Origin of the sequence: Streptomyces sp. NPDC007875, from assembly GCF_042868035.1 — a bacterium.
Classification (GTDB): domain Bacteria; phylum Actinomycetota; class Actinomycetes; order Streptomycetales; family Streptomycetaceae; genus Streptomyces; species Streptomyces antimycoticus.
On the sequence record NZ_JBIADZ010000011.1, the window covers coordinates 1 to 56,198 of the forward strand.

Sequence of the window (56,198 nt, forward strand, 5' to 3'; positions counted from 1 at the left end):
GCCCGGCACTCGCCACCGGGCGGTCCGGAACCTGGCCGGGGCCGGTGCCACCGGCGGATGGCCGCCGACGAGACGGGAGGGGGCGGGGTCGCAGGGGTGGTGTCCTGGACGCTTTCGCATATGTGTGGCGCCAACCCCCGGCCCACCCCACGCCCCCGGGCACCGGCCCCGTAAACATGCGGTCCAGGGCGCAGCACCGGAGGCCCCGCCCCCGGCACCCACCACGAACAGCGGGCGCACCCCCCACGCACCCGCACACGGAACAACACACCCGCACCCGCCACAACGCACCCGCACCCGCACTCAGCGGAACCCGCACTCAGCGGAACCCGCATCCAGCGAAACCCTCAGGCCAGCACGTCCCGCCATGTGTCGGTCAGCGCCGTCGAGACGTCATACGCGGCGATAGGGGCGCCATGCGGGGTCGTGGTGCGGCGGGCGGCCAGGCCGTGGAGGTAGGCGCCGACGGAGGCGGCATCGCGGGCGGGGAGGCCCGTGGCGAGCAGGGAGCCGATCAGCCCGGAGAGCACGTCGCCGCTGCCCGCCGTGGCCAGCCAGCCGGTGCCGGTGGGGTTGACGCGCACCGGCTGGTGTTCGGCGGCGATCAGCGTGGTGGACCCCTTCAGGAGCACGGTCGCGCCGTAGCGCTCGGACAGGGCCCGTACGGCGGCGAGACGGCCCGACTCGACTTCCTCGCGGCTCACGCCGAGCAGCGCCGCCGCTTCGCCCGCATGCGGGGTGAGGACGGTCGCCGCCTCGCGTTTGCGCAGGTCGCTCCCGGTGGGCAGCAGGTGGAGCCCATCGGCGTCGACCAGGACCGGGACGTCGGAGGCGAGGACGTCGTCCAGGGAGTGCTTGGCCGCCGCGCCGTCGCCGAGGCCGGGGCCGACGACCCACGACTGGACGCGGCCCGCCTTGGCCGGGGGCCCGGTGTGGACGAGGGTTTCGGGGAAGCGCGAGATGACGTCGTCGGCCGCGGGGCCGACGTAGCGCACCGCCCCCGCACCGCCCCGCAGCGCGCCCGAGACGGCCAGCACGGCCGCGCCCGGGTAGCGGGCGGAGCCCGCGACGACGCCCACCACGCCGCGCCGGTACTTGTCGCTCTCGGGCATGGGCCGGGGCAGCAGCGCCGCCACGTCCTCATGCTGCAGCGCCTCCACGTCGGGGTCGGCCGGAAGATGGGCGTCCAGGCCGATGTCGATCAGCCGCAGGGCGCCCGCGTGGATGTGGGCAGGGTCGATGAGCAGCCCCGGCTTGTACGCGCCGAAGGTGATCGTGGCGTCCGCGCGCACGGCGGAGCCGCGCACCTCGCCGGTGTCGGCGTCGACCCCGCTGGGCAGGTCCACGGCGACGGCGATGCCGCGCACCGCCCGGACCAGCCGCTCCGCGTCGGGCCGCAGCCCGCCCTTGCCGCCGATGCCGACGATTCCGTCGATGACGAGATCGGCGCGGGCCACGGCAGCCTCGCCCCCGTCAGCGCCGGCCTGACCGCCCTCGGCCGAAACCGTGCGTCCCCCGGCGGCCCGCAGCGCGGCGAGCCCGCCCGGGTGCGCCCGGTCGGGGTTGAGCAGCACCGCAGTGACCCCCGCGCCGCGCCGGGCCAGCCGGGCGCCCGCGTAGAGCGCGTCACCGCCGTTGTCGCCGCTGCCGACGAGCAGGGCCACCCGGGAGCCATACACCCGGCCCAGCAGATCGGCGCACGCGGCCGCGAGCCCCGCCGCCGCGCGCTGCATGAGCGCTCCTTCGGGCAGCCGCGCCATCAGTTCGCGCTCGGCGGCCCTTACGGTCTCCACGCTGTAGGCAATCCTCATGCTCTTAGTCTCCCGAACAGAGGGCACTCCGTGCGTGGAAGCACACACTCCGGTGGGCTGATCGGCCTGAGAGACTGACGGAGATGGACGAGACACCGATGCGCGCCCGTGCCGTGGTCGATCTGGCCGCCCTACGGGCCAACGTGAGGGCGCTGCGCGACGCGGCACCCACGGCCGAGCTGATGACCGTGGTCAAGTCGGACGCCTATGGCCACGGCATGGTCCCGTGCGCGCGCGCCGCCCGTAAGGCGGGCGCGAGCTGGCTGGGCACGGCCACACCGGAGGAGGCGCTCGCGCTGCGGGCGGCGGGGGACACGGGCCGGCTGATGTGCTGGCTGTGGACGCCCGGCGGCCCCTGGCGGCAGGCGATCGAGGCGGACATCGACGTCTCGGCCAGCGGGCTGTGGGCGCTGCGCGAGGCCGTCGCGGCGGCGCGCGCATGCGGCCGTACGGCGCGGCTCCACCTCAAGGCGGACACCGGGCTCGGCCGTAGCGGCTGCCAGCCCGCCGACTGGCCCGCCCTGGTCGACGAGGCCCGCGCGGCCGAGGCGGAAGGGGCCATTCGGGTGACGGGGCTGTGGTCGCACTTCGCCTGCGCGGACGAGCCGGGCCATCCGTCCATCGGCGCCCAGCTGTCGGTCTTCCGCGAGATGGTGGCGCACGCCGAACAGGCGGGGCTGCGGCCGGAGGTGCGCCATCTGGCCAATTCCCCGGCGACCCTGACCGTGCCCGAGTCCCACTTCGACCTGGTCCGGACCGGCATCGCCACCTACGGCATCTCCCCGAGCCCCGAACTCGGCGCGGCGGCCGACTTCGGCCTGCGGCCGGTGATGACGCTCTCCGCCGCGCTCGCCTCCGTCAAGCGGGTGCCGGGCGGGCACGGCGTCTCCTACGGGCACCGCTATGTGACCCCCGGCGAGACCACCCTCGCGCTGGTGCCCGTCGGGTACGGGGACGGCATTCCGCGACATGCCTCGGGCACCGGCCCGGTGCTGGTCGCGGGGAAGTGGCGGACCATCGCGGGCACGGTCGCCATGGACCAGTTCGTGGTGGACTTGGGCGGGGACACCGCCGCCCCGGGGGACGATGCGGTGCTGTTCGGTCCGGGTGACCGGGGCGAGCCGACCGCCGAGGACTGGGCACGTGCCGTGGGCTCGATCGCCTATGAGATCGTGACGCGAATCTCGGCCCGGATCCCCCGCGTTTATGTAGGTGAGGACGGGGGCACAGGGAACTGACCATGGGCGACGAGAGCACGGCCGGCAGTACGGCAGAGATGGCGACGCGAGTCGCGGCGGGGGCCACAGCCGTGAGCTGGCGCCGGGGCGCCGGATTCGCGGGAGCCACGATCGGCGTGCTCGCGGCGGGGGCGGCCGCGGGCGTCGCGCTGGAGCGGCTGACGGTCGGCCGCGGCGTACGACGCAAGGCGCGCCTCGCACTGGACGCCGAGGGCCCGTACGGCACGTTGCGCGGCACCCCGGGCACGGCGGTCGCCGACGACGGCACCGAGCTCTACTACGAGGTCGAAGAGGTGCGGGAGAACGCCGCTGCGCCCTCGCCGCGGCGCAAGCGGCGGTTCGGGCGCCGCACCCCCACTCCCGTCACCATAATCTTCAGCCATGGCTACTGCCTCGGCCAGGACTCCTGGCACTTCCAGCGCTCCGCGCTGCGCGAGGTGGTCCGCACCGTCTACTGGGACCAGCGCTGCCACGGCCGCTCGGCGCGCGGCTGCGCCCAGGCGGACGGCGAGGCGATCAGCATCGACCAGCTCGGCCGCGATCTGAAGGCGGTCATAGACGCGGCCGCGCCCGAGGGACCGCTGGTGCTGGTCGGCCACTCCATGGGCGGGATGACGATGATGGCGCTCGCCGCGCAGTACCCCGAGCTGGTGCGCGAGCGCGTGATCGGCGCGGCCTTCATCGGCACCTCGGCGGGTCGGCTGGGCGAGGTCAGCTTCGGCCTCCCGGTGGTCGGGGTGAACGCGGTGCGGCGGGTGCTGCCGGGGCTGCTCAAGGCGCTGGGCTGGCAGGCCGACCTGGTCGAGCGGGGGCGGCGGGCCACCGCCGATCTCTTCGCGGGGCTGATCAAGCGCTATTCGTTCGGCTCGAAGGACGTGGACCCGGGGGTCGCGCGGTTCGCCGAGCGACTGATCGAGGCGACGCCGATCGATGTGGTCGCGGAGTTCTACCCGGCGTTCATCGCCCACGACAAGGCGGCCGCGCTGCCGCACTTCGACGGGCGGCCGGTGCTGGTGCTCGCGGGCGACAAGGACCTGATCACCCCGATGGAACACAGCGAGGCGATCGCGGAGCTGCTGCCCGGGGCTGAGCTGGTGATCCTCGAAGAGGCCGGGCATCTGGTGATCCTCGAGCATCCCGAGGTGGTCAACGGCCATCTGACCGAGCTGCTGTCGCAGGCCGTGGACGGGGCGGGCGACCGGGCGAAGCGGGGCGTGTCGGGCTGAGGGGCGGAGCCCCGCTTGGCCTGTCCGACCGCCCGGCCGGGGCGTTCGTACCGGTCCGCACCGGCCTTTTGGTGCCCGTACCATCGGCGAGTATGGACGTAGGCACGCGCATCACCGTCACCTCTCCCGACCAGATGCGGGACCTGGGCCGCAGACTCGCCAAGCTGCTGCGCCCCGGCGATCTGGTCCTGCTCACCGGTGAACTCGGCGCGGGCAAGACGACCCTGACGCGGGGCCTGGGCGAGGGCCTCGGCGTTCGTGGCGCCGTCACCTCCCCCACCTTCGTGATCGCCCGGGTGCACCCCTCGCTGGGCGACGGCCCGCCGCTGGTCCATGTCGACGCCTACCGGCTGAACGGCGGCCTCGACGAGATGGAGGACCTGGACCTCGACGTCTCCCTGCCGGATTCGGTGGTGGCCGTGGAGTGGGGCGAGGGGAAGGTCGAAGGGCTGGCGGAGAACCGGCTGCATGTGGTGATCCAGCGGACGGTGGGCAGCGACATGGCGGTCACGGACGCGATGGCCGCCGACGTGGACGACGTACGGGACGTGGTGGTGACGGGCGTCGGCCCCCGCTGGGCGGGGGAGGACCTGGCGTCGCTCGCGGGGTAGCGCCGGGGGTAGCGCCGCGGGGTGGCCCAGCCGTGCAGTTGTCGCCGGGTAGAGCTCGCGTGCAGATGCCGGGTAGTTTCCGACAAGCCGTCGGCATGCTGTTGCATTCCGGGCATCGCCCGTGGTCACATGGGGGGAGAAAGCGTGGGTTAGGTCTGCCTAACTCCGCTCGACTGCCCCAGCACCCTCAGGAGGCATCCATGTCGGCCCACGACCCCGTGGCCGGGACCGGCGCGCGCGAGGACCGGTCACCGTCGATGTCGGAGCTCCTGGCGGCGTGTGCGGCGGCGAGCGCGGTCTCGACGCCCCCGCGGCCGGCCGAGGAGGAGACCATCGCGTCCGCCGAGACGCCCGCGTCAGCCGAGCCCGAGCCCGAGTCCGAGCACGAGGCGGACGACGAGGAGCGCGACGCGGCGTAGCGCCCGTCGCGGCTGCGTCATCTCCGCTACGGGACTACTCGGCTACCGGACTACGGGATGACGACGACCTTCGTGTCCACCTGAGCGAACTCCCACATCGCCGCACTGTCCGCCCGGCTCTCCCGGACGGCCCCGGTCCGCTTGCGCGCGTTCGGGTCCGGCATCGACCCGTCCACCGCCGCGCTGAAACCGAACACGACCCCCCCTTCCGAGTGGAAGACGACGACGTGCTCGACCTGCACTCCGTCCGATCCGACCCCGCCCTTGTTGCGCGAGGTCACGGAATAGGTCCCCGGGTCGGGGCTGGCCGGGCTCGGGCCCACCCGGAAGGTGTGGGTGGCCTTACCGTCGGCACCGACCAGCCAGACCCGCTTGTCGCCCAGTGCGTAGACGACCCGTACGCCGGTGCCGGAGCCGGCCGGAAGGGCGGTGGACTTCTGCTTCGACCCCGCGTCGTCCTTGCCCTTCTTCTTGGACTCGGCGGCGTGCGACCCGGGCCGGGCCTGGGTCGGATGGTCGGGCGCGGTCGCGGCGGCCTGGTAGCCGAGGAACCCGACGACGCCCAGCGCGGCGGCGGTGAGTACGGCCACAGCTGGCCCGGTACTGCTCCTTGGCACGGCGGCAACCCTCTCCTGAGGTCAGTACGTGCTGACGGCCCGTACACACTTACGGTGACGGTAGCACCGGCGCCCACCGCCCCGCCGCGCTCCGGCCGACCGGTGACCGAGCTGTTCCACCGTCGGTACGAAAGGTCGGTACGAAAGAACGACCTCCCGGCGCGCCGTAGGCTGTTCTCGTGCTGTTGCTCGCTCTTGATACCGCCACCCCCGCCGTGACCGTCGCCCTGCACGACGGCTCCGCAGTGATCGCCGAGTCCTCGGACGTGGACGCCCGGCGCCACGGCGAGCTGCTGCTGCCCGCCGTGCACCGGACGCTGAAAGAGGCGGGTACCGAGCTGGCCGCGGTGACGGAGATCGTCGTCGGGGCGGGCCCCGGCCCGTACACCGGTCTGCGCGTGGGCCTGGTGACCGCGGCCACCTTCGGCTCGGCCCTCGGCGTCCCCGTTCACGGGCTGTGCACCCTGGACGGGATCGCGTACGCCGCCGGGCGGGCCGGTCTGGACGGCCCCTTCGTCGTGGCCACGGACGCGCGGCGCAAGGAGGTCTACTGGGCGCGCTACGACGACGCCCGGACCCGCGTCACCGAGCCCGCTGTCGACCACCCCGCCGAGCTCGCCGAGCGGGTCGCCGGGCTGCCCGCGGTCGGCGCGGGCGCGCTGCTCTACCCGGCGGCCTTCGCCGACGTACCGCCCGGGATGCCGGAGTACCAGTCGGCCGGGGCGCTCGCCTCGCTCGCCGCCGAGAAGCTGGCGCGCGGCGAGGAGCTGCCGCCGCCCCGGCCCCTGTATCTGCGCCGCCCCGACGCCAAGGTGCCCGCCAACTACAAGGTGGTCACCCCGAAGTGAGCGGCGCGACCGTGACGCTGCGCGAGATGCGCTGGTGGGACCTGGACCGGGTGATGGAGCTCGAAGAGGAGCTGTTCCCCGAGGACGCCTGGTCGCGGGGGATGTTCTGGTCCGAGCTCGCCCACGCCCGGGGCCGGGACGCCACCCGGCACTATGTGGTGGCGGAGAGCGGGCCCCGGCTGGCCGGATACGCCGGGCTCGCCGTCTTCGACCGCACCGGCGACGTCCAGACCATCGCGGCCGCCCGCGACCACTGGGGCACCGGCCTCGGCGCCCGCCTCCTCACCGACCTCCTTACGGCCGCCACCGCGTTCGAATGCCGTGAGGTACTGCTGGAGGTGCGGGTCGACAACGCCCGCGCGCAGCGGCTGTACGAACGCTTCGGCTTCGAGCCCATCGGCATACGCAGGGGCTACTACCAGCCCGGCAATGTGGACGCCCTGGTCATGCGGCTGTCCGACCCGGCGGCGCCGGGTGTCACGACGGCGGGCATGGCGACTGCCGCGGACAGCGAGACGGGTGTGTCCCCTGAGACTGGCGTACCTCCTGGCACCAGCGCGTCCCCCGAGACTGCTGCGTCGACCGAGACCACCACGCCCCCCGTGAATACAGCGAACTCCGCGAACCCCGCGACCTCAGTACAAGGAACCGAGACCCATGGCTGACGAACCCCTCGTCCTCGGCATCGAGACCTCCTGCGACGAGACCGGCGTCGGCATCGTCCGCGGCCACACGCTCCTCGCCGACGCCGTCGCCTCCAGCGTGGACGAGCACGCCCGCTTCGGCGGCGTCGTCCCCGAGGTCGCCAGCCGCGCCCATCTGGAGGCTATGGTCCCCACGATCCAGCGTGCCCTGAAGGAGGCCGGGGTCGCCGCTTCCGACCTCGACGGCATCGCCGTTACCGCGGGCCCCGGGCTCGCGGGCGCGCTGCTGGTCGGCGTTTCGGCCGCCAAGGCGTACGCCTACGCCCTCGGCAAGCCGCTCTACGGCGTCAACCACCTCGCCTCGCACATCTGCGTCGACCAGCTGGAGCACGGGCCGCTGCCCGAGCCGACGATGGCGTTGCTGGTGAGTGGCGGCCACTCCTCGCTGCTCCTCGCGCCCGACATCACCTCAGATGTCCGTCCGCTCGGCTCGACCATCGACGACGCGGCGGGCGAGGCGTTCGACAAGATCGCCCGGGTGCTGAACCTGGGCTTCCCCGGCGGCCCCGTCATCGACCGCATCGCCCGCGAGGGCGACCCGGACGCGATCGCCTTCCCGCGCGGGCTGACCGGTCCACGGGACGCCGCGTACGACTTCTCCTTCTCGGGGCTGAAGACCGCGGTCGCCCGCTGGATCGAGGCGAAGCGGGCGGCGGGCGAGGAGGTCCCGGTCGCCGATGTCTCGGCCTCCTTCCAGGAGGCGGTCGTGGACGTGCTGACCCGTAAGGCCGTCCGCGCGTGCAAGGACGAGGGCGTCGAGCATCTGATGATCGGCGGCGGCGTCGCCGCCAACTCCCGGCTGCGGGCCATGGCCGAACGCCGCTGCGAGGACGCGGGGCTCACCCTGCGGGTGCCGCGGCCGAAGCTGTGTACGGACAACGGGGCGATGGTGGCGGCGCTCGGCGCGGAGATGGTGGCGCGGGGACGGTCCGCTTCGGCGTGGGACCTGTCGGCGGACTCCTCGCTTCCGGTGACCGATCCGCATGTCCCGGACCCGGACGCGCACGCCCACTCCCACGGTCACTCTCATGACCATGTGCACGAGCTGAGCCGGAAGAACCTGTACGCATGACCGTCGCGTTGATGTGGGAAGCCCGAGCCGTGGCGGGGAAGGGCGAGGAACTGCTGGCCTGGGCCGCCCGCCAGCCCCTCGACCCGGCCCCGCTGCGCCGCGAGACCTTCCGCGCGCCCGAGGACCGCGTCCTCGTCATCACCTGGTGGGACGGTGCCTACGACACGCCGGGCCTGCCGGAACTCCCGGAGCCGGGGGAGGACTTGGTCCGGCGCGCGGTGCACCGCTGGCGCTTCGAGGCGGTCACGGACGAGAGCTGAGCCGCACGGGCCGCCCTGGCTGTGCCCCGCGCCTGGGCTGTGCGTGTGCGGCGCGCTTTGGCGGAGCCCCGCGCCTGGGCTGTACGGCGGCCTTGGCTGTGCGGCGCGCCTTGGCTGTACGGCCCGCGGCCCTACCGCATGCCCTGGCTGTGCGGCCCCGCCCGTAGCGTGCGCCCCGCCCGTACCGTGCGCCCCGCCCGTACCGTGCGCCCCGGCCGTGCCGTCCTCGGCCGTACCGGGTGCCCCGGCGTACCCCGCGCCCTGGCCGTAATGCCGTCCCGGGGCGTGCCGTCGCGGGCCGAGCCGCCCCGGCCGTACCGGCTCCCGGCCGTACCGCCCCCGGCCACGCCCTCACCCTCCCCGGAGGGCATCGGTGAGATCGGCCAGGTGCCGGGAGGCGGGGCCCAGGGTGAGCAGTCCGCTGCCCGCCCCGGCCAGTTCCGCCGCCGCCGGGGCAAGGGCGGTGCGGGCGCGTGCCATCGTCGCCCGGTCGCCGACGGCGATGGCGGCCCGGCCGGTGAGACACCACAGGGCCTCCAGCAGCAGATCGCGGGGCGGCTCCGGGACCGCGCGTAGCGCCGCCGCGGCCTCGGCGCGGTCGTCCCGGGCCAGCAGCACCAGCGGGCGGGCCCAGGGCCCGTACGGCCCCCAGTCGAGGTCCGCGTCGGTCGGGGCGGGCCGCCCCTGTTCCACGCGCAGACAGAGCAGCGCGAGCGGCAGCAGACCGTGCTCCAGACCGGGCATCCCGGCGCCGTCCAGCCGTGTGGCCGCGTCCCGGTAGGCCGCCTCGGCCTCGGCCGTCTGCCCCGTCGCGGCCAGCCGCAGCGCCCGGTACCACTCGGTGAACACGCTGACCAGCGGCCGCTCATGGCGCTCGCCCAGACGGTCGGCGGCGGCCGCGTGCCGGTCGGCCGACGCGAAGTCCGCGAGCGCGCTGCGGGCCTGGAGCCGGATGAGATGGCCGAGCACCTCGAAGGTGACCAGGCCGTGCCGGGCCGACAGGGCGATCAGCTCGGCCCCGGTCGCGTCCCGGCGCGGTGCCAGCCCCGCGCGGTCGAAGGTCTGCATGAAGATGCCGTTGAGGGCGAACGCCAGCAGTGCGGGATCGTCCAGCCGCCGGGCGATCTCCTCGGCCTGCCGAGCCGCCTGGCGGCCACGTTCGGAGCGACCACCACGCGACTCGACGGCAATCGTGGCCAACAGCCGGGCCCGCACCGCCTCATGAGGCGGTGCCGCCTCGCCCGGAGCCCCGGGCCCGGTCGTCGGCCCGACACCGGCCGCGAGCGCGGCCAACGTGCGTTCGGCTGCGGCGACGATCGACGCCGCCTGTTCCGGGTCGTCCAGGCGGGTCCAGATCGCCGGGACGTCGTAGGAGCCGATCACCCGGGCGGTCAGTTCCGGGTCGCCCAGTTCCTCCGCCGCCGCGACCGCGGCCACGCGCTGTTGCCGGGCCGTCCGCAGACCGCCGCCTCCGGTCATCGAGAGGTCGCGGAGCAGGCCGACCGTGGACTCCAGACGAGCCCGTGCGCCGGAGGCCACGGTGCGGTCGTAGGCGGCGGCCGCTTCCGCCCATACCTGGGCGGCCGCCCCGCCCCGGGCCGTGGCGGGGTCGAGGTGGGGCGCCTGGCCCAGGATGTCCGTCTCCAGGCGGCGCAGCTCCGGGCCCGGGTCCACGCCCAGCTGCTCGACCAGCAGCGCCCGGGCCCGGCGCAGGACCGCCAGCGCGTCGCCCTGCCGGCCGGTGCGGTACAGCGCGAGGGCCAGCGCCCGCCAGGCGCCCTCGCGCCAGGGGTGCTCGGCCAGATGCGCCTCCAGGTCCGGCACCGCCTCGGCGGCCCGGCCCAGCGCCAGCCGGGCCTCCGCCTGCCGTTCGACGGCGTGCAGCCGCAGCTCCGCCAGCCGGGAGCGCTCACCCCGGGCCCAGTCCTCGTCGACGAACTCCACGTACGCGGGCCCGCGCCACCGGCTCAGCGCCTCCTCCAGTCGGGGCAGCGCGCCGTCCGGCGGCAGGGTCGCGGCGGCGGCCACGTCCTGTTCGAAGCGCCAGGCGTCCACCGCGTCCACATCGGCGCGCAGCGCGTATCCAGGCCCCTCGGTGACCAGCAGCCGGGCCGGGGTGCGGGGCGGGCGCTGCGGCTCCAGGGCGCGGCGTAGCGCGGCCACGAACGTACGCACCGCGCCGACCGCCGCCGGAGGCGGCTCCGTCCACAGGTCGTCGACCAGCCGGGATACGGGTACGACGCGACGGCGGGCGACGATCAGCCGGGCCAGCACGGCGCGGTGCCGTGGCCCCTTCAGCGCGATGGCGCGCCCGTCGGCGTCCCAGGCCACCACCGGCCCCAGCACCCCGAACCCGACCCGCATGCGGTCACCGTAGCGCGCTGATCGGATGCTCATCCGCACCCGGCAGGCTGACAGCCACCTGGTCACACCTGGTCACACCTGATCACCACGACCATCCACAGAAACGGCGGAACCATGGCCCCTGTCATCCCCGGCTTCGACTACCGGCGCGTCCCCGTCGCCGACGGCGTGTCCCTGAACGCTGCCGTCGCGGGCTCGGGCAGCCCCCTCGTGCTGCTGCACGGCTTCCCGCAGACCCACCTGATGTGGCGGCATGTGGCCGCCGACCTCGCGGCCGACCACACCGTGATCTGCCCCGACCTGCGCGGCTACGGTGCCAGCGACAAACCGGCCGCCGACGGCGACACCGACGCCCACTCCCATGCCGACGCCCACGTCCACTCCCATGCCGACGGCGCCGCCTACGCCAAGCGCACCATGGCCGCCGACATCGTCGCGCTGGCCCGCGCCCTCGGCCATGACCGCTTCGCCCTGGCCGGGCATGACCGCGGCGCCCTGGTCGCCTTCCGGGCGGGCCTCGACCACCCCGCGGCGATCACCCACCTGGCCTGCCTGGACGTGCTGCCGACCCTCGACATGTGGGACGTGATGCGCGGCACCACCGCCGCGGTCGGCTTCCACCTCTATCTGATGGCCCAGCCCCCGGGGTTGCCCGAGCGGATGATCGCCGCGTGCCCCGATGACTTCTTCGGCCACTTCCTCGACCTGTGGGCGGGCGACCCGGGGGCCATCCCCGCCGAGGTCCGCACCGCCTATCTGGACGCCTGCCGCGCCGCGGTGCCCTCGATCGTGGCCGACTACCGTGCCTCCGCCGGTGTCGATGCCGACCACGACCGTGCCGACCGGGAGGCGGGGCGCCGGCTGACGATGCCGGTCACCGTGCTCCAGCAGGACTGGGGCGCCGCACTCGGCTATGACGCGGCGGCGGTGTGGCGCGCCTGGGCCGACGACCTGGAGCACCGCACCGTCGGCTACGGGCACTTCATGGCCGAGGAGGCACCCGCCGACATCGCCAAGGCGCTGCGGGAGCTCCTCTCCCGCTAGGAGTTGTCGTCACATGCCACGCCCACATCAGCACATGTCACGCCCACATCAGCGGGGATTGCGAGGGTGACGGCTGCCTGAGAGGACTCGGCGGGGGCGGCCTGGATCAGGTCGCGTGGAGGGCGAGGGTCGGGGACAGATGGGAAGCGCGGACCGCTGGATACAGGCCCGCGAGGGTGCCGATGATGAGGGTGGCGCCGAAACCGCCGCCGATCGTCCACGGCGGGATCACCCGGGGAATGCCGTTGCTGATCGCGTAGCCGCCGGTGGCGGCGGCGCCCAGGAGGATGCCGACGAGACCGCCGAGTCCGGACAGCAGCAGCGACTCGGTGACGAACTGGCCCCGGATCTGACCTCGGGTCGCGCCGATGGAGCGGCGCAGGCCGATCTCGTAGCGGCGCTCCAGCACTGAGATGATCATGGTGTTGGCGACGCCGACTCCGCCGACCAGGTGGTCGGGCGGCCGTCGAAGCCGAGTCGCGTCTGTCCGACCTCCCAGCCGACCAGGGCGGAGCGGGCGACCTCGGGGGGCAACGGCAGTTCGTCGAGGATGCCGAGGACGGTGAAGTACTCGTTGTCGATGTAGACCCGCCGGCCGGGCTCGGTAATGCCGAGGCGCTGAGCCGCGACGTCACCGAGCACCACCGAGAGGTACTTGCCGGTGGCCGCGTTGAGCCAGGTGCCGCTGCGCATGCTGCCCCGCAGGGTGGACAGCACGACGCGCATCGGGCGGTTGCGCATCCCGGCCATCCCGGTGTGCAGGATGTCCAGTGGTGTCAGACGGGCCGGTTTGAGTACCGACCGCCGCCGCCTCACCGGGCCTCGCCCGGTACGTGGCCGGGGGTATGCGCGTGCCCCTGGTCGTGAGCGGTGTCCTGGACGATGTCGCCATCGCGGATCCGCACCTGCCGGGGCAGCAGGCCGACGATCTCAGTGTCGTGGGTGATGACCGCGATGGTCGCGCCCTCCTTGTTGAGTTCCGCCGTCCCGCCGTTCCGCCGTTCCGCCGTTCCGCCGTTCCGCCGTTCCGCCGTCACACCGTCCCGCCGTCACACCGTCCCGTCGTCCCGCCGTCACACCGTCCGGGCGTAGTGCTCGGCGATCTCGTCGCTGGTCGTCACCCACACCCCGGGGTGGTTCACGACGTACTCCAGCGCCTGGTCCACGTACTTGTGCCGGAACGGCTGGTTGATCACGAACGGATGCAGCACCAGGGACATCACCCGGCCGCTGGTGGCCGCGTCGGCGTAGAGCTGGTCCAACTGGTCCTTGACGATCCGGACGAAGTCCGGCCCGCTGAGGCTCTTGCCCACGAACATCTGGACGTCGTTGACCTCGATCGAATACGGCACGCTCAGCATGCCCGGCACGTTCAGCCGGTACGGCTGGTCGTCGTTGGCCCAGTCCAGCACGTACCCCAGCCCCAGCTCGGCCAGGAGCTCCGGGGTCCGGAAGGTCTCGGTCAGCGCCGGTCCCAGCCAGCCGCGCGGTCTGCTGCCGGTGGCCTTCTCGATGGTGTCGATCACCTCGGTGAGGTAGGCGCGCTCCTCCTCGGGCGCCATGTCCGCCTGGAGAATCGAGTTGTTCTTGCCGTGCGCCGCCCACACCCAGTTCCGCTCGCGGCCGGCCCGGATGATCTGGGGGTAGCGCTCGGCGACATCGGAGTTGAGCATCACGCTCGCCCGCACCTGGTGCCGGTCCAGGCTCTCGATCAGCCGCCAGATGCCCACCCGGGGCCCATAGTCCCGCCACCCGTAGTTCAGCGGGTCGGGTGCCAGCGCCCTGGTGTCGGGGAAGATACTGGTCGAGGGGCGGTCGACCTGGTAGTGCTCGACGTTCAGCCCGACGTAGAAGGCCACGCGGGCGCCGTCCGGCCAGTGGATCGGTGCGCGCTCGACAAGGGGGCTGTAGTCGAAGAGCTGGTTGTCCATCAGAGCTCACCTCATAGGTGTGGTGCGGCGGTTCGGTTCGCTTGATGGGCATCGTGAAACCCTCACATCAGTGAGAAGGTCAAGCGGGGGCTTCGCATGAGGAATGACCGCGCGAACTGAAAGACTGCGTCGGCGTAACCCGCTGTGCTGTGAGTGCCACGAGTGACGTGTGTGCCAGCAGTGCCATGAGTGCCATGAGGAAGGACGTCATGACGCCCCCCATCGAGCTTCCGTCACCGCCGCCCGGCCCGGACGAGCGGCCGTGGAAGGACCGCGCCGGATTGCTGGAGGAGCGGGCGCGGGCGATGGGGGCGCTGGCGCGGTGGTACCTGGCGCCGCATCGGGCGCTGCTGCTGTGGCTGTCCACGCTCGTCTTCGCGCTGGGGTGGAGCCTCGCGGTCTCGGGGTTCCAGTTCCTGGTGAAGGGCGAGATCATCGAGCACGTGCTGGGCGTGATCTTCCTGGGTCTCGCCCTGGGCGCCACGGTCCCCTCCAGCCTCGGGGTGGCATCCGGCATCCGGCGCGACGTCTTCGTGGGCGCGTGCCTCCGCGACTGGGCGGAGCTGGAGCGTGACCCCCAGACGCTGCCGCACTGGCGCGTCTCCGGCGGTGCGCTCCTCTGGCTGGGCCCGTCCATCGTGCTGACCTGCCTCGGGCTGGCGCTGGGCGGGTTCGCCGCCTTCGCGGACATCGGTACGGAGAGCTTTGGCACCGTCGCCGGTATCGGCATCGTCTTCGCGGTCGCCGGGGCGCTCGGCATGGCCAAGGCGATCGACTACTACCGCCTGGTCAGCCGCGAACTCCGCTCCGACACCGGCGTTCCGGATGGCTACGCTCCGGACACGCCCGGTCCCGGCTCCCCCTGCGACGACGGCTTCTACGACGACGGCTTCTGCAGTGACTGAAAGCGGTGCCGCAGCTCCTCGTACCGCTCGTTCGGGCTCTCCCCGCGCTGCTTGGCCGCCTCCTCGATGCGGGTCAGTAGCTGCCTGATCCGCACGGCGTCCATATAGGCGTCGCGCTCCAGCTTCTTGTACGCGGCGGCGGCGGGCCCCTTGTGGTCGTCCGGGTCGACCGACTGCTTCAGGTGGCCGAGACGCTCGATCTGTTCCTCGAGGTAACTGAGCATTCCCTCAAGGTCTTTGATGAGATCCGACAGATCCTGGTCCGATACGGACAGTTTGTCTTTACTCATGTTCCATCCGTCTCTGCCATCCTCCCATCGGCCCAGTCGCGGGATGATCGTGCCATGACCGGGGCCGGTGTGGAGAGTCGCCCGGAGTTTCTTACCGGAGGTCAGTCCGGCAGGACCGTGTCCGGGGGCAATTCAATGCAAAAGTCGGCGGCGAGAACGCCCAGCACCTCGTCGCTGTCGGCGAGTTGGCGCTCCTTACGGGTGCCGTCGGAGCCGGTCTCGACGAGGGTCCGCCCGGACAGGGAGAGATGGCGGTCCAGGGTGGTGCGCTGGACGTAGAGGCTGTGCTGGAAGGGCGAGCGCGGGCTGGTGGCGACGTACCAGTTGATCACCATGTAGTCGGACGGGTGGCAGGGCTCCCGGGTGAAGGCGTACTGGTCCTGCCAGGAGCCGTCGAGGAACGCCTGGAACACCCACAGGTCCTCCAGCCCGCCGGGGTGCGGCTCGCGGACGTAGCGATGGCGCCGGGTGCCGTCGAGGAACTCGGTGCCCGCCACGAGCGGCACGGCCTCCAGGAGGCTGCCGATGCTGCCGAAGCCCACATCGGCCACGTAACGCCGCTCCTCGCCCGGAATCTCGACCAGCAGCAGCATGTGGGTGCGCGGACGGACCGTCCCGGGGGCGGCTCCGACCCGGACGCGGCCGGAGAGCCCGGTGACGCCGAAGCCGAGCGCGGTGAGGGCGGCGGTCAGCAGCGTGTTGTGCTCGTAGCAGTAACCGCCGCGCCGACTGCGGACCAGCTTGGCCTCGAGGTCGGGGAGAGCGAGGGAGGGGGCCGAGCCGAGGAGGGGCTCGAGGTTCTCGAACGGGATGGACATGAGGTGCGCTCGATGCACCGCCCGCAGCGTCTCCACGGTGGGCGCGGGGCGCCGGTCGCCGGTCCAGCCGATACGGGCCAGATAGGCGTCAAGATCGAGGTCGATGCGGGCCGGTTCCATACTGCCGACCGTAACGTCGCAGCCCCGGCACCGGCCTCCGCTCATGGTGGGGGCCGCACCTGGTCCCCTGGACGTAGGTCCTTTACGCCTCCGGTACCGCCGCGAGGTGATCGAGCTCGCCCGCCTTGATGGACCGGAGCAGGGCTCCCAGCTTCGCGGGGGTCGTAGCGAGGACGGTGCGGGGGTCGTCGCTCTCGCGGAGGGCGACGGTCGTGCCTATGAGGGCGAGTTCTATGCAGGAGTTTCCGTCCCCCGCGCCGGAGTAGGAAGACTTGCGCCAGTTGGCCTCGGACATTCTTTCGCCCTCACATCTGTTGAACGGTCTCGCGGATGAAGTCACGTGACTCCTTCTCTGACAACGCCAGCTCGTCGGTCCGGTCCATGACCGCCCGGTAGTTCAGAAGCTGGGACTCCCCGTCGAGGAACGCCGCGTCTTGCGCGACGTCGAGTTGAACGGTATCCAACTGCGGCACCGGACCCGTGGCGTAGGTGACGGAGATGCCCGCGACATGGAATCCTCCGGCCGCGATCGGGACGACCCGAACGGAGACGTTCGGGCGGTCCGAGGACTCCAGCAGGCTGTCGAGCTGCGCGCGCATCACGCGCTGATCGCCGAACCGTACGCGGAGCGCGGTCTCGTGGATGATGAATGTGCAGGGCGGCGGATCGTCCAGGTCCAGGATGTCCCGGCGCTTCATGCGGTGGGAGAGTCTTCGGCGGAGCTCCGTGGGAGACCAGCCGGGGACGGCCGTGCTCAGCACCGACCGGGCGTAGTCCTCGGTCTGCAGGAGTCCAGGGATGTGCATCAGCTCCACGACGCGCAGGCTCGTGGCGAAGTACTCCAGTTCTGCCAGATCGAGACCGGCGGCGCCGAGTGTCCCCCGGTACTCCTCCCACCAGCCACGCTTGCGCTCGGTCGCCATCGCTACCAGCGCGTCGACGTATGCCTTGTCCGGGCAGGCGTAGTTGGCGGCGAGTGTGCGTACGCGCTCTTCGCTGACGCCGAACCGGGCCAGCTCCATGTTGGTGACATGCGAGCGGTTGGTGCCCAGCCGGTCGGCCGCTTCCTGGATGGTGAGACCCGCGTGCTCGCGCATCCTCCGAAGCTCCGTGCCAAGTCGGCGTTGACGTGCCGTGATGGTGGTCCTCGAAGCCATGCCTGCCTTCCTCGTGGGTCGTCACCCAGTGTGGCGCGTGGCCACGAATGGGTCTATCTACTCACTAATTTCGGCGATCTGGTGGCACTAGTTAGGTGGAGACCTCTACCGTAGGTGCCGTTGCCGCTACTGCGCGTTGATCGCCGTAACGGTACGCGCGCTGTCGGCCCCCTCACAGGGAGTTGCCCCATGGATTCCGATCACGAGTCCGACGACCGTCCCCCACGCCGCCCGCCCGTTCCCTCCAGGGACCCGTACGTCTACACCCTCCAGAGCAGCCGCCACGCGACCTCCCCCAAGGTCTGCCGGGACTTCGTGGCCTGCGTCCTGAACTCCGTGGGGCAGGAGGAACTGGTCGACACGGCGACGCTGTGCACCTCGGAGCTGGCCACCAACGCGTTTCTGCACGCCGAGGGCGACTCCCTGATGCTGCGCGTGGTGATCGAGCCGCCCCGCTTCCGCGTCCTGGTCTACGACGCCTCCGCCGAACTCCCCACCGCCGCACGCCTCCCCGAGGGCGATCGTCTCCGCGGCCGCGGCCTCGGACTGGTGGCGGCCCTGGCCGACGCGTGGGGGACGGCGGAGGGGGACGCGGTCGGCACGTATGCGAAGGGGGTCTGGTTCGAGCTCGCGGGCAAGGAGGAGGACGACGAGGGTTAGCCTCGGCGTTTTATGGTCGCGCGGACTTCCGTACCGCTTTCCTCACCGCTCGGCTTTGGCGTCCATGAAAGTCAGCGGAAAAGTCTCGCCGGACTCCGCGTAACGGTGGAATCGGCTCACCCAGGACGGCTCCTGAAGGGCCCGGGCCTGGGTGCGGGGCAGTGCCATATGCACATCGCGGGCGCCGTTCTGGTCGGCCGGGGTCGGCGCTATGTGCACGGTCCAGGGAATGGGGATCGAGGTGAAGTCGTACCAGAACGGGGCGCCCTGGCCGAAGTCGATGCGGTAGAAGGGGAGCTTCGACCAGTTGTTGATCGCGATGGTGCTGTCGAACGCGTCCAGGCCCATGGTGTTCATGACGCGCTTGAAGCGTCCCGCATCGCGTTCGGCACAGAGGAACGCCGTTTCCTCGCGGATTCTCTCCTCCGTGTTCTCGGCATGGCCCGCGCGGACCGCCGCGGCGACCTCGCCGAGCGGGCGGGCGCGCAGTTCGGCCGCGGTCATTCCGGGCCGGGTGTTGGTGACGGCGTTGCCCCAGTAGTCATCCGGTATGGCTTCGCCGGCGAACGAACGGAAGTCGGCGATGAGGCCGAGCCTTTCCTCGCTCGCGTCGGGGCGGTCACGCAATTCGCCGAGCACTTTCCACAGATGGGCGGTCAGCGCGTCATTGGTCGACACCCACCGCTCCGTGCCCGCGAGGTCGGCCATCGCGGTGTCCTTCATGGTGACCAGTTCCGCGGCCGTGAAGCGGGTGGTCACCGTCGTCACGTTGCCGAGGCTGCCCATCAGGGCGCGGCCGATGAAGGCGGACTTCTGGCCCCGCCCGATGATCGTGAGATGGGCACTGCCCATGCGGGCGTCACCCGTGGCGGAGGCGCCGAGTGCGTCGATGACGCCGCGGTCGTGGCTGGGCTTGGGGTATCCGAGGCCCCGGTGCTCGCGCACCCAGCTCTCCAGGAAGCTCATATAGCTGGACCCGTCGGCCACGGCGTGGTTCATCGTGAGGCCCAGGATGGAGCCCCCGCCCTTCATATGGGTGAGCTTCACCGTGAAAAGCGGTGTATCGCGGTCGACCACCCAGAAGGGCATGGCGTGACTGAGATGGCGCTCCAGCCCCTTTTTCGCCGTATGGCGAGGCCCGTAGTCCGGCATGGGCTCGGATGCGTGTGCCTCGACGAAGCGCACACCGCCATCGTCGCAGAGCACACTGAGGCCGCCGTCGGGATCTCTCTTCATGCGGCCGGAAAGGATCGGGAAGTTGCGCAATGTCCGGCCGAGGGAGGCGCGGAGCGCCTCGCCGTCGAGCGTCTCCCGGTAGAAAAAGGCACGCGGGGTATAGACCGGGCCGATGAGCATGTCGTAGACGCTGAGCCGTATGCGGTCACCGCTCGCCTCTCCGGCACGCACGGTGAACGTTCGCTTGGCGCCGCTCTCGGTGGCGGATGCCGTCATACTCACACGCTCTTTCGTCGGGACCGAACACGCTGTCGCGTCGACGCGTTGACCCTAACGCCCCGGTTGCGAGCGGCCTCATGAACGGGAACCGGGTTTAGGGAAATTCCGCAACTTCCGTTCGGCCTCGATCTTTCTCGGCGGCTGTGGCCGTGTTAGGCCGGGTGTCCCAGAAGCATCGTGGGGGAGCCCTTCGAGCGCGTCAGCACGATGGTGCAGGCGTTCCCGCCCTCGAGCCGGAGCTTCTTGCGGAGCTGCTCCGGCTCGACCGCCGAACCGCGCTTCTTGATGGTCGCGATGCCGACCTCCCGCTCCCGCAGCAGCGCCTTGAGCCGCTTCAGGTTGAACGGCAGCACATCCGTGATCTCGTACGCGGTGGCGAACGGCGTCGGGCGCAGCTCGTCCGTCGTGATGTAGGCGATCGTCGGGTCGATCAGCCGGCCGCCGACGCGGGCCGCGACATCGGCGACGAGATGGGCGCGGATGACGGCCCCGTCCGGCTCGTAGAGCCAGCGGCCGACCGGGCCGGGCTCGGGGGCGGGGAGATGGGGGGTGCCGACGAGGGAGTGGGCGCTCGGCAGAAGGGTGGCGCGGCGCAGCCCGGGGCGGCCGGTGCCGAACCACAGGACGGCCTCCTTCACCTGGCCGTGGTCCGAGATCCACTCGGCCTCCGCGTCCTCGGGGACCGCCTCGTGCGGCACACCGGGGGCGATCTTGAGGGCGGCGCGCGGGGTGGTGCGGGCGGCCTCGATGGCCCAGGAGAGGGGCGGGGAGTACGCCTCGGGGTCGAAGACGCGGCCCCGGCCGCCGCGCCGGGCCGGGTCGACGAAGACCGCGTCGAAGGACCGGGTGTCGATGTCGGTGACATCGGCGCAGCGGATCTCGATGAGCTCGGCCAGGCCGAGCGCCTGGGCGTTGGCGCGGGCGACGGCGCAGGTCAGCGGGTCGTGGTCGACGGCGAGTACGGAGATCCCGGTGCGGGCGAGCGCGATCGCGTCGCCGCCGATGCCGCAGCACAGATCGGCCATCCGGCGGACACCGAACTCCGCGAAGCGGGCGGCGCGGTACGCGGCGACGGAGGTCCGGGTGGACTGCTCGACGCCGTTCGGCGTGAAGTACATGCGGTGCGCGTCCTCGGGGCCGAATTTGGCCACCGCCCGCTGCCGCAGCGTGGCCTGGGTCAGGGCCGCCGAGACCAGCGCCGGGGGGTGGTCTCGGCGCAGCCGCGTCGCGGTGGCAAGCTCCTTCGCCGGGTCGTAGTCGCGGAGCCCGGAGAGCAGCGCCTGCCCCTCGTCGCCGAGCAGTGAGTCGAAGGCGTCAACGTCCACATGGCCCATTCTCCCCGCTCCCGCGAGCGCATTCGCCCGCGTAGGGCGCGCAGCTGCACGCCTCTGGACCGAAGATCACTTATGTGATGATGATCAAGACTGGTTTTCCTCGCTGTCTGGTTCTCGTCGGCGCGGCGGCCGTGCTCACGGCCTGCGGATCCCTCGGCGCCGCCACCGAGCCGTACACCGGCTCCCGCCACGGCGCTCCCATGCCGCCGGCCTCCCTCGCCTCCCGGCTGGACGACCCGCCGTCGCCCTCGCAGCCGCCGTCCGGACGGGAGCCGGATCCGCGGCCACCGGCGTCGTCCGGTCCGGGGTACGAGGGCGAGGCCCAGGGCGGCGCGTTCCCGGACCTGCCGCCGGGCTCCGGTGACGCCTCGGCGTCCACCCCCGCGGGGCCGTCCGGCACGGCCTCCGCGCTGCCGCGCTCGGCCCCGGTGGGCGCGTCCGACGCCTACCGCCGCTGGGGGCTGGACCGGCCGCTGGAGCGGCCTCCGGCCCCGCCCGCCGTCAAGCCCGCGCTCGGGCGGTCGGGGCCGCAGCAGTGGGGGCTGCCGCCGATCGTGCGGCAGGTGCCGACCGACCAGCGGGTGGTCTTCGTGACGATCGACGACGGGATCGAGAAGGACCCGCGCTTCGTGGAGCAGGCCCGCGAGCTCGGGCTGTCGTTCACCGCGTTCCTGACCGACAACGTGATCGGCGACCACTACGACTACTTCGACGAGCTGCGCCGGCTCGGCAACCCCATGGAGAACCACACCCTCACCCATCCCAGCCTGGCCGGTATGGCCTACGACGACCAGGTGCGGGAGATCTGCGGCCAGCGGGACATCCTGGGGAACCGCTTCGGTCAACAGCCGCGCCTCTTCCGTCCCCCTTTCGGGGAGTACGACGAGACGACGCTGCGGGCGGCGGGCTTCTGCGGGGCGCGGACGGTGGTGCTGTGGCGCGCCGAGATGGAGACCCACGGCCTGGCCTACCGCTCCGGCGACCATCTGCTGCCGGGGGACATCATCCTCACGCACTTCCGGGGGCCGGAGCAGCTGGAGGGGCAGTCGATGACCGACATGATCACGGGGCTGGTGCGGGCGATCCAGGCCCAGGGGTTCACGATCGGGCGACTGGAGGACTATGTGTGACGGCGCCTGGGGGAAGGGGCTGCGCAGACGGCCTGGAGCCCTGGAGCGAGGCTGGGCCGCGCGGAGTGCCCGCGGCCCCGGAGCGCGGCGGCCGTAAGGCGGTGATGAGGTGGCGAGCGGGGGGGCGCCACCACGTCGCTTGGCACTCTAGTTGACTGAGTGCTAACCGCGTCATAATGTCGAGGCTGGCACTCGGGACCGATGAGTGCCAAGGGATACAGCGACGGGCAGGTCCGGCACCCGCGACGACGGATCCACCTGGTCGCCACCTCAGACAGTTGACCCCGTGAGATCTCCGAAGGGGGAGGTCGGATCGTGACGACCACCAGCTCCAAGGTTGCCATCAAGCCGCTCGAGGACCGCATTGTGGTCCAGCCGCTCGACGCCGAGCAGACCACGGCTTCGGGCCTGGTCATTCCGGACACCGCCAAGGAAAAGCCCCAGGAGGGCGTCGTCCTGGCCGTGGGCCCGGGCCGCTTCGAGGATGGCAAGCGCCTTCCGCTCGACGTCTCCGTCGGTGACGTCGTGCTCTACAGCAAGTACGGCGGCACCGAGGTGAAGTACAGCGGCGAGGAGTACCTCGTCCTCTCGGCTCGCGACGTCCTCGCGATCGTCGAGAAGTAATCACCGAAGTTTTGCCTATGAGCCGCGCCCCGGTGCCCGCGTCTGAAACCGGGGTCGGGGCGCGGTTCGTTTGAGAGGACATACGCAACTCATGGCGAAGATCCTGAAGTTCGACGAGGACGCCCGTCGCGCCCTCGAGCGCGGCGTCAACAAGCTTGCGGACACCGTCAAGGTGACGATCGGCCCCCGTGGTCGCAACGTCGTCATCGACAAGAAGTTCGGTGCTCCGACCATCACCAACGACGGTGTCACGATCGCCCGCGAGGTCGAGGTCGAGGACCCGTACGAGAACCTGGGCGCCCAGCTCGTCAAGGAGGTGGCGACCAAGACCAACGACATCGCGGGTGACGGCACCACCACCGCGACCGTGCTGGCCCAGGCCCTGGTCCGCGAGGGCCTGAAGAACGTGGCCGCCGGCGCCTCCCCGGCCGCCCTCAAGAAGGGCATCGACGCGGCGGTCAAGGCCGTCTCGGACGACCTGCTGGCCACCGCCCGCCCGATCGACGAGAAGTCCGACATCGCCGCCGTGGCCGCGCTGTCCGCGCAGGACAAGCAGGTCGGCGAGCTGATCGCCGAGGCGATGGACAAGGTCGGCAAGGACGGTGTCATCACCGTCGAGGAGTCCAACACCTTCGGACTGGAGCTCGACTTCACCGAGGGCATGGCCTTCGACAAGGGCTACCTCTCGCCGTACATGGTCACCGACCAGGAGCGGATGGAGGCCGTCCTCGAGGACCCGTACATCCTGATCCACCAGGGCAAGATCGCCTCGATCCAGGACCTGCTGCCGCTCCTGGAGAAGATCATCCAGGCCAACGCCAGCAAGCCGCTGCTGATCATCGCCGAGGACGTGGAGGGCGAGGCCCTCTCGACCCTCGTCGTCAACAAGATCCGCGGCACCTTCAACGCCGTCGCGGTGAAGGCCCCGGGCTTCGGTGACCGCCGTAAGGCCATGCTCGGCGACATCGCCACCCTTACGGGCGGCACCGTCATCGCCGAAGAGGTCGGCCTCAAGCTGGACCAGGTCGGTCTGGACGTGCTGGGCACCGCCCGCCGCGTGACCGTCACCAAGGACGACACCACGATCGTCGACGGTGGCGGCAAGAGCGACGAGGTCACCGGCCGCGTCAACCAGATCAAGGCCGAGATCGAGGCCACGGACTCCGACTGGGACCGCGAGAAGCTGCAGGAGCGGCTCGCGAAGCTGGCCGGCGGCGTCTGCGTGATCCGCGTGGGCGCGGCCACCGAGGTCGAGCTCAAGGAGAAGAAGCACCGTCTGGAGGACGCCATCTCCGCGACCCGCGCCGCGGTCGAGGAGGGCATCGTCTCCGGTGGTGGCTCCGCGCTGGTCCACGCCGCGAAGGTGCTGGAGAACAGCCTGGGCCTCGAGGGCGACGAGGCCACCGGTGTCGCGGTGGTCCGCCGCGCCGCGGTCGAGCCGCTGCGCTGGATCGCCGAGAACGCCGGTCTCGAGGGCTACGTCATCACCTCGAAGGTCGCCGAGCTCGAGAAGGGCCACGGCTACAACGCGGCCACCGAGGAGTACGGCGACCTGGTGAAGGCCGGCGTCATCGACCCGGTCAAGGTCACCCGCTCCGCGCTGGAGAACGCGGCGTCGATCGCCTCGCTGCTGCTCACCACCGAGACGCTGGTGGTCGAGAAGCCGGCCGAGGAAGAGGCTGAGGCCGGGGGCCACGGCCACGGTCACGCGCACTGACGCACTGGCGTTTTGCCACGCCGTTGCTGTGCGAAGGCGCGGCCGCCCTGGGGGCGGCCGCGCCTTCGTTGTTCGCCGGCGTTGTGGCGTGTGCGGGTGCGTGGGTGGTGTGCCGGGGGCGGGGCCTCCGGTGCGGCGCCCTGGACCGCATATTTACGGGGCCGGTGCCCGGGGGCGTGGGGTGGGCCGGGGGTTGGCGCCACACATATGCGAAAGCGTCCAGGACACCGCCCCTGCGACCCGGCTCCCTCCCGTCTCACTCGTGGCTCCCCGCCGGTGGTGGGAGTTCAGCCTCTCCGGCGTTTGAGGAGCGGGTCCGGGGCTGAGTCCCGGCGGGGGCGAGGGGCGGAGTCCCTCGTTTCGGGAAGGGGCGGGGTGGGGGGCTTTCCGCCCCAGGCGCCCACGGTCCGCACTCGGTATTCGTCCCCGGGGCCGGGTGCCGGGTGGGGTGCGGCCCCTCCCGTCCCGTCGCTTGCGGCCCCCCGCCGGTGGCCCAGGGAGCCCGTCCGTTCCGTGTGCGGCCCCGGGGGCGCTGGTGCGGTTTCGGGGTGGGTAATCCCGGGAGGACTATGCCTTCGCCGGGGGGCGGCCGACCTTGGAGGAGAGGGTGGAGAGGGCCGAGCGTGGGGCCAGCTTGGCCAGGCTTGTCATCGCCTTGTAGCGCGGGTCCGGGATGGACAGCGACTTGCCCCGGGCGAAATCCTTCAGGGCCGCCGTGACCAGCCGGTCCGCGTCCAGCCACATCCAGCTCGGCACGCTGTCCCGCTTGATTCCCGCTCGCGCGTGGAACTCCGTACGGACGAACCCCGGGCACAGCGCCATCAGCCGTACGCCCGCGCCCGCCAGGTCCTTCGCCGCGCCCTGCGTGAACTGGACGACCCACGCCTTGCTCGCCCCGTACGTTCCGCGCGGGAAGAAGGCCGCGATCGACGCCACGTTGATCACCCCGCCGCGGCCGCGGCTGCGCATCGTTTCGGCGCCCGCGCTGGTCAGCCGCAGTACCGCCTCGCAGTGCAGCTTCAGCATCCGCAGCTCATCGGCGATCGGCACCTCCAGATAGCGGTCGCGGTTGCCGAAACCGGCGTTGTTGACGAGTAGATCGACCGGATGGGTGCGGTCCCTGAGCCGGGCCTCGACCGCAGCGATCCCGTCATCCTCGGACAGGTCCGCCACCAGCACGTCGGCCTCCACGCCGTGCCGGTCGTGCAGATCCGCCGCCTGCTCCCGCAGCCGCTTCTCGTCGCGTGCGACGAGCACCAGATTGTGCCCGTCGGCGGCGAGCCGGCCCGCGAAGGCGGCCCCGATGCCCGCGGTGGTTCCGGTAATCAATGCAGTCGTCATACACGCACGTTATCGGCCACGGCAGGCCCCGGCGGACCGCCGAGCGGGACCGCGAGCGATCTGGGTCGGAATGAACACTTCCGTCAGCTGGACCGGTACGTGAGGGCGGCCTCCCGCGCCTCCGGATGCAGTGCGTCGCCCGCCGCCAGCACCCTCGGCAGCAGCTCCCGCTCCGTGGTCTCGGCGCGGAAGAGGAAGGCGACCGTCACCTCGTGGTCGGGCCGGTGCACGATCTCGACGGGGTCGCCCGAGCGGATCTCGCCGGGTTCGAGCACCCGCAGATACGCCCCGGGGACGGCGGCCTGGGTGAACCGCTTGACCCATCCCCGCTCGCCCAGCCACCCCGCGAAGGTACGGCACGGGATGCGCGGTGAGGTCACCTCCAGCAGCAGCTCGCTCCCCACCCGCCAGCGCTCGCCGATGAGGGCGCCGCTGACGTCGATGCCGCTGGTGGTGAGGTTCTCGCCGAAGACGCCGTTGGCCAGCTCGCGGCCCAGTTCCTGTTCCCAGACGTCGAGATCCTCCCGGGCATAGGCGTAGACCGCTTGGTCGTCGCCGCCGTGGTGGCGGGTGTCGCAGACCGTGTCACCGGACAGACCACTGGCGCCCTGGCCCTTCGGCCCCGGGGCCGCGACCCGTACCGGGCGCTCGACGGGACGCTTGTCGATACCGGTGCCGGCGGGGCAGTCGGTGTAGCCGGTCGGCGTCGCGCGGCCCAGATTCACCGTGAGAACGGCTGGAGTATGCAGCATGACCGCACCGTAAGGCAGTGCGGTCAAAGCGTCGACGTAATATCCCGGCCCATCCCCAAGGGTCGCTTATGCTCGGAGGCATGATCGAGGCCCGTCATCTCAGGGTGCTGCGCGCGGTGGCCGCCACCGGCTCCTTCTCCGCCGCCGCCCGTGAGCTGGGCTGCACCCAGCCCGCCGTCAGCCAGCAGATGAAGGCCCTGGAGGGCGCCGCGGGCACCCCGTTGCTGATCCGCAGCGGGCGGGAGATGCGGCTGACCGAGGCGGGCCGGGCGCTGGTGCGGCATGCCACCGGGATCCTGGCCGGGCTGACCGCCGCCGAGGAGGAGGTCGCGGCGATCGCCGGGCTGCGGGCGGGCCGGGTACGGCTGGTGTCCTTCCCCAGCGGCAGTTCGACCCTGGTGCCCATGGCGCTCGCCGGGATGCGCGCGGCGCATCCGGGGACGAGGGTCTCGCTCGTGGAGGCCGAGCCGCCGGGCTCGGTGGAGATGCTGCGCTCGGGCGACTGCGAGATCGCGCTGGCCTTCCGCTATCCGCAGATGAGCGAGGAGGCTTCAGGTGAGTGGGACGACCTGGTCCTGCGGCCGCTGCTGAACGACCGGCTGGTGGGCGTGGTCCCGGAGGGGCACAAGCTCGCGGGCGCCGGGGCGGTGGGGATCGCCGAGCTGGCCGGGGAGCCGTGGATCGCGGGCTGCCCGCGCTGCCGGGGGCATCTGGTGGAGGTGTGCGAGTCCGAGGGGTTCACGCCGCGGATCGATTTCGCGACGGACGACTATCCGACCGTCATCGGCCTGGTCGGGGCCGGGCTGGGGGTCGCGGTGCTGCCCGAGCTGGCGCTGGAGTCCGTACGGGCCAAGGGCGCCACGACGCTGGAGGTGGAACCGGCGGTGCGCCGGGAAGTGGTGGCGCTGACCCTGCCCGACCTCGCCCGCGTCCCGGCGGTGGCGGCGACGCTGGACCGGCTGGAGCAGGCGGCCCGCAGGTGAGCGGCGGGCGTTCGCGCCCCATCGCACTTGCGGCGGGTGGTGGCAGAAGGAACGTTTCCTCGATTGGCTGCGACCGGGCTCCGATCAGGATCCGGGGGCCCCGGTGCCGGCGACCGCGCGGTGGCGTGCCCGCCCCATGAGCTCCTCGCGCTCGTCCTCGGTCAGTCCGCCCCACACTCCGTAAGGCTCGCGTACGGCAAGGGCGTGCGCGGCGCACTGCGCTCGTACCGGGCAGCGCATGCACACCTCTTTCGCCGACATTTCGCGTGCGCTGCGGGCAGCGCCGCGCTCCCCCTCCGGGTGGAAGAAGAGCGAGCTGTCGACCCCGCGACACGCGGCCAGGAGCTGCCAGTCCCACAGGTCGGCATTCGGGCCGGGAAGACGGGAGAAATCTGCCATTGCCTTATCTCCTCGATGCGATCGGCTGCGGACGCTGCGTCCTGGGTCGTACACCTACGGTGTAAGTAGATGTAAATATGACTCATTGCGAATCTAGCCACATAGACCGGCAAATTGGAAGCAAGGTCGCCAAATGCCACCGAAGGGACTGCCTCGGGGGCTGTCCTATGGGGGAGACGCGAAGGGCGCGACCTGTGCGACGAAGCTGCTCCGTGTCCGAACCCTCACGTAGAGTGTCGAAGGTGGCCGCCGAACCCCGTAACTCTTTCGGGTGACCGTCGTTGAGAGTGCGGAGGCGGTTGATGGGTAAAGCTCTCGGACAGATATCCGGGGCTGTCAATCGCTCAGGTGACGATATGTACCAGCCTGGAGGCTCAAGGTGACGCGCATCAGCTGCGGAGGACGGCCATGACATCCGTCCTCGTCTGCGACGACTCCCCGCTTGCCCGAGAGGCGCTGCGCCGTGCGGTGGCGACCGTGCCCGGCGTCGAGCGTGTGACGACGGCGGCCAACGGCGAGGAAGTCCTCCGCCGCTGGGGCGCCGACCGCTCGGATCTGATTCTGATGGACGTACGGATGCCCGGTCTCGGTGGTGTCGAGACCGTGCGGCGGCTGCTCTCCGCCGACCCGGGCGCCCGGATCATCATGCTCACGGTCGCCGAGGACCTCGACGGCGTCGCGCTGGCCGTGGCCGCCGGCGCCCGTGGCTATCTGCACAAGGACGCCTCGCGCGCCGAGCTGCGCGCCACCGTGACACAGGCGCTCGCCGACCCCACCTGGCGGCTGGCCCCGCGCCGGCTGCGCTCGGCCGAGATGGGCGCCGCGCCCACCCTCACCGCGCGGGAGATCCAGGTGCTCGAGGGCATGAGCCACGGCCGCTCCAATGCGGAGATCGGCCGAGAGCTGTTCCTGTCCGAGGACACGGTCAAGACGCACGCACGCCGGCTGTTCAAGAAGCTCGGCGCGTCCGACCGGGCCCATGCGGTGGCCCTCGGGTTCCGCTGGGGTCTGGTCCGCTGACTCGGCCACGACCGTTCTGACGTGCTGCGCAGCGGGGGCGCTACGGTCCCCGCCCGCCGGGTGGCGGGCGGGGCGAGAGCGTGCGCGGTGGGCCCTGTTGTGGTGGCCTGTATCAGTTCCCCGCGCTATGCCGCATCCTTGAAGGTGTGGAGTTCCTCGGGGACGAGTCGGTCGGGCGTGAGGGGAGAGCGCAGGACGTGACGACAGCCGGCGCACCTGCTCATAACGCTTCAGCGCACAACTACGGACGCGGTGCCACGGAGCCACCGGGCCCGAGGCACCATGGATGGATGCCGCGCGACGATGAGAACCCAGGAGCCGCCAAGGGCGCTCCCGGGGGCACGGGGCCGATTGGCGCCCTCGTCGGGCGCGCCGTCGAAGGGGACGAGCAGGCCACGCACGACCTGCTGGCCCTGGTCCATCCGCTTGCCCTGCGGTACTGCCGCACGAGGCTGTCCCGACTTCCGGGTGATGCCCGCCACTTCGTGGACGACCTGGCGCAGGAGGTCTGTCTCGCGGTGCTGTGCGCGCTGCCGCGCTACCGGGACACCGGAAAGCCCTTCGAGGCGTTCGTCGTGGCCATCGCCTCCCACAAGGTCGCCGATCTGCAGCGGGCCGCCATGCGCCACCCCGGCTCCACGGCCGTCCCCTCGGACGAGATGCCGGAGCAGCCGGATGATTCGCTGGGGCCCGAGGAGCGTGCGCTGCTCAGCAGCGACGCGGAATGGGCCAAGAAGCTCCTGGCCAACCTTCCGGAGAACCAGCGCGAGCTGGTGCTGCTGAGGGTCGCGGTCGGGCTGACGGCGGAGGAGACCGGGCAGATGCTCGGCATGTCCCCCGGAGCGGTGCGGGTCGCCCAGCACCGGGCCCTGAGCAGGCTGCGCGCGCTGGCCGAGCAGTGAGCCGAGGGCCTGCCGGTCCCCGGTCCCGCTCTTACCTCGTTGTGCCTTCCGTATTCAGCAGCCCACTGAGAAGTTATCCACAGGGCGGAATGAGGCACTCGGGGAGCCCGTTAGCATGGGAGTCCGCGCTGGGGCAAGACCATTTGGAAGGGTGTCATGACTGACAACGTCGACGGAGTGCCTGAGAAGTTCGCCATGCTCGGGCTGACGTACGACGACGTGCTGCTGCTGCCGGGCGCCTCCGAGGTGCTGCCGAACGCGGTCGACACCTCGTCCAGGGTCTCTCGGAACGTCCGGGTGAATGTGCCCCTGCTGTCCGCCGCCATGGACAAGGTCACCGAGTCCCGGATGGCCATCGCCATGGCCCGGCAGGGCGGGGTGGGCGTGCTCCACCGCAATCTGTCCATCGAGGACCAGGCCAACCAGGTCGACCTCGTCAAGCGCTCCGAGTCCGGCATGGTCACCGACCCGATCACGGTCCGGCCGGATGCCACGCTGCACGAGGCGGACGCGCTGTGCGCGAAGTTCCGCATCAGCGGTGTGCCGGTCACGGACGCGGCGGGCAAGCTGCTCGGCATCGTCACCAACCGTGACATGGCCTTCGAGGTCGACCGGGGCCGTCAGGTCCGCGAGGTCATGACCCCGATGCCGCTGGTCACCGGCAAGGTGGGGATCTCCGGCGAGGACGCGATGCAGCTGCTGCGCCGCCACAAGATCGAGAAGCTGCCGCTGGTCGATGACGCGGGCCTGCTCAAGGGCCTGATCACGGTCAAGGACTTCGTGAAGGCCGAGAAGTATCCCCACGCGGCGAAGGACGCGGGCGGCCGGCTGGTCGTGGGCGCCGCCGTCGGCGTCGGCGACGAGGCGTACGAGCGGGCGCAGGCGCTGGTCGAGGCCGGCGCCGACTTCCTGGTCGTGGACAGCGCACACGGCCACAGCCGGGGCATCCTCGACATGATCGCCAAGGTCAAGTCGAATGTCTCGGTCGATGTGGTGGGCGGCAATGTCGCCACCCGGGACGGCGCCCAGGCACTGATCGACGCGGGGGTGGACGGGGTGAAGGTCGGCGTCGGCCCGGGCTCCATCTGCACCACGCGTGTGGTCGCGGGCATCGGCGTGCCGCAGGTGACGGCGATCTACGAAGCGGCGCGGGCCTGCCATGCGGCCGGGGTGCCGCTGATCGGCGACGGCGGTCTGCAGTACTCGGGCGATATCGCCAAGGCGATCGCCGCCGGTGCGGACACGGTGATGCTGGGCAGCCTGCTGGCCGGCTGCGAGGAGTCGCCGGGCGAGATGGTCTTCATCAGCGGCAAGCAGTTCAAGTCCTACCGGGGCATGGGTTCGCTGGGCGCGATGCAGACGCGCGGCCAGGCCCGCTCGTTCTCCAAGGACCGCTACTTCCAGGACAATGTGCTCTCCGAGGACAAGCTGGTCCCCGAGGGCATCGAGGGCCAGGTGCCCTACCGCGGTCCGCTGGCCTCGGTCGCGCACCAGCTGGTGGGCGGTCTGCGGGCGTCGATGGGCTATGTCGGCTCGGCCAATGTGGCGGAGCTGAAGGAGAAGGGCCGCTTCGTGCGGATCACCTCGGCGGGCCTCAAGGAGAGCCACCCGCACGACATCCAGATGACCACCGAGGCGCCGAACTACTCCGGCCGTTGACCCGCGCCGTTCACCCGGGCGACCCTGCGCAGGTTCGGGCAGGGATACTGGGACGGCTGTTCGTGAACAGGGAAAGGCACCCACGTGACTGAGATCGAGATCGGGCGCGGCAAGCGCGGCCGCAGGGCGTACGCGTTCGACGACATCGCCGTTGTGCCGAGTCGTCGCACCCGGGACCCCAAGGAGGTCTCGATCGCCTGGCAGATCGACGCCTACCGCTTCGAGCTGCCGTTCCTGGCCGCGCCGATGGACTCGGTGGTCTCGCCCCGCACCGCGATCCGCATCGGTGAGCTCGGCGGCCTCGGGGTGCTGAACCTGGAAGGGCTCTGGACCCGTTACGAGGACCCGGAGCCGCTGCTCGCGGAGATCGCCGAGCTGGACGAGCGCACCGCGACCACCCGGATGCAGGAGATCTACGCCGAGCCGATCAAGGAGGAGCTGATCGGCCAGCGCCTGAAGGAGGTGCGGGACGCGGGCGTGGTGACCGCCGCCGCCCTGTCCCCGCAGCGCACGGCGCAGTTCTCCAAGGCCGTGGTGGACGCGGGCGTCGACATCTTCGTGATCCGCGGGACGACGGTCTCCGCCGAGCATGTCTCCGGCGCCGCCGAGCCGCTCAACCTCAAGCAGTTCATCTATGAGCTGGACGTCCCGGTGATCGTGGGCGGCTGCGCCACCTACACGGCCGCGCTGCATCTGATGCGCACCGGCGCCGCCGGTGTGCTGGTGGGCTTCGGCGGCGGCGCCGCGCACACCACCCGCAATGTGCTGGGCATCCAGGTGCCGATGGCGACGGCGGTCGCCGATGTCGCCGCCGCCCGCCGGGACTACATGGACGAGTCCGGCGGCCGCTATGTGCATGTGATCGCCGATGGCGGCGTCGGCTGGAGCGGCGACCTGCCCAAGGCCGTCGCCTGCGGCGCGGACGCGGTGATGATGGGCTCCCCGCTGGCGCGGGCCACGGACGCACCGGGCCGCGGTCACCACTGGGGCATGGAGGCCGTGCACGACGAGGTGCCGCGCGGCAAGCGGATGAACCTGGGCACGGTGGGCTCCACCGAGGAGATTCTCCTCGGCCCCTCCTCCATCCCCGACGGTTCGATGAACTTCTTCGGTGCGCTGCGCCGGGCCATGGCCACGACCGGCTACTCGGAGCTGAAGGAGTTCCAGCGGGTCGAGGTCACGGTCGCCCCGTCGGCCCGCAACAAGAGCTGAGTCCGCTCCACGGCTGAGTGTTCTTCACGGCTGGACGTTCTTCAGCAAGGGGAAGGCCCCGACCGCAGCGCGGTCGGGGCCTTCCTTTGTCTCGCCTGTGTCGCTGTGTGCGCGTCGCGCGTGGGGTCAGCGGTTGCTGATCCGGTAGGCGGTGCTGACCGCGGCGACCGGCGCGAGCGCCATGAAGATGTAGGTCAGCGCGTCCGAGTCTTCCTTCCACGACTTCCACAGGTCGCTGAAGTGGTCGAAGAAGATCTCGTTCGAGGAGAGCACCTGGCTGCTGGCGCCGCCGCCGATCTTGTCGGCGTAGTTGCTCATCACATCGTGCAGGATCATCGCGTAGCCGTAGAGCTCACCGAGGAACACCGCGGCCAGGGCCAGCACCGCGCCGACCACCCACAGTCCCGTGTTGCGGCCGCCCAGCTTGGCGATCGCCAGACCGATGAGCGCACCGACGACCACACCGGCGTAGGCGAACTGCGTGACCTCCGGCGGGGTCTTGTCCGTGTCCGCCATCGCGCTCAGCAGGAACGCGTAGAGGAACGCGCCGACGAGAGTGGCCACGAGGGCGGCACCCACCGCCAGCATCGGGTTGCCCGGGCGGCCGACCGGCGGCGCGGGCGGCGGGAAGCCGCCGCCGTACTGCGGCTGGGGCTGCTGCGGCTGCTGGGGCTGCGCCTGCGGGTAGCCGTAGCCCGGCTGCGGGGTGCCGTAGCCACCGGCCTGCTGGGGCGGGGCGGGCTGCTGCGGGTAACCGCCGGGCTGCTGTGGGTAGCCACCCGGCTGCTGTGGCTGCTGCCAGTTCTGGCTCATGAAATTCCCCCGGGGATGAAGGTGTTGAGACCGCGTTCCGGGGACAGCCGAGCTGATGAGCGGCTGCGGACTGGGAACGCGGATGGAAACTATCGAGCCATAAAAGTAACAGGCAGGCATGACAACCAGACAAGTCGTGTCTGACGTCCGTGACATGGCTGGGACCGGACGGAGACACGCTGGCCCGGCATATGCGGATTCGTCGGCCGCTACTCGGTGATCCGCTTCGCGACGAGGTAACTCTCCGCGCCGGCCACGGCGTAGAAGGTGATGTCGTTGCGCCCCAGGATGTCATCGCGCCAGTGGTCCATGACCAGGCCGAAGTGCCCGATCAGGGTGTCCGCGGTGGGCCAGGAGCTCTCGTCCCCCATCAGCACCGCGACGCCGAGCAGTTGCGCCAGTGAGACGCCGACCACCGCGAGCGGTATGCCGATGAGCGCCAGCAGCGGTGCGCGGCCGCCCAGCTTGCCCAGCGCGGCGCCGGTCAACAGGCCGATGCACAGCGCCCAGTAGCCGACCTCCTGGCCGCGGTGGCCGATTTTCCCCTGGACGAAGCCGAAGACCAGCGCCCCGAGCAGCGCCGCCGCGATGCCCGCCGCGAGACCACGGGCCGGTCGTGGGGCCTGAGCTGCGGAGGGTCCGGACGCGATCATGACCGCAAGGTAGCAGTGGCATGGCCGTACGGTGGTGCGAATGACATCAGTGCCGGGACAGAATCCGGCATAAGCAATAATGTCAACTTATGGCGCAGAACAAGTCGTTCAATGGGCGTGACATGGGTATCGACCTCGGCACCGCCAACACACTGGTGTACGTACGGGGCAGGGGCATCGTGCTCAATGAGCCGTCGGTTGTGGCAGTGAACACAGCCGACGGCAGTGTGCTGTCGGTGGGTTCGGCGGCCAAGGAGACCATGGGGCGGACGCCGACGAACATCGTCGCCGTGCGACCGCTGCGCGATGGCGTGATCGCCGATTTCGAGATCGCCGAGCGCATGCTGCGGTACTTCATCAAGAAGGTGATGGGCAGCCGCCGGCTCGCCCGTCCCCGTGTGGTCGTCTGCGTGCCGTCCGGGATCACGGGCGTTGAGCGGCGCGCGGTGATGGAGGCCGCCACCCAGGCCGGGGCGCGTCAGGTGCATCTGGTCGAGGAGCCCATCGCGGCGGCGATCGGGGCGGGGCTGCCGGTGAGCGAGCCGACCGGCTGCATGGTCGTCGACATCGGCGGCGGTACCACGGAGGTCGCCGTGGTCTCGCTGGGCGGCATCGTCACCGCGCGGTCGGTGCGTACCGCGGGCGACTCCATGGATGTGGCGATCACCTCCTATGTGAAGAAGCAGTACGCGCTGGCGATCGGTGAGCGGACCGCCGAGGAGATCAAGGTCTCCATCGGGTCCGCCTCGCCCGCCGGGTCGCTGTCCGTGCCCCGGGTGTCGGATGCCGTCCGGCGGCCCGAGCGGAATGTCGAGGTGTTCATCCCGGGCCAGAGCGAGGATCCCGAGGACACCCAGGCGCTGCTGCCGCCGGACCGCTGCACCATTCGCGGCCGGGACCAGGCGACCGGGCTGCCCAAAGTGCTCGAACTGACCGCGGACGAGGTGCGGCACGCCCTCTCCGAGCCGGTGGACAGCATCGTCGCGGCGGTACGGTCCACGCTCGACGAGACCCCGCCCGAGCTGGCGGGCGACATCATGGACCGCGGCATCGTGCTGACCGGCGGTGGGGCCCTGCTGCGCGGTCTGGACGTACGGCTGGGGCGCGAGCTGAACATCCCGGTGCTGGTGGCCGACGACCCGCTGGACTGTGTCGCCATCGGCACCGGCCGCTGTGTGGAGGACTTCGCCTCACTGCGCACCGCGATGGACGCACTGCCTCGTCGGCCGGACACGGTGCGGGTGTGATGCCTGGGGGCGGGCCGTGCGGGTGTGATGCTTCCGGGCCGCGCCGCGGGTGTGATGCTTCCGGGCCGCGCCGCGTGGGTGATGCTTCCGGGCCGGTGTGGGGGTGACCTCCGTGGGCCGGACTGTGCGGCTGACGCCCCGGGGCCGCATCGTGCGGGCGTGACGTCGCGGTGCCACAGCCTCGGGATCGGCACCGTACGGGTGTGACGCCCCCCCGGGGCCACGTCGTGCCGGTGTGACGCCCCGGGGCGGGCCCCGCGGGGCCCCAGGGCCGGGGTCTCCCCAGGCCCCTCCCCGGGGCGGGGGCCTTGAGCGTGCGGCATCGTCCCCGGCGTGGTGGGCTGGTGACACCGCGTCGGTCCCGTGCGGCGTGGGCGGACGGCAGACACGGGCGTCGAGGTGGTGGTCGTGGGGCGCGGCGGGACGTACGGGCGGGCGGTCGTCGCGGCCGTCACCACGATCCTGGTCGCGATCACTTCCGTACCGGCGACGCCCACCGGGCCCCCCGAGGCCGTGGGCCCGGCGCCCGGCCACGGGACGTACGACGTCACCGCGGCGCAGGGCGCGTCGGGGTCATACGGCGCCACCACAGCTCGGAGCCCGTCGCGTTCGTACGGCGTCACCACGCCACACAGCCCCTCGCGGTCGTACGGCGCCACCACGCCACAGGACCCGTCGCGGTCGTACCCCGTGTCCGTCGAACTGGCCTCCCTGACCCCCGCGGTGATTCGCCAGGGCGGTGAGCTGAGGATCAGCGGGCGGGTCACCAATACCTCCGGGCGGCGTCTCGGCCCCGCGCATATCGGGGTGCGGATCGGCGCGTCCGGCGCGATCGATATCCGCGGCGGGCTCTCCGCCGTGGCCCGCCGCACGCCGCTGACCCGGGCCGACGGCCCCGAGGTGCCCGGCCGCACGGCCCGCCTCGCCGCGCTGCCGACCGGCGCCGAGCGCGGCTTCCGGCTCACCGTGCCCGTCCCCGACCTGGAGCTGGACGACGCCGGGGCGTACGCGCTCACCGTGAACGTCGTCCGCGAGGGCGGCGCCGGCGCCGGGACCGTGCTCGGGCTGACCCGTACCCATCTGTCCGCGTACCCCGACGCCACGCGGCTGGAGCCGCTGCGCACCACCGTGCTGTGGCCGGTCCTCGACGCCCCGCGGATGGAGGCGCTGACCCTGCGCACCCAGGACAGTGTGCTGCCGGTCTTCCGCGACGACGAGCTGACCACCGCCTTCGGGCCGGGCGGCCGGTTGCGGCGGCTGGTCGAGATGGGCAAGGGGCAGCCGGTCACCTGGGTTCTCGATCCGGATCTGATCGTCCAGGCGCGGGCTATGGCGGCCGGCTACCGGGTGGCCCGTACGCCCGGCGACAGTGATCCGCAGGAGGCCACCGAGGGGGAGGGCGGCGAGGCGGCCGCGGACTGGCTGGCCGCGCTCCGTGCGGCGGTCCGGGGCCGGGAGGTGATCGCGCTGCCGTACGCGGACCCGGATCTGGCCTCGCTCGCCCGCGGCGGCGGCGCCCCGCTCGCCGGGCTGCTGCGCCGGGCCTCCCGCACCGGCCGGAGCGTGGTGGACCGGGCGCTGGGCGTCCACGCGCGCACCGGGGTGGGCTGGCCCGCGGGCGGTGAGCTGGACGACGGGATCGCCCGGTACGCCGAGGAGCTCGGCCTGGACACGGTGCTCGCATCCGGCGCCGGGGTGGCCTCCGAGGGCGAGCTGGTCTCCGAAGGGGCCACCGACGACGGCGCCGTCTCGCTCGAGGGCGGAACGACCGCGCTGCGCTACGACGCGGCGATCGCCGCCCAGCTCTTCGCGAGCCACCCGGCCGCGGGCGCCGCCGGCGAGCCCGCCCGGCTGCTGCTGCGGCAGCGGCTGCTCGCCGAGACGCTGACGGCCGCACGGGAGCTGCCGTACGCCCGGCGCGAGCTGGTGATGGTGCCCCCGCGCCGGATGCCGCTCGCGGTCGCCCGGGTGCTGCTCACCGTGGTGGCCGAAGGCCGGAAGGCGGGGTGGCTGGAACCGGCCGGGTTCACGGCCGCGCTGCGCAAGCCCACGGCGGGGCGGCTGCGGGGCTTCGACGGCTATCCGCTCGCGCGGCACGCCTCCGAGCTGCCGCCCGCCCGGCTCGCGGCGGTGGTCCGGGACCGGCGGCGGATGCGCGACCTGGCCAAGGTGCTGTCGGACGCGCGGGCCACCGCCGCGTCCGTCCGGGCCGCGCTGGCCCGCTCCGTCGCGACCGCCTGGCGCGCCGACCCGTCGGGCGCGGCCTCGTACCAGCAAGGGGTGTCCCGCTATCTGACCGCCTCGATCGCGTCGGTGCGGCTGGTGCCGAAGTCCATGGTGGTGGTGGCCGGGGGCTCGGCGACCATCCCGGTCACCGTCGACAACGGGCTGCAGCAGGACCTCACCGGGGTGGAGCTGCGGGTCCTCTCCAGCCGCCCCGAGCGGCTGGACGCCCGGGACCGCGCGATGCCGGTCCGGGCGTCACGGGCGGTGAGCCGTACGGTGCGGATTCGGGTGAAGGCGTACGCGAACGGCCCGGTGCGGCTGACCGCCCAGCTCTACACCACCGCCGACGGACTGCCCTGGGGCGCGCCGATGACGTTCACGGCGGATGTGCGGTCGGTGCCGTCGGGCGCGGTGATCTTCGTGCTGGGTGGGACGGCGCTGATCGTGCTGGCGGCCGCGTTCCGGCCGCGACGTGCGAGGCGTGCGCGGCGGCCATGACACCCGGGGCACGCGCGGCGGCGATGACACCCGGGGCACGCGCGGCGGCGATGACACCCGGGGCACGCGCGGCGGCGATGACACCCGGGGCGCGGGACCGGTGGGGGTCGGAGTGGGCCTCAGAGCCGGTGCGCCGTCCCCGCCGGTCCCGCACCCCGGGTGTCCAGCAGCAGCTGGGCCTTCACCGCGAGTCCCTGCAGGTCGTACGTGCGGTGGGGCTGCAGCAGGACGGTCAGGTCGGCGTCGGCCGCCGCCTCGTACACCGAGTCGGCGCGCTGAACCTCGCGCCCCAGCACGCGCCACCGCGCCACGTACGGGTCGTGGTAGCTGAGCCGGGCGCCCAGCTCGATCAGCCGGGAGGCGATCTCCCGGGCGGGTGAGCCCTCCGCGTCGGCGACGTCGGCCTTGTAGCCGACGCCCAGCAGCAGGACGTGCGCGCCGCGAGCCGACTTTCCGTACTCGTTGAGCAGGGCCGTGCAGCGGCGGGTGACATAGCCCGGCATCCGCCCGTTGACCTGCTGCGCGAGCTCCACCATGCGCAGCGGCAGGCCGAGGCCGCGCTGCTGGTCGGCCATATGGCCGTGGTCGACCGGCACGCCATGGCCGCCGACGCCGGGGCCCGGGCGGAAGGACTGGAAGCCGAACGGCTTGGTCTCGGCGCAGCGGACCACGTCCCACACGTCGACGCCGAGGTCATGGCAGTACACCGCCATCTCGTTGACCAGGGCGATGTTGACGTGCCGGTAATTGGTCTCCAGGACCTTGACGGTCTCGGCCTCGCGGGTGCCGCGGGCCCGGACGACCTTCTCGGTGAAGCGGCCGTAGAAGGCGGCGGCCGCCTCGGTGCAGGCGGGGGTGAGGCCGCCGATGACCTTGGGGGTGTTGGCGGGGCCGTGGGCGCGGTTGCCCGGGTCGTGGCGGCAGGGGGAGTAGGCGAGGTGGAAATCGCGCCCGGCCCGCAGCCCGGATCCCTCCTCAAGGAGCGGACGGAGGAATTCCTCGGTGGTGCCGGGGTACACGGTCGATTCCAGCAGAACGGTGGTGTGCGGACGCAGCCGCGCCGCGAGCGTACGGGCCGCCTCGCCGACCGCCGACAGATCCAGTCTGCGGTCGTCCCCGAGCGGGGTCGGGGCGCAGATCACGGCGGTGCGGACGCGGCCGAGTTCGGCGGGGTCGGCGGTGATCCGGAAGCCCTGGGAGGCCATCCGGCGCAGCTCGGCGGCGGACAGCCGGCCCTCGCCGCCCGAGCCGGAGGGCAGCCGTCCGGACCGGAGGTCGGCGGCGGCGCGCGGATCGGGGTCGTAGCCGACGGTACGGACGCCGGCGGCGGTGGCGGCCTGGGCGAGAGGAATACCGAGATGACCGAGTCCGATGACGGCGAGATCTGCGGGCATGACGTCGTGTCGTCCTTCCCGGGACGATGTCGGATGGCGCAAACCCCCCACAGACAGACTAAGCGGAAATATGACTCGTATTCAGTATTGATGGGAGGTGTTGGCGCGGTGTCGTGGCGGTGGGCGAGGCAGCGGCATGGCACGGAGGAGCGAAAGCCAGGAAAATCGGCAGGGCGGCGTGACGTCGATCGCAACGGGAGGCAGCGGTGAAGACACCGGCACTGGGACCGGCCGAGCGCGGCGAGGCGCTGGCCCGGATGGCGGACCGTGAGCTCGATGTGCTGGTCGTGGGCGGCGGAGTGGTCGGCGCGGGCACCGCGCTGGACGCCGCCACGCGCGGCCTGGAGACCGCTCTGGTCGAGTCACGGGACTGGGCCTGCGGGACCTCCAGTCGGTCCAGCAAGCTGATCCACGGCGGACTGCGCTATCTGGAGATGCTCGACTTCGCACTGGTGCGCGAGGCGCTCAAGGAGCGCGGGCTGCTGCTGGAGCGGATCGCACCGCACCTGGTCAAACCGGTGCCGTTCCTGTATCCGCTGCGGCACCGGGCCTGGGAGCGGCTCTACGCGGGGTCGGGTGTCGCGCTCTACGACGCCATGTCGATCTCCTCCGGGCACGGCCGCGGACGACTGCCCACCCACCGCCATCTCTCCCGCCGGCGGGCGCTGCAGGTCGCACCCTGCCTCAAGAAGGACGCGCTGGTCGGGGCGCTGCAGTACTACGACGCCCAGATGGACGACGCGCGCTATGTCGCCACGCTCGCGCGCACCGCGGCGAAATACGGCGCGCAGGTGGCCAACCGCGCGCGGGTGGTCGGCTTCCTGCGGGAGGGCGAGCGCGTGGTCGGCGCCCGGGTGCACGACCTGGAGCAAGGGGGCGAGTTCGAGGTCCGCGCCCGGCAGGTGGTCAACGCCACCGGGGTGTGGACGGATGAGACGCAGGCGCTGATCGGGGAGCGCGGCCAGTTCCATGTCCGGGCCTCCAAGGGCATCCACCTGGTCGTTCCCAAGGACCGCATCCACTCCACGACCGGGCTGATCCTGCGCACCGAGAAGAGCGTGCTGTTCGTGATCCCCTGGGGCAGGCACTGGATCGTCGGCACCACGGACACCGACTGGGACCTGGACAAGGCCCATCCGGCCGCCTCCAGCGCCGATATCGACTATCTGCTGGAGCATGTCAACGAGGTCCTCGCGGTGCCGCTGACCCGCAACGACGTGGAGGGCGTCTACGCCGGGCTGCGCCCGCTGCTGGCCGGGGAGTCGGACGCCACCAGCAAGCTCTCGCGCGAGCACACGGTGGCCCATCCGGTCCCGGGCCTGGTGGTGGTCGCGGGCGGCAAATACACCACGTACCGGGTGATGGCCAAGGACGCCGTGGACGAGGCGGTGCACGGCCTCGACCGCCGGGTCGGGCCCTGTGTCACCGAGGAGATTCCGCTGGTCGGCGCCGTCGGCTACAAGGCGCTGTGGAACGCCCGGGAGCGGATCGGCCGGCAGGTCGGGCTGCATGTGGCGCGGATCGAGCATCTGCTCAACCGCTACGGCTCGGCGGTGCAGGAGGTGCTGGACCTGATCGCTGCCGACCCGTCGCTGGGGAAGCCGCTCACCGGGGCGGAGGACTATCTGCGCGCCGAGATCGTCTACGGCGTCTCGCACGAGGGGGCCCGCCATCTGGACGACGTCCTCACCCGCCGCACCCGCATCTCGATCGAGACCTTCGACCGCGGTACGCGCTGCGCCCGCGAGGCTGCCGAGCTGATGGCGCCCGTGCTGGGCTGGGGCGAGGACCAGACCGACCGGGAGGTCCAGCACTACGAGAAGCGGGTGGAGGCCGAGCGCGAGTCCCAGCGTCAGCCGGACGATCTGACGGCGGACGCGGCGAGACTGGGCGCGCCGGACATCATCCCGCTGTAGGAGGCGCGTGATCCCGCTGTGGGAGATCCGTGTCCTACCGGCGAGGGCAGAACTCGGCCTCGAGGAGAGACGTTTCGGCGGCCAGCCCGGAACCGGCCGTGCTGTTGAGCCGGTAGGCGAGGGTGTGGCGGCCCCCGGGGGTGGCCACGGCCAGTGCGTAGGAGCCGTTGATCTCGCCGTTGTGGCCCCACAGCGTCACCCCGCACGGCAGTCGCACCGGGAAAAGACCCATGCCGTACTGGCCGTCGGAGGCGGAGGTGTTCCGCATCTGCCGCAGCTCGGCCCGGGGCACGACCGTGCCGCGCAGCAGTCCGGAGAGGAGATGGCTCAGATCGTCGAGCGTGGAGACCAACTCGCCCGCGGCCCCCGCGTAGGAGGGGTTGAGGTCGGTGACATCGCGTCGGGCACCGTCGCCCCGGGTCCCGCTGTCGCGGGTGTACGCGCGGCCGTGCGGGGCCGGGAGGGTGGTGCGGGTGCCGGGGAAGGAGGTGCCGTGCAGGCGCAGGGGGCCGAGCACTTCGCGCCGGGCCTGGTCCGCGTAGGAGCGGCCGGTGACCCGCTGGACGACCATGCCCAGCAGGACGTAGTTGGTGTTGGAATAGTGCCATTTCGTTCCGGGCGCGAAGTACGGGCGGTGGATGAGGGCGGTCCGCACCAGGGAGGCGGGGGTGCGGGTGCGGTCGGCCGCGGCGGAGAGCCGACGCGCCAGTACCGGATCCGCGGTGTAGTCGAACAGCCCGCTGGTGTGGTTCAGAAGCTGGCGAATCGTGATGTTCCGGCCGTCGTTGCGGTGGCCGCGCACCAGCCCCGGAAGGTGCTCCTCCACCGGGTCGTCCAGGCCGAGCCGCCCCTGTGCGGCCAGCCGCAGGGCTACCGCCGCGATGACGGTCTTGGTGAGGCTGCCCGCTCGGAAGTGGTCGTTCCGGTGGATGCGGCGTCCGGTGCGGACGTCCGCGACCCCCGACGCGATGAACCGTGTGCCCCCGCCCTCCCGGCGGATGAGCACCGCCGCCCCCGGCGCATCGCCCTGCGCCGCCAGCCGGCGTACGGCGCTGCGCACGCCGCCGTCATGACCACCGCCCGCGCCCGCACTCGCCCGCGGGTCCGCGTCCCGGTCCGCTTCCGTGGCCGCCGTTCCGCAGCCGGACAGGGCGAGTCCGAGGGCGGCCGTGAGCGCCATGGCGGTCGGCATACGGCTCCGCCTGTGCCATCGTATGGCGGAGATGGGCATGACACGGACCTCCGTTTCCTGCGTACCTCCAGATGGTCGCAGGTACCGCGGCGGCCGCCACGCCGCGCCCCGGACCCCGGGCGGTTCCGGGTCCGCGGATGAGAGACAATGGACGCTCTCCCAGGGTGGGTTCAGGGTGGGTAGATTCGCAGAGGGGTCGCATGTCGGAGGCTGAGAAGACGCAGGGTTCGACTGGGCGCCTCCTCGCCGGGCGGTACCGGCTCGGGGAGATCCTCGGTCAGGGCGGCATGGGCACGGTCTGGCGTGCGAGTGACCAGACCCTCGGCCGTACGGTCGCGGTCAAGGAGCTGCGCTTCCCGTCCAGCGTGGAGGAGGACGAGAAGAGACGGCTCATCACCCGCACGCTGCGCGAGGCGAAGGCGATCGCCCGGATCCGCAGCAACGGCGCCGTCACCGTCTATGACGTGGTCGACGAGGACGACCGCCCGTGGATCGTCATGGAGCTCATCGAGGGGCGTTCGCTCGCCGATGTCGTCCGCGACGACGGCCCGCTGACCCCGCGGCGCGCCGCCGAGGTCGGGCTCGCCGTCCTCGACGTGCTGCGCGCCGCCCACCAGGCGGGCATCCTGCACCGCGACGTGAAGCCCTCCAACGTGCTGATCTCGGACGACGGCCGGGTCGTCCTCACCGACTTCGGCATCGCCCAGGTCGAGGGCGACCCGTCGGTGACCTCGACCGGCATGCTCGTCGGCGCGCCCTCCTACATCTCCCCGGAGCGGGCCCGCGGCCAGAAGCCGGGTCCGCCGGCCGACCTGTGGTCGCTGGGTGGGCTGCTGTACGCGGCGGTGGAGGGCGTGCCGCCGTACGACAAGAGCACGGCCATAGCGACATTGACCGCCGTGATGACCGAGCCGGTGGAGCCGCCGAAGAACGCGGGCCCGCTGGAGGAGGTCATCTACGGTCTGCTCACCAAGGACCCGGCCCGGCGGCTCGACGACGCCGGGGCGCGGGCGCTGCTGGAACACGCGGTGAGCGCCCCCGAGGAGACCAAGGTCCCGGCCGACGCGACCCGCACGATGAGCCTGCCGCCCGCCCCGTCGGCGGAGGACGAGGCCGCCGCCGAAAAGGCCAAGGAGTCGGTCGTCTCGGAGCGCAGGCGCGGTGCGCTGAAGTCCGTGCGCAACGCGGCGGCCGCGGCGGCCACGAAGAAGGCGGACAGCGGGAGCGCGGCGGAGCCGGCGGAGAAGTCCGGCGCGTCCGGAGCGACGAAGGCCGGGGCCGCGAAGTCCGGAGCGGCGAAGTCCGGAGCGGCGAAGTCCGGCGCGGCGAAGTCCGGCGCGGCGGCGAAGGTCGAGCCGGCCGCCGCGACGCCCGAGGGCGCGCCCGCCCCGAGGCCCGCCGCACCGCCGCGCGCCTCGATCACCGATGTGGTCCCGAGGCGCACGCTGATCATCATCGCGGTGGTCGTGGTGCTCGCCATCGTGGGCACCGTGCTCGCCATCGTCCTGAGCGACGGCGGGGACGGTGGCGACAAGGCCAAGGGCGCCTCCGGTGGCGACAAGTCCACTTCGGCCGGGGCCTCGGGCGGTGCCAAGGACGACCAGGGTGCCGACAAGGACGGTCAGTCGGAGGGCGAGTCGCCGAAGGCGGGGAACTCCGGCGGGAAGTCGGGTTCGCAGCCGGGCACGGACGCCTCCGAGAGCTCGGACGACAACTCGGGCAAGGGCCGTGGCGGAAGCGGCGACGACAGCGGTAAGGGCAAGGGCGGCGGCGGTGAGGGCGGCCTGCCCGGCGGCTACCAGACCGTGAAGTCCTCCGACTTCCCGTTCAGCATGGCCATGCCGGAGGGCTGGTCGGTCCACTCCGGGAGCTATGCCGGAAGCCGTAAGTACTACGGCGGGTCCAGCATTCCGCGTATTCAGATCGACTTCACCAACGCGCCGAGGTCGGACGCGGAGGCGGACTGGCGCAAGGGCGAGGACAACGCCCGGCGCACCATGGCCGGCTACAAGGGCCTCGGCATCAAGTCGATCGACTGGCGCGGCTATCCGACCGTCGCGGACTGGGAGTTCGAGCGGGATCAGGACGGCAAGCGGGTCCGGGTGCTCAACCGCGGCTTCAAGGCGGACGGCAGCCATGGCTTCGCCATACTGATCACCTGCGAGGCGAGCAAGTGGAACGACAAGGAGTGCACCACCCTCCGTCAGACCGCCTTCGACACCTTCAAGATTACGGACTGAACACTCCTGTCGGCGAAGCGTCGTTCGGGCACGTATCGTGAGAGGTCCTAGACTGTGCGCAGCCGCTGGAACCCGCCAAAAAATGACCACATTTGACGGTTTCACGCTGCGCTGATCGCTGATGAGGGCGGCGTTGATCGCGCGCTTGGGGAGGCGTCGTGGAGGAGTACGCGGGCCGGGTGCTGGCCGACCGCTATCGCCTGCCCCTTCCGCCCGCCGATGAGTACGAACTCATCGAGACCCGCGCCTTCGACACCTACAGCGGACAGGAAGTCCACCTCCGGCAGATACCGCTGCCGGAGGTGGTCGACGCCGAAGTCGTCGACGAGGACGCGCGGTGGGGCGGCGGCGGGACCTCGGGGCGGAACGGCACGTTCGCCGGTGCCGGGCGTACGGCCCGGGGCAGCGGTGATCCGGCCGTCCGGCGCGCCATCGCGGCGGCGACGTCTGCCGCGCAGATCCCCGACCATCCGCGGCTCGGCCAGGTCTTCCATGTCTTCGCGGAGGCCGGAAGCCTGTGGATCGTCAGCGAACTGGTCTCCGGCCGCCCGCTGGCCGCGCTGCTGGCGGAGGGCACGCTGTCCCCGCACCGCGCCGCCGAGGTCGCCAACGACATCCTTACGGCGCTGGGCGCCCTGCACGCCCATGGCTGGGTCCACCGCAACATCACCGCCCGTACGGTGCTGTTGTGCGACGACGGCCGCGCGATGCTCATGGGGTTGGCGGCGGGCGCGGCGGAAGAGGCGCTGTGCGGCTACGACCCCGTCCCGGCGCCCGCGTCCTCGCCGTCGACCGACGTCCCCGCCGTTGAGGAGCCCTGGCCGGATGAGGCCCCGGCCGCCTTGCCGCAGGGCCCGGCGGGCTCCGGCGATCAGCCGGACCGGCCCCAGGGCCAGGGCGGGCGAGCAGACGAAGGGCGCGCCGCCATCCCCGGGGCGCGTTCGGGAGAGGGCGGCGAGGCGGGGCCGCCCGGCGGCCCGCGCTACCGCGACCAGGGTGCCGCTGGAGGTTTCCTGCCCCCGGGCGGCCCTTACGGTGGCCATGAACCGGCGGGGGCCGGTTCCCGGCCCGACGCCGAGGGCCGGGAGCACGGCGGCCACGGCACGGAGACGGCCCTGCCCGAGCCACGGACGCCTTACGGCGACCACGGGGCGGCGGAGCCGCGTTCGGGGCCCGGCCCCAGCGGTCCGGTGTACCGGGATCAGGTGACGTTCGGTCCAGGGACCGGCGGGCCCAAGGCTCCCTACCGGGACCAAGGGGCCGCCGGCGGGCTGCCCGGACCGCGCCGGGCGGCGCAGTCGGGAAGCAGGGAGGGCGAACCGGGCGGCGCCGGTGCCGACGCGCCGAGCGCGGCCGCCCGGGCCGCGCGGGCCAGCGCCATCGCCGCCTACGCGGCGGGCGCGCGGGCCGCCGCGCGGGCCAACGTCGAGGCGGCCACCCGCTCCCCGCACGCCCCCGAGCCCTCCCCCGCAGCCGCGCCCGAGCCGGAGCCGGAGCCCGGCGGCGCCCGTTGGCCCGGTCAGCCGGACCGTGAGGAGAGCGCCCAGCCGGCCGCCTCCGAAGGCGGCGGCTCCTGGGACACCGGCGAAGCCGCCGTCGGCGGTCCCGCCACCGCGCTCGCCGCCGAACGGGCCCGCCAGGCCCGTATCGTCGTGGTCGGCGCCGTCACCGAGCGGTGGGCACCCGAGCAGGCCGGACCGGTCCATGAGAACTGGCGGCTGGCGCCCCCGGTCGGCCCCGCCGCCGATCTGTGGGCGCTCGGCGCGCTGCTGTTCCGCGCGGTGCAGGGCCATGCCCCGTACCCGGAGGAGAGCGCCGCCGAGCTGGTGCAGATGGTCTGCGGGGAGGCGCCCGCGTACGCGGAGGAATGTGGTCCGCTGCGCCCCGTCGTCGAGTCGCTGATGCGCCAGGATCCCACCGAGCGCCCGGACTTCGAGGAGCTGCGCGGCTGGCTGCGGTCGCTGATCCGGTCGGCGCCCGAGCCGGACGTCGGCAGCAGCACGGTCACCGTGCCGTCGCTCGGCACGGGCGGGGCGTCCGACCCCCGGCGGCTGCCGATCGTCCGCCGGCGGGGCTGGCTGGTGCGCAGGGGCCGGGGCCGCCGCCCGGCCGCGACGGCCGACGCGGCGGCCGGGCACGCCCGGCACCGGCGCGACAAGCGGGAGACTCGGGCGCCCCGGGAGACTCGGGCGACTCGGCCGCCCCGGGAGAAGACGGAGACCCGGGAGACCCGGCAGGCACCGGCGCCCGCCCAGCGCAAGCCGCGCAGGCTGGGGCGGATGCTGTTGCTGCTGATCTTCCTGGCGCTGGCGGCGGCGGTGCTCTACGCGATGATGTTCATGCCGCGCGCCAAGGACGACGACGGCCAGGGCCGTACGGGTTCCTCCGGTGCGCCGAGCGCGGCGCCGAACGACCCCGCGGGCGGCGACGGCGACGAGGGGGAGGCCGGAAAGCCGGCCGACCCCGGCGACCAGGAGCCGCAGTCCACCGACCCGGCCGGACTGGCCAAGGGCTTCGCGGTCCGCAAGGACCCCAAGGGCTTCAAGGTCGCCGTCCACGAGGACTGGACCCGCCGGGGCGAGAACGGCCGCGGCCAGATCCGCTACATCGGCGGCGACTTCGAGCTGGTGGTCGTGGCCGGACGGGACAAGATGTCCGAGTTCGGCGGCGACCCGATGGCGTATCAGCAGGACCGCGAGGCCGAACTGGCCGCCTTCCGCGGCTCCTCCTGGGCCTCGTCCTCGGGGCTGCGGCGGATCGACGTCGGCCGGACGGCGATGGCGGAGGGCTCGTTCAGCTGGCGCGACAGCAGCGGGCGGAACGTGTACGCGCGCAATCTCGCGATGCTGATCGACGGCCGCTACCACGTGGTCCTGGTCATCGGCCCGTCCGACGAGCGCAGCGCGGTCAACCGCTACTTCGAGCAGGCCACGGCCACGTACAGCACGACCAACGGCTAGGGCTCAGGCGTCGTCCCGGGCCTGGGCTTCCCCTGGGCTTCTTCGCGTGCAGCCTGGGCGCCGTGCTCCGCGAACCGCTCCCGCAGCCGGTACTTGAGCACCTTACGGAGCGTCTCATTGCGGGGCAGGGCGTCCACCACTTCGAGCCGCTCCGGCAGCTTGTGCACCGACAGCCCGGCCGCGCGCAGATACGACACCGCCCGGCCGAGCGTCAGCGCCTCCGCCCCCGCCGACTGCTCCACCACCGCGCAGACCAGCTCGCCCCGGGCCGGGTCGGGCAGGCCGATCACCGCCACATCACCCACGTCCGGGTGCTGGTACAGCAGCTGCTCGATCTCCTTGGCCGAGATGTTCTCGCCCTTACGGATGATGATGTCCTTGGCGCGGCCGGTCAGCACCAGATGGCCGCTCTCGGTGAGATGGCCGAGGTCGCCGGTAAGGAAGAAGCCGTCCGCGTCGAACGCCTTACGGGTCTCGGCGTCGTCCAGATAGCCGGCGCAGACCGCCTCGCCGCGCAGCCCCACCTGGCCGTCCACCACCCGGATCTCCATCTCCCGGGGCGGCCGGCCCTCGGTGGTGGCGAGGTTCTCGTCCGTGTCGTCCGGCGCGCCCATGGTGATCATGGGGACTTCGGTCATCCCATAGCCATGGGTGAGCGTGCAGCCCAGCTCCCGTACGACCTCGTAGTAGAGCTCGGGCGGTTTGGGCGCGCCGCCGCCCGCGAGGAGCCGCAGGGTGGGGATGAGCTTGCGCGAGGGGTCCTTGCGCTGTTCGGCCAGGAACATCGAGTAGAAGGCGGTGCTGCCGCCCGCGACCGTCACCCCGTGCCGCCGGTAGGCGGGCAGCGACTCCGGCAGGGAGAAGTGCTCGAGCAGCACGGCCGGGAAGCCGTACAGCAGCAGCATCACGGTGTAGTCCGGCCCGGCGACATGGGCGTACGGGAAGGCCATGGACCCCACGTCGTCCGTGCCGAGCCGCAGCGCGTGGGCGAGGCAGGCACCGGCGGCGATGAGGCTGCGGTCGGTGTGCAGCACGCCCTTGGGGTCGGAGGTGGTGCCCGAGGTCCAGTAGATCCAGCGGACGGCCCGCCCGTCGGTGGGCGGTGGCGGCAGCCGCAGGGCCTGGGGGTCGGCCACCGGCAGGGTGTCGTACGCCTCGAAGACCAGCGGCGGTTCGGGCAGTTCGGCGGCCAGGCGCCGGGCCATCGCGGTGTGGTCGAAGCCGCGCCAGCGGCCGGGGACGGCGAAGAACCGCGCCCCGGACTCGCGGAGCGCGAACCGCACCTCGCGGTCGCGGTAGTAGGGGATCAGCGGGGTCTGCACGGCGCCGAGGCGGGCGAGCGCCATGGTCAGCACGACCGTCTCGATCCGGGTGGGCAGCTGCCAGGCGACCCGGCTGCCGGGGCGTATCCCCATCCGGTACAGCCCGGCGGCGGTCCGCTCGGCGCGGGTGCGCAGGGCGCCGAAGGTCAGCCGCCGGTCATGGCGGGCGGCGGCGCCGGCCTGCAGCAGGGCGGGGGTGTCGGGGGTGAGCGCGGCACGGCGTTCGAGCAGTTCCCACAGCGTCGCCGAGCTGCCGAGCTCATGCGCGACGTCGGTCATCCCGGCCTCCCGTGGAAGTCTTCCGGAACCGTTCGAGGCGAATCGCGTGATCGTGGCCCGGGAGCCCGGGAGCCCGGGAGCCCGGGAGCCCGGGAGCCCAGGAGCTGAACCGCGCGCCGACCCGGCCCGGCTGATAACTGACGAGCCATCAGATGATGCTGGAAGCGTAAGGCCGCGCGCCTTGTCGGTCCAGGGGGTGCGGACTAGCCTGCGGATGCCTTGTCTGACGAACCATCAGAAGAGGAGGTCGGCCACTGATGGATCTCGCCTTCACGGAGGACGAGGAGGACTTCCGGCACCGGCTGCGCGCCTGGCTCGCCGACGCCCTGCCCACGCTGCCGGACCGCCCGCATCCGGCCGACTGGCCCGGCCGCCGCGCCTATGACTGCGGCTGGCAGCGCATGCTCCACGACGCGGGCTACGCCGGGCTGCACTGGCCTGAGGACGCGGGCGGCCAGGGCGCGACGCCCACCCAGCATCTGATCTTCCTGGAGGAGACCGAGCGGGCCGGCGCGCCCTATGTGGGCGCGGGCTTCGTCGGACTGCTGCACGCGGGCCCCACCATCGCCGCCGAGGGTGCCCCCGAGCAGCGGGCCCGCTGGCTGCCGCCGATCCTGCGCGGGGACGAGGTGTGGTGCCAGGGGTTCTCCGAACCGGACGCCGGCTCCGACCTGGCGTCGCTGCGCACCCGGGCGGTACGGGACGGCGATGCGTATGTCGTCAGCGGAAGCAAGATCTGGACCTCGCACGCCGAGATCGCCGACTGGTGCGAGCTATTGGTGCGCACCGCACCGGTAAACGCCGACACGCCGAAGCATCGTGGCATCACCTGGCTTGCGATGCCGATGGACGCGCCCGGGGTGACCGTGCGGCCGCTGCGGACCCTGGCCGGAACGGCGGAGTTCGCCGAGGTGTTCCTGGACGAGGTACGGGTGCCGGTCACCCACCGGGTCGGGGAGGAGAACGACGGCTGGCGGGTGACCATGGTGACCCTCTCCTTCGAGCGCGGTACGGCCTTCGTGGGCGAAGTGGTCGCCTGCAGGCGGGTGCTGGAGGCGCTGGCCCGCACGGCGAAGGCCAACGGACGCTGGGACGACGCGGTGCTGCGGCGCCGGTTGGGGCGGCTCGCTGCGGAGTGCGCGGCGCTGTGGCGGCTCACCCAGTGGAATGTGAGCGAGGCGCAGCGCACCGGCGGGGTGCCGGGCGTCGGCGGCTCGGTCTTCAAACTGCGCTTCTCACAGGTGCGGCAGGAGCTGTACGAGGCGGCCGCCGAGGTGTTGGGGCCGGATGCGCTGGACGCCGGTCAGGAGTGGGTCGCGGACCGGCTCTCGTCGCTCTCGTACACGATCGCGGCGGGGACCTCGCAGATTCAGCGGAACATCGTGGCCGAGCGGATCCTCGGCCTGCCGAAGGGACGGTGAGCGGGGCCGTGGACTTCCAGCTCACGGACGACCAGCGGGCGCTGCGGGCGGGGATGCGCGAGCTGCTGGAGCGGCGCTTCCCGCGGACCCGGCTGCGGACGGCGGTGGACGGGGACGCGGAGCGGGGTGCGGAGTTGGACCGGGCGCTGTGGCGGGACCTGGGCGCGGCGGGGCTCTTCGCGCTGCGGGTGCCGGAGTCGGCGGGCGGGGTGGGGCTGGGGCTGCCGGAGGTGGTGCTGGCCTTCGAGGAGGCGGGCCGGGCGCTGTTGCCGGGGCCGCTGGCCGCGACGGAACTGGCGGCGGGGCTTTCGGGGGCTTTGGCGGCGGGTGCTGTTCAGGGCGAGACGGTGGTGACGGCGCTGGACGAGGAGGGGGCGGGTGCGCCGGTGGAGCATCTGGCCTCCGCCGACGCGGTGCTGGCGCTGAGGTCGGCGGCGGTCGAGCTGATTCCGGCGGCGGAGGTGGCGCGTGCGGCGGAGCCGATACGGTCCGTTGACCCGGCCACCCCGCTGCACCGGACGGCGCCGATCCGAACCCGGCAGGACCAGGCGGGGCCGGGCCGTTCGGGGATCGCCGCCCGGCTGCGCCGCGAGGCGGCGCTGCTGACCGCGGCACAACAGCTGGGCAGCGCCTCCCGAACGGTCGAACTCGCGGTGGACCACGCCAAGCGGCGCACCCAGTTCGGCCGGCCGATCGGCGCCTTCCAGGCCGTACAGCATCTGTGCGCCCAGATGCTGGTACGCGCGGAATCATCCAGAAGTGTGGTGTATGCGGCGGCGGTCACGGAAGACCCGGGTGACATCGCGGCCGCCAAGCTGCTCGCCGATGAGGCCGCTGTCCACAATGCCCGCGATTGTCTACAAGTTCATGGCGGGATGGGCTTCACCTGGGAGGCGGATGTCCATCTGCATCTCAAGCGGGCCTGGGTGCGGGCAGGTCAGTGGCAGTGCGCGGCGGCGGCGGAGGAGGAACTCGCGGCCGGGCTCGTGTCGACCGTTGAAACATGTTTGTAGCCGAGCTCGATGGATACGCCTGAATTGTTGGGATGTCGCATTCTCTGGGGAGATCCCCAGAGCGTCTGAGGTGACCGAGCGTTGATACCAGGTTGTTTCCTAGGCGTGACTCGTCACAGGGGGGAGTCGGGCCCGGGCTCGGGTACTCTCCGTGGGGTGCGAGCGCTTATGGGGTGCAAGAAGCCCGGCGTTGCCCATGGGGCGATTCCGGGCATGCCGACGTGCCCCGCTCGCACGGGGTATGCGACGCCTGAGCTTCGGTGTTCGAGTCCTCAAGACGCGTGTCGCACAGTATGCCCCACGCATACTCCTTGGCGCTGGAATATGACCGAAGCGCTTGTTGGGGTGACTGTACGTCAACCATGCTGTCGCGCAAGTCTCCCAGCGGTAGCTGGGGGAGCGTCACGGTCCGTGACCTCTTGGAGGTACAAGGCGATGTGTGTGCCGGTTCGGATGGTGTGAGCAGTGCAGGTGCTTCAGGCGCAGATGGAGGTCCGGCCCGATCCGGCGGAGGTGAGCCGTGCCCGTAGGTGGGCCCGTTCGCGGCTCGTCGGATCAGGGATCGGAGCCGACGAGCCGCTCGCTGAGACGTTGATTCTGCTCATTTCCGAACTCGTCACCAATGCTGTGGTGCACACCGGCTGTCCCGCCGTGCTGCGGATGCTCTTCCCTGCCCAGTCGATGGGCGGCGGGGGTGGCGGGAACGGGAACGGGAACGGCGGCGGTGTCGGCGGGGGCGGGGCCCCAGGGTCGTTCGTGAGCCGGGGCGCGGGTCTGGGAACGGTCCGGGTCGAGGTCGCCGACGTCAGCGACCGCGCGCCGCGCCAGCGCTGCGCCGATGAGGAGGACACTCATGGGCGCGGTCTGGAGCTGGTCGACGGTCTCGCCGACCGGTGGGGCTGGCAGCCGGAGGGCTCCGGCAAGCGGATCTGGTGTGAAATCGACCGCGCGAAGGGCGAGGAGCCGCTTTCCAAGAGGCGAGCGGCCTCTCATGTGCCGTCACACATGGGGCGAACCAGACAAAGTCCAGACCAGGTGTTGACGTGACGTGTTCGGTTGATCACTCTAGGATCAGCGATTCGTCGCGAGGGGACGCCGAGGGTTGTGGTGTCTCTGTGAGCCCTGTGTTCACGGTGACGTTCCTTGGCGAGTGCGGGTCGCGCCCCCGCTGCTGAACCAGGGCTCAGCGTCGGGAGCCGGGTGGCGGTGCGCGGTGCCGTGCTCGGGGCGCGCATGAGCGCACCGCCGCCCGAGAAGATCGACCCGCCATCCCCTTCTGGGCCCGACGCGCACCCCCGGTGTGCGCGTTGGAGACGCCAGGGCGTCGGCGGGGCCAGGGTGCCAGGGGGATGGGTGTCAGAGGATCGCCACGGGGGCGACGGGCGCGCCCGTGCCGCCGACGAACGGCTCGGGCGGGGCTGACAGCAGAAAGACGTAGCGCCCTTCCTCGGCGCAGGCGTCGGAGAGTCCCTCCAGATTCCAGTTCTGGCCCTGGAGCATGCCCATCTCGACCAGATCGAGGGCGTGGACCGGCATCCAGAGGTCCTCGATCTCCGGTGGGAAGACCTCGAAGGTCAAGGTGTCGTTGGCGACCGCCGCCACGTCACGGGCGTGGAACCACTCCGGTGTGCGCAGGGAGAGGCCCGGTGAGGGGTAGGCGTATGTCTCCTTCCCGCCCGCCAGATACCGCTGGATCTGCCCGGTGCGGACGAGGACGATATCGCCGGTGCGCACCGTCGTCCCGGCCAGCTCCTCGGCGGCGTCAAGGTCTTCGGGGGTGACCGCATGCCCCTCGGGTAGCCGCTCGGCGCCCCGGGCGCGCGCCACATCGAGGAGCACCCCGCGCGAGACGAGGGGTCCTGCCTTCTCGATACCGCTGAAGGCGGCGCGGTCATGGGGGGTGATGGAGTCGGCGGGGCGGCCGTTGTAGATCCTGCCGGAGTGCGAGACATGGGCCAGCCCGTCCCAGTGGGTACCGGCCTGGAGCCCCATCGTCACGGCGTCGTCGCTGGTCGCAACGGTGCCGGGGCCGAACATCTCGAAGTTGACCGCGATCATCGTATGGAGCGGATTGATCCGCCCGGGGATCATTCCGGTCTGGATGCCGTCCTGCCGCAGCGGCACCGCGAGCGGGATGCGACGGCCGGTCCGTATCGTCGCGGCGGCCTCCCGGACCACGGCATCGGTGATCAGGTTGAGCGTGCCGATCTCGTCCGCCGACCCCCAGCGGCCCCAGTTGTTGACGCGCTTGGCGATCTCGTGGAACTCGGCTGGCAGCGGCATGGCATCTCCTTCGTCGTTCCCGGTCGACGTTTGTGCGCGAGGGCTTGTACTCGGGCCGCGTCTGCTCAAAAATCTAACGGACCGTCAGAAACTCCGGGAGGGGATGCGGCGTGGGCAACTTCTTGGACGGCAAGGTGGTCGCCGTCACCGGGGCCGGACGAGGTATCGGACGAGCGGTGGCCCTCGCCTGCGCGGCCGAAGGCGCACAGGTCATCGTCAACGACTACGGGGTCTCGATCGAGGGCGGCGAACCGAGCAGCGAGGTCGCCGAGGCCGTAGTCAAGGAGATCGTGGCTTCGGGCGGTGAGGCGGCCGCGGTCGCCGACGACGTCTCGACCATGGCCGGTGGCCAGCGGATCGTGGACACCGCGCTCGACCAGTACGGACGGCTGGACGGGGTCGTCTGCGTCGCCGGCATCCTGCGCGAGCGAATGCTCTTCAACATGTCCGAGGAGGAGTGGGACCCGGTCGTCGCCACTCATCTCAAGGGCACCTTCACGGTCTTCAGGGCGGCGTCAGCGGTGATGCGCCGCCAGCGCTCCGGCACCCTGATCGGCTTCACCAGCGGCAACCACCAGGGCAGCGTCGCCCAGGCCAACTACGCCTCCGCCAAGGGCGGGATCATCTCCCTGGTGCGCAGCGCCGCGCTGGGGCTGCACAAGTACGGCGTCACGGCGAACTGCGTCGCACCGGTCGCCCGCACCCGGATGTCCGCCAACGTGCCAATGGAGCTCAAAGAGATCGGCGAGCCGGAGGACGTGGCTGCCCTGGTCATCTATCTGCTGAGCGAACGCGCCCGCGCGGAGCGGATCACCGGCCAGGTCTATACGATCGCGGGCCCCAAGATCGCGGTCTGGGCCCAGCCCCGTGAGCTGCGCGCCGGATACGCCGAGGGCGCCTGGACCCCGGAGAAGATCGCCGACTTCCTCCCGGGCACGGTCGGCACCGACCCCATGCCGATGCTGGCCCAGCTGGAGGCCATGGCCCAGGCGGCCGCCACCGGCCAACGCCCCAACGCCTGACCGCGACAACGGCAGGGCTTGCCGGGAACACCGCAGCGCCGACGAGGGGAGAGGCCGTGGACTTCGCTTTCGGACCGGAGGACGAGCGGTTCCGCGCCGAGGCGCGCGACTGGCTGGCCGAGCACTTCACCGGACCGTTCGCCGCCCTCAAGCAGGAGCCGGGCGGCCACCCGGGCGAGGGGCGCGGCGACATGTCCGCCCGCCGCGCCTGGGAGCGCGAGCTCGGCACGGGCGGCTGGATCGGCCTGGGCTGGGACCGTACGGACGGGGCGTACGGCAACCGTGCGGCGACGCTGACACAACAGGTCGTCTGGGCCGAGGAGTACGCCCGCGCCGGGGCGCCCGGCCGACTGGGCCATATCGGCGAGAACCTCCTTGCGCCCACCCTGCTCGCCCACGGTGACTCCGCACAGCGCGCCCGCTTTCTGCCGCCCATCGCCCGTGCTGAGGAGCTGTGGTGCCAGGGCTACAGCGAACCCGACGCAGGCTCGGACCTCGCGGGGTTGCGGACCCGCGCCGTCCGCGACCCGGGCGAGGGCACCTATCGCATCACCGGGCAGAAGATCTGGACCTCCCTCGCCCACGAAGCCGACTGGTGCTTTGTGCTGGCGCGCACCGAGGAGGGCTCACAACGCCATCATGGACTCTCCTTTCTGCTGGTGCCGATGGACCAGCCGGGACGGATCGAGGTGCGGCCGATCCGGCAGCTGACCGGGACCGCGGAGTTCAACGAGGTGTTCTTCGACGGGGCCGTGGCCCGCGCCGAACACCTCGTCGGCGGCGCGGGCCACGGCTGGCGCGTGGCCATGAGCCTGCTCGCGGTGGAGCGCGGGGTCTCCACCCTGGTCCAGCAGATCGGCTTCGCCCAGGAGCTGAGCCGGGTGGTGCGGCTGGCGCTGGAGACCGGCGCCGCAGAGGAGCCCGTCCTGCGTGACCGGCTCATACGGCAGTGGGCCGAGCTCAAGGCCATGCGCTGGAACGCCCTGCGCACCCTGGGCGCCGCACAGAACCCCACCCCGATCCCCGCCCGGGACCGGGCCCCGAACGACGCCCGGGACCCCGCCTCGCGGAAGGGTGCCGCCCATGACCTCCCCCC

At 72.0% G+C, this 56,198-nt stretch carries 47 protein-coding genes and 3 pseudogenes (1 of these 50 running past the window's edge); 29 read left to right on the top strand and 21 right to left on the bottom strand.

The window, feature by feature from the left end:
* Positions 1–347: 347 nt before the first annotated feature.
* Complete coding sequence (locus tag ACFYOY_RS23185) at positions 348–1,811, bottom strand: NAD(P)H-hydrate dehydratase (RefSeq protein WP_351896618.1); 1,464 nt, start codon at positions 1,809–1,811, stop codon at positions 348–350.
* Positions 1,812–1,894: 83 nt separating this feature from the next.
* On the opposite strand from ACFYOY_RS23185, the gene alr reads away from it, so the two are divergent.
* The 4 genes from alr to ACFYOY_RS23205 all read left to right on the top strand — a co-directional run bounded on the left by alr (position 1,895) and on the right by ACFYOY_RS23205 (position 5,305).
* Positions 1,895–3,049 (top strand): alanine racemase, encoded by a 1,155-nt coding sequence (gene alr, locus ACFYOY_RS23190; protein WP_351896625.1) that lies wholly within the window; start codon positions 1,895–1,897, stop codon positions 3,047–3,049.
* Between the two features lie 2 nt (positions 3,050–3,051).
* Positions 3,052–4,275 carry an alpha/beta hydrolase gene (locus ACFYOY_RS23195; protein WP_351896630.1) on the top strand — a complete coding sequence of 408 codons (1,224 nt, stop codon included), beginning with the start codon at positions 3,052–3,054 and terminating at the stop codon, positions 4,273–4,275.
* Positions 4,276–4,367: 92 nt separating this feature from the next.
* The gene (tsaE, locus tag ACFYOY_RS23200) at positions 4,368–4,886 is read left to right on the top strand and encodes a tRNA (adenosine(37)-N6)-threonylcarbamoyltransferase complex ATPase subunit type 1 TsaE (RefSeq protein WP_351896636.1); all 519 of its coding nucleotides are present in this window, start codon (positions 4,368–4,370) and stop codon (positions 4,884–4,886) included.
* Positions 4,887–5,086: 200 nt separating this feature from the next.
* A complete protein-coding gene (locus ACFYOY_RS23205; protein WP_351896642.1) occupies positions 5,087–5,305 on the top strand; it encodes a hypothetical protein in 219 nt (72 codons plus the stop codon).
* Positions 5,306–5,355: 50 nt separating this feature from the next.
* Here the strand turns inward: ACFYOY_RS23205 and ACFYOY_RS23210 are convergent, their stop codons facing one another.
* A complete protein-coding gene (locus ACFYOY_RS23210) occupies positions 5,356–5,895 on the bottom strand; it encodes a hypothetical protein (RefSeq protein WP_388589245.1) in 540 nt (179 codons plus the stop codon).
* A 206-nt stretch (positions 5,896–6,101) separates the two neighbouring features.
* On the opposite strand from ACFYOY_RS23210, the gene tsaB reads away from it, so the two are divergent.
* The 4 genes and pseudogenes from tsaB (at position 6,102) to ACFYOY_RS23230 (ending at position 8,806) form a co-directional block, all read left to right on the top strand.
* Positions 6,102–6,770 carry a tRNA (adenosine(37)-N6)-threonylcarbamoyltransferase complex dimerization subunit type 1 TsaB gene (tsaB, locus tag ACFYOY_RS23215; RefSeq protein ID WP_388589248.1) on the top strand — a complete coding sequence of 223 codons (669 nt, stop codon included), beginning with the start codon at positions 6,102–6,104 and terminating at the stop codon, positions 6,768–6,770.
* A 26-nt stretch (positions 6,771–6,796) separates the two neighbouring features.
* Positions 6,797–7,240 (top strand): annotated as a pseudogene (gene rimI, locus ACFYOY_RS23220) (ribosomal protein S18-alanine N-acetyltransferase); the annotation flags it as partial.
* Between the two features lie 187 nt (positions 7,241–7,427).
* Positions 7,428–8,546, top strand: a complete 1,119-nt coding sequence (gene tsaD / locus ACFYOY_RS23225; protein ID WP_351896659.1) for a tRNA (adenosine(37)-N6)-threonylcarbamoyltransferase complex transferase subunit TsaD — start codon at positions 7,428–7,430, stop codon at positions 8,544–8,546.
* The gene (locus tag ACFYOY_RS23230; RefSeq protein ID WP_351896666.1) at positions 8,543–8,806 is read left to right on the top strand and encodes a hypothetical protein; all 264 of its coding nucleotides are present in this window, start codon (positions 8,543–8,545) and stop codon (positions 8,804–8,806) included. Before tsaD ends, ACFYOY_RS23230 begins: the two co-directional genes overlap by 4 nt.
* Before the next feature lie 351 nt (positions 8,807–9,157).
* Here ACFYOY_RS23230 and ACFYOY_RS23235 read toward each other — a convergent pair whose 3' ends face one another.
* Positions 9,158–11,170: a BTAD domain-containing putative transcriptional regulator gene (locus ACFYOY_RS23235; RefSeq protein WP_388589252.1), complete on the bottom strand. Its 2,013-nt coding sequence runs from the start codon at positions 11,168–11,170 to the stop codon at positions 9,158–9,160.
* A 114-nt stretch (positions 11,171–11,284) separates the two neighbouring features.
* On the opposite strand from ACFYOY_RS23235, the gene ACFYOY_RS23240 reads away from it, so the two are divergent.
* A complete protein-coding gene (locus ACFYOY_RS23240) occupies positions 11,285–12,214 on the top strand; it encodes an alpha/beta fold hydrolase (protein WP_351896676.1) in 930 nt (309 codons plus the stop codon).
* Positions 12,215–12,320: 106 nt separating this feature from the next.
* Here the strand turns inward: ACFYOY_RS23240 and ACFYOY_RS23245 are convergent.
* The 3 genes and pseudogenes from ACFYOY_RS23245 to ACFYOY_RS23255 all read right to left on the bottom strand — a co-directional run.
* Positions 12,321–12,931 (bottom strand): annotated as a pseudogene (locus ACFYOY_RS23245) (ABC transporter permease); the annotation flags it as partial.
* Positions 12,932–13,026: 95 nt separating this feature from the next.
* Positions 13,027–13,194 (bottom strand): annotated as a pseudogene (locus ACFYOY_RS23250) (ABC transporter ATP-binding protein); the annotation flags it as partial.
* A 93-nt stretch (positions 13,195–13,287) separates the two neighbouring features.
* Positions 13,288–14,145: a polysaccharide deacetylase family protein gene (locus tag ACFYOY_RS23255; RefSeq protein ID WP_351896681.1), complete on the bottom strand. Its 858-nt coding sequence runs from the start codon at positions 14,143–14,145 to the stop codon at positions 13,288–13,290.
* Positions 14,146–14,354: 209 nt separating this feature from the next.
* On the opposite strand from ACFYOY_RS23255, the gene ACFYOY_RS23260 reads away from it, so the two are divergent.
* Positions 14,355–15,050 (top strand): hypothetical protein, encoded by a 696-nt coding sequence (locus ACFYOY_RS23260; protein ID WP_351896687.1) that lies wholly within the window; start codon positions 14,355–14,357, stop codon positions 15,048–15,050.
* Here the strand turns inward: ACFYOY_RS23260 and ACFYOY_RS23265 are convergent.
* The 4 genes from ACFYOY_RS23265 to ACFYOY_RS23280 form a co-directional block, all read right to left on the bottom strand.
* Complete coding sequence (locus ACFYOY_RS23265; protein ID WP_351896692.1) at positions 15,023–15,340, bottom strand: hypothetical protein; 318 nt, start codon at positions 15,338–15,340, stop codon at positions 15,023–15,025. The two genes, ACFYOY_RS23260 and ACFYOY_RS23265, sit on opposite strands and share 28 nt — an antisense overlap.
* A 101-nt stretch (positions 15,341–15,441) precedes the next feature.
* Positions 15,442–16,278, bottom strand: a complete 837-nt coding sequence (locus tag ACFYOY_RS23270) for an arylamine N-acetyltransferase (RefSeq protein ID WP_388589257.1) — start codon at positions 16,276–16,278, stop codon at positions 15,442–15,444.
* A gap of 82 nt (positions 16,279–16,360) precedes the next feature.
* Positions 16,361–16,573, bottom strand: coding sequence for a DUF397 domain-containing protein (locus ACFYOY_RS23275; protein ID WP_351896697.1), 213 nt, complete (start codon positions 16,571–16,573; stop codon positions 16,361–16,363).
* Between the two features lie 10 nt (positions 16,574–16,583).
* Entirely contained in the window at positions 16,584–17,435 is an 852-nt protein-coding gene (locus ACFYOY_RS23280) for a Scr1 family TA system antitoxin-like transcriptional regulator (RefSeq protein ID WP_351896704.1), read from the bottom strand.
* Positions 17,436–17,624: 189 nt separating this feature from the next.
* Between ACFYOY_RS23280 and ACFYOY_RS23285 the strand changes: the two genes are divergently transcribed.
* A complete protein-coding gene (locus tag ACFYOY_RS23285) occupies positions 17,625–18,095 on the top strand; it encodes an ATP-binding protein (RefSeq protein ID WP_351896708.1) in 471 nt (156 codons plus the stop codon).
* A gap of 42 nt (positions 18,096–18,137) precedes the next feature.
* On the opposite strand, the gene ACFYOY_RS23290 is transcribed toward ACFYOY_RS23285, so the two are convergent.
* A complete protein-coding gene (locus tag ACFYOY_RS23290; RefSeq protein ID WP_351896713.1) occupies positions 18,138–19,547 on the bottom strand; it encodes an acyltransferase in 1,410 nt (469 codons plus the stop codon).
* Between the two features lie 155 nt (positions 19,548–19,702).
* Entirely contained in the window at positions 19,703–20,884 is a 1,182-nt protein-coding gene (locus ACFYOY_RS23295) for a class I SAM-dependent methyltransferase (RefSeq protein WP_351896720.1), read from the bottom strand.
* A gap of 77 nt (positions 20,885–20,961) precedes the next feature.
* On the opposite strand from ACFYOY_RS23295, the gene ACFYOY_RS23300 reads away from it, so the two are divergent.
* The 3 genes from ACFYOY_RS23300 to groL all read left to right on the top strand — a co-directional run bounded on the left by ACFYOY_RS23300 (position 20,962) and on the right by groL (position 24,355).
* Positions 20,962–22,014, top strand: coding sequence for a polysaccharide deacetylase family protein (locus ACFYOY_RS23300; RefSeq protein ID WP_388589262.1), 1,053 nt, complete (start codon positions 20,962–20,964; stop codon positions 22,012–22,014).
* A 315-nt stretch (positions 22,015–22,329) separates the two neighbouring features.
* Positions 22,330–22,638, top strand: a complete 309-nt coding sequence (gene groES / locus ACFYOY_RS23305; protein ID WP_014054228.1) for a co-chaperone GroES — start codon at positions 22,330–22,332, stop codon at positions 22,636–22,638.
* Between the two features lie 91 nt (positions 22,639–22,729).
* Entirely contained in the window at positions 22,730–24,355 is a 1,626-nt protein-coding gene (gene groL / locus ACFYOY_RS23310) for a chaperonin GroEL (protein WP_093463918.1), read from the top strand.
* A 567-nt stretch (positions 24,356–24,922) separates the two neighbouring features.
* Here groL and ACFYOY_RS23315 read toward each other — a convergent pair.
* Both ACFYOY_RS23315 and ACFYOY_RS23320 read right to left on the bottom strand, forming a co-directional pair.
* On the bottom strand, positions 24,923–25,696 hold the full coding sequence (locus ACFYOY_RS23315) for an SDR family oxidoreductase (protein WP_351896734.1): 774 nt from the start codon (positions 25,694–25,696) through the stop codon (positions 24,923–24,925).
* Positions 25,697–25,779: 83 nt separating this feature from the next.
* The gene (locus ACFYOY_RS23320) at positions 25,780–26,448 is read right to left on the bottom strand and encodes an MOSC domain-containing protein (protein WP_351896739.1); all 669 of its coding nucleotides are present in this window, start codon (positions 26,446–26,448) and stop codon (positions 25,780–25,782) included.
* Positions 26,449–26,528: 80 nt separating this feature from the next.
* Between ACFYOY_RS23320 and ACFYOY_RS23325 the strand changes: the two genes are divergently transcribed.
* Positions 26,529–27,431 (top strand): LysR family transcriptional regulator, encoded by a 903-nt coding sequence (locus tag ACFYOY_RS23325; protein ID WP_351896742.1) that lies wholly within the window; start codon positions 26,529–26,531, stop codon positions 27,429–27,431.
* A gap of 84 nt (positions 27,432–27,515) precedes the next feature.
* Here ACFYOY_RS23325 and ACFYOY_RS23330 read toward each other — a convergent pair whose 3' ends face one another.
* Positions 27,516–27,830 (bottom strand): WhiB family transcriptional regulator, encoded by a 315-nt coding sequence (locus tag ACFYOY_RS23330; RefSeq protein ID WP_014054233.1) that lies wholly within the window; start codon positions 27,828–27,830, stop codon positions 27,516–27,518.
* A gap of 408 nt (positions 27,831–28,238) precedes the next feature.
* On the opposite strand from ACFYOY_RS23330, the gene ACFYOY_RS23335 reads away from it, so the two are divergent.
* The 4 genes from ACFYOY_RS23335 to ACFYOY_RS23350 all read left to right on the top strand — a co-directional run bounded on the left by ACFYOY_RS23335 (position 28,239) and on the right by ACFYOY_RS23350 (position 32,623).
* Positions 28,239–28,850 (top strand): response regulator transcription factor, encoded by a 612-nt coding sequence (locus tag ACFYOY_RS23335; protein WP_003948568.1) that lies wholly within the window; start codon positions 28,239–28,241, stop codon positions 28,848–28,850.
* 290 nt (positions 28,851–29,140) lie between these two features.
* Positions 29,141–29,752: a sigma-70 family RNA polymerase sigma factor gene (locus tag ACFYOY_RS23340; protein WP_243979620.1), complete on the top strand. Its 612-nt coding sequence runs from the start codon at positions 29,141–29,143 to the stop codon at positions 29,750–29,752.
* 156 nt (positions 29,753–29,908) lie between these two features.
* Positions 29,909–31,411: an IMP dehydrogenase gene (guaB, locus tag ACFYOY_RS23345; RefSeq protein WP_351896746.1), complete on the top strand. Its 1,503-nt coding sequence runs from the start codon at positions 29,909–29,911 to the stop codon at positions 31,409–31,411.
* A gap of 84 nt (positions 31,412–31,495) precedes the next feature.
* Complete coding sequence (locus ACFYOY_RS23350) at positions 31,496–32,623, top strand: GuaB3 family IMP dehydrogenase-related protein (RefSeq protein WP_351896752.1); 1,128 nt, start codon at positions 31,496–31,498, stop codon at positions 32,621–32,623.
* 126 nt (positions 32,624–32,749) lie between these two features.
* Here ACFYOY_RS23350 and ACFYOY_RS23355 read toward each other — a convergent pair whose 3' ends face one another.
* Both ACFYOY_RS23355 and ACFYOY_RS23360 read right to left on the bottom strand, forming a co-directional pair.
* Entirely contained in the window at positions 32,750–33,436 is a 687-nt protein-coding gene (locus ACFYOY_RS23355; protein WP_351896758.1) for a hypothetical protein, read from the bottom strand.
* A 209-nt stretch (positions 33,437–33,645) separates the two neighbouring features.
* A complete protein-coding gene (locus ACFYOY_RS23360; RefSeq protein ID WP_351896764.1) occupies positions 33,646–34,089 on the bottom strand; it encodes a hypothetical protein in 444 nt (147 codons plus the stop codon).
* Positions 34,090–34,178: 89 nt separating this feature from the next.
* Between ACFYOY_RS23360 and ACFYOY_RS23365 the strand changes: the two genes are divergently transcribed.
* On the top strand, positions 34,179–35,336 hold the full coding sequence (locus ACFYOY_RS23365) for a rod shape-determining protein (RefSeq protein ID WP_351896770.1): 1,158 nt from the start codon (positions 34,179–34,181) through the stop codon (positions 35,334–35,336).
* A 408-nt stretch (positions 35,337–35,744) separates the two neighbouring features.
* Complete coding sequence (locus ACFYOY_RS23370) at positions 35,745–38,060, top strand: DUF6049 family protein (protein ID WP_351896775.1); 2,316 nt, start codon at positions 35,745–35,747, stop codon at positions 38,058–38,060.
* Between the two features lie 119 nt (positions 38,061–38,179).
* Here ACFYOY_RS23370 and ACFYOY_RS23375 read toward each other — a convergent pair whose 3' ends face one another.
* Positions 38,180–39,454 carry a nucleotide sugar dehydrogenase gene (locus ACFYOY_RS23375; RefSeq protein ID WP_388589273.1) on the bottom strand — a complete coding sequence of 425 codons (1,275 nt, stop codon included), beginning with the start codon at positions 39,452–39,454 and terminating at the stop codon, positions 38,180–38,182.
* 206 nt (positions 39,455–39,660) lie between these two features.
* Between ACFYOY_RS23375 and ACFYOY_RS23380 the strand changes: the two genes are divergently transcribed.
* Positions 39,661–41,370: a glycerol-3-phosphate dehydrogenase/oxidase gene (locus ACFYOY_RS23380; protein WP_388589276.1), complete on the top strand. Its 1,710-nt coding sequence runs from the start codon at positions 39,661–39,663 to the stop codon at positions 41,368–41,370.
* Between the two features lie 34 nt (positions 41,371–41,404).
* On the opposite strand, the gene ACFYOY_RS23385 is transcribed toward ACFYOY_RS23380, so the two are convergent.
* Positions 41,405–42,562, bottom strand: a complete 1,158-nt coding sequence (locus tag ACFYOY_RS23385) for a serine hydrolase domain-containing protein (protein WP_351896811.1) — start codon at positions 42,560–42,562, stop codon at positions 41,405–41,407.
* Positions 42,563–42,762: 200 nt separating this feature from the next.
* Here ACFYOY_RS23385 and ACFYOY_RS23390 point away from each other — a divergent pair, with 200 nt between their 5' ends.
* Together ACFYOY_RS23390 and ACFYOY_RS23395 are read left to right on the top strand one after the other, a co-directional pair.
* The gene (locus ACFYOY_RS23390) at positions 42,763–44,802 is read left to right on the top strand and encodes a serine/threonine-protein kinase (RefSeq protein WP_388589279.1); all 2,040 of its coding nucleotides are present in this window, start codon (positions 42,763–42,765) and stop codon (positions 44,800–44,802) included.
* A gap of 158 nt (positions 44,803–44,960) precedes the next feature.
* Positions 44,961–47,762, top strand: a complete 2,802-nt coding sequence (locus tag ACFYOY_RS23395; protein WP_351896820.1) for a protein kinase — start codon at positions 44,961–44,963, stop codon at positions 47,760–47,762.
* On the opposite strand, the gene ACFYOY_RS23400 is transcribed toward ACFYOY_RS23395, so the two are convergent.
* On the bottom strand, positions 47,759–49,363 hold the full coding sequence (locus tag ACFYOY_RS23400) for an AMP-binding protein (protein WP_351896827.1): 1,605 nt from the start codon (positions 49,361–49,363) through the stop codon (positions 47,759–47,761). The genes ACFYOY_RS23395 and ACFYOY_RS23400 overlap by 4 nt on opposite strands.
* A 257-nt stretch (positions 49,364–49,620) precedes the next feature.
* Here ACFYOY_RS23400 and ACFYOY_RS23405 point away from each other — a divergent pair, with 257 nt between their 5' ends.
* The 3 genes from ACFYOY_RS23405 to ACFYOY_RS23415 all read left to right on the top strand — a co-directional run bounded on the left by ACFYOY_RS23405 (position 49,621) and on the right by ACFYOY_RS23415 (position 52,844).
* Positions 49,621–50,784 carry an acyl-CoA dehydrogenase family protein gene (locus ACFYOY_RS23405; protein ID WP_351896833.1) on the top strand — a complete coding sequence of 388 codons (1,164 nt, stop codon included), beginning with the start codon at positions 49,621–49,623 and terminating at the stop codon, positions 50,782–50,784.
* 8 nt (positions 50,785–50,792) lie between these two features.
* Positions 50,793–51,797: an acyl-CoA dehydrogenase family protein gene (locus ACFYOY_RS23410; RefSeq protein ID WP_388589573.1), complete on the top strand. Its 1,005-nt coding sequence runs from the start codon at positions 50,793–50,795 to the stop codon at positions 51,795–51,797.
* Positions 51,798–52,262: 465 nt separating this feature from the next.
* Positions 52,263–52,844, top strand: coding sequence for an ATP-binding protein (locus tag ACFYOY_RS23415; RefSeq protein WP_351896839.1), 582 nt, complete (start codon positions 52,263–52,265; stop codon positions 52,842–52,844).
* A 309-nt stretch (positions 52,845–53,153) separates the two neighbouring features.
* On the opposite strand, the gene ACFYOY_RS23420 is transcribed toward ACFYOY_RS23415, so the two are convergent.
* Positions 53,154–54,080 carry a cyclase family protein gene (locus tag ACFYOY_RS23420; protein ID WP_388589283.1) on the bottom strand — a complete coding sequence of 309 codons (927 nt, stop codon included), beginning with the start codon at positions 54,078–54,080 and terminating at the stop codon, positions 53,154–53,156.
* A 110-nt stretch (positions 54,081–54,190) separates the two neighbouring features.
* Here ACFYOY_RS23420 and ACFYOY_RS23425 point away from each other — a divergent pair, with 110 nt between their 5' ends.
* Entirely contained in the window at positions 54,191–55,102 is a 912-nt protein-coding gene (locus ACFYOY_RS23425) for an SDR family NAD(P)-dependent oxidoreductase (RefSeq protein ID WP_388589286.1), read from the top strand.
* Between the two features lie 56 nt (positions 55,103–55,158).
* Positions 55,159–56,198: the 5' portion of an acyl-CoA dehydrogenase family protein gene (locus ACFYOY_RS23430; protein WP_388589289.1), read on the top strand. It continues 310 nt past the right edge of the window; only the first 1,040 of its 1,350 coding nucleotides appear in the window; its start codon is at positions 55,159–55,161; its stop codon lies off the right edge, out of view.

Excerpts from the sequence above, each read along its gene's own strand:
- ACFYOY_RS23185 (WP_351896618.1), bottom strand. The coding sequence starts at position 1,811 with ATGAGGATTGCCTACAGCGTGGAGACCGTAAGGGCCGCCGAGCGCGAA.
- alr (WP_351896625.1), top strand. The coding sequence starts at position 1,895 with ATGGACGAGACACCGATGCGCGCCCGTGCCGTGGTCGATCTGGCCGCC.
- ACFYOY_RS23195 (WP_351896630.1), top strand. The coding sequence starts at position 3,052 with ATGGGCGACGAGAGCACGGCCGGCAGTACGGCAGAGATGGCGACGCGA.
- tsaE (WP_351896636.1), top strand. The coding sequence starts at position 4,368 with ATGGACGTAGGCACGCGCATCACCGTCACCTCTCCCGACCAGATGCGG.
- ACFYOY_RS23205 (WP_351896642.1), top strand. The coding sequence starts at position 5,087 with ATGTCGGCCCACGACCCCGTGGCCGGGACCGGCGCGCGCGAGGACCGG.
- tsaD (WP_351896659.1), top strand. The coding sequence starts at position 7,428 with ATGGCTGACGAACCCCTCGTCCTCGGCATCGAGACCTCCTGCGACGAG.
- ACFYOY_RS23230 (WP_351896666.1), top strand. The coding sequence starts at position 8,543 with ATGACCGTCGCGTTGATGTGGGAAGCCCGAGCCGTGGCGGGGAAGGGC.
- ACFYOY_RS23235 (WP_388589252.1), bottom strand. The coding sequence starts at position 11,170 with ATGCGGGTCGGGTTCGGGGTGCTGGGGCCGGTGGTGGCCTGGGACGCC.
- ACFYOY_RS23240 (WP_351896676.1), top strand. The coding sequence starts at position 11,285 with ATGGCCCCTGTCATCCCCGGCTTCGACTACCGGCGCGTCCCCGTCGCC.
- ACFYOY_RS23255 (WP_351896681.1), bottom strand. The coding sequence starts at position 14,145 with ATGGACAACCAGCTCTTCGACTACAGCCCCCTTGTCGAGCGCGCACCG.
- ACFYOY_RS23260 (WP_351896687.1), top strand. The coding sequence starts at position 14,355 with ATGACGCCCCCCATCGAGCTTCCGTCACCGCCGCCCGGCCCGGACGAG.
- ACFYOY_RS23265 (WP_351896692.1), bottom strand. The coding sequence starts at position 15,340 with ATGAGTAAAGACAAACTGTCCGTATCGGACCAGGATCTGTCGGATCTC.
- ACFYOY_RS23270 (WP_388589257.1), bottom strand. The coding sequence starts at position 16,278 with ATGGAACCGGCCCGCATCGACCTCGATCTTGACGCCTATCTGGCCCGT.
- ACFYOY_RS23275 (WP_351896697.1), bottom strand. The coding sequence starts at position 16,573 with ATGTCCGAGGCCAACTGGCGCAAGTCTTCCTACTCCGGCGCGGGGGAC.
- ACFYOY_RS23280 (WP_351896704.1), bottom strand. The coding sequence starts at position 17,435 with ATGGCTTCGAGGACCACCATCACGGCACGTCAACGCCGACTTGGCACG.
- ACFYOY_RS23285 (WP_351896708.1), top strand. The coding sequence starts at position 17,625 with ATGGATTCCGATCACGAGTCCGACGACCGTCCCCCACGCCGCCCGCCC.
- ACFYOY_RS23290 (WP_351896713.1), bottom strand. The coding sequence starts at position 19,547 with ATGACGGCATCCGCCACCGAGAGCGGCGCCAAGCGAACGTTCACCGTG.
- ACFYOY_RS23295 (WP_351896720.1), bottom strand. The coding sequence starts at position 20,884 with ATGGGCCATGTGGACGTTGACGCCTTCGACTCACTGCTCGGCGACGAG.
- ACFYOY_RS23300 (WP_388589262.1), top strand. The coding sequence starts at position 20,962 with ATGATGATCAAGACTGGTTTTCCTCGCTGTCTGGTTCTCGTCGGCGCG.
- groL (WP_093463918.1), top strand. The coding sequence starts at position 22,730 with ATGGCGAAGATCCTGAAGTTCGACGAGGACGCCCGTCGCGCCCTCGAG.
- ACFYOY_RS23315 (WP_351896734.1), bottom strand. The coding sequence starts at position 25,696 with ATGACGACTGCATTGATTACCGGAACCACCGCGGGCATCGGGGCCGCC.
- ACFYOY_RS23320 (WP_351896739.1), bottom strand. The coding sequence starts at position 26,448 with ATGCTGCATACTCCAGCCGTTCTCACGGTGAATCTGGGCCGCGCGACG.
- ACFYOY_RS23325 (WP_351896742.1), top strand. The coding sequence starts at position 26,529 with ATGATCGAGGCCCGTCATCTCAGGGTGCTGCGCGCGGTGGCCGCCACC.
- ACFYOY_RS23330 (WP_014054233.1), bottom strand. The coding sequence starts at position 27,830 with ATGGCAGATTTCTCCCGTCTTCCCGGCCCGAATGCCGACCTGTGGGAC.
- ACFYOY_RS23335 (WP_003948568.1), top strand. The coding sequence starts at position 28,239 with ATGACATCCGTCCTCGTCTGCGACGACTCCCCGCTTGCCCGAGAGGCG.
- ACFYOY_RS23340 (WP_243979620.1), top strand. The coding sequence starts at position 29,141 with ATGCCGCGCGACGATGAGAACCCAGGAGCCGCCAAGGGCGCTCCCGGG.
- guaB (WP_351896746.1), top strand. The coding sequence starts at position 29,909 with ATGACTGACAACGTCGACGGAGTGCCTGAGAAGTTCGCCATGCTCGGG.
- ACFYOY_RS23355 (WP_351896758.1), bottom strand. The coding sequence starts at position 33,436 with ATGAGCCAGAACTGGCAGCAGCCACAGCAGCCGGGTGGCTACCCACAG.
- ACFYOY_RS23360 (WP_351896764.1), bottom strand. The coding sequence starts at position 34,089 with ATGATCGCGTCCGGACCCTCCGCAGCTCAGGCCCCACGACCGGCCCGT.
- ACFYOY_RS23365 (WP_351896770.1), top strand. The coding sequence starts at position 34,179 with ATGGCGCAGAACAAGTCGTTCAATGGGCGTGACATGGGTATCGACCTC.
- ACFYOY_RS23375 (WP_388589273.1), bottom strand. The coding sequence starts at position 39,454 with ATGCCCGCAGATCTCGCCGTCATCGGACTCGGTCATCTCGGTATTCCT.
- ACFYOY_RS23385 (WP_351896811.1), bottom strand. The coding sequence starts at position 42,562 with ATGCCGACCGCCATGGCGCTCACGGCCGCCCTCGGACTCGCCCTGTCC.
- ACFYOY_RS23390 (WP_388589279.1), top strand. The coding sequence starts at position 42,763 with ATGTCGGAGGCTGAGAAGACGCAGGGTTCGACTGGGCGCCTCCTCGCC.
- ACFYOY_RS23400 (WP_351896827.1), bottom strand. The coding sequence starts at position 49,363 with ATGACCGACGTCGCGCATGAGCTCGGCAGCTCGGCGACGCTGTGGGAA.
- ACFYOY_RS23405 (WP_351896833.1), top strand. The coding sequence starts at position 49,621 with ATGGATCTCGCCTTCACGGAGGACGAGGAGGACTTCCGGCACCGGCTG.
- ACFYOY_RS23420 (WP_388589283.1), bottom strand. The coding sequence starts at position 54,080 with ATGCCGCTGCCAGCCGAGTTCCACGAGATCGCCAAGCGCGTCAACAAC.